Consider the following 57671-nt stretch of genomic DNA (forward strand, 5'->3'; position numbering starts at 1 on the left):
TTTTAGGAGGGTGGGTTTTTAGACATTTAAAATTTTATACTATTTCTGTAAAATACTCTCATTGAATATGTGGTGATAGAAGGTATATGCGTTTTCTTGACGTGTTAAGTGTTGTTAAAGTGCGTGTTGAATATTGAGAGAAAGGTTTGTTTCATAGAACCTTTAGAAAAATAGAATGCCATCCAGTTGTCAATTCACGAGCTTTTTTAAAGAGACATCTCTCAAAATGTACGTCACATCCATTTCACGACGATGTCCATGAATGGTATAATGGTAAAGCCTCCTGAAATAATATAAAATCCATTGAGCATTACCATCTTTGCGCTTGTGAAGGAGCAAGCCGGCGCCATCATACACTTTGCCAGCCTTTGAGTGTTGCAACAGACTTTGCATTGAGACGGTTCATGAAAAGCCATTTTTGTTCCTTTCTTATACAAATTTTATCCACACGCTAATCCCGCTTGTGACGTGCAAGCGGAGAGGTTTTAATTGTTTCAAAATAAACAGATTTTAAATGAGAAAATCTTACGATATTTAAGACTCTCATTCAATATGTAAAAAAGTTAAATATCATTATAAATCAATATCTTGTTCGTTTAATGAATCGCATGAGTGGTTAAAAGGGGGAATTGTGCGATACGAATTCGAGCTTTTGGCAGACGGGTATTGGCTGGATGAGCATGGATTGTGCATCTTCATCTTTTGAGAGCAGGGAGGAAGTAAAAGAGCTTTTCTTTCAGAAGAGATTGTTTCTCTTCGAGAAGGAGTTTTGACATGGTTCTATTAACTTGTTGTGCTCTAAAATACTGTTCGTTAGTGATATAAAGGCTCAGATAAAACTTTATAGCATTTGGGATTTTTTTTATGAGAGTATGCGGTGAATATTAGCTTTCTCATAGAGTTTTAAGGGGGTAGTGTTTCTCATGAAAAACAGAATGCTTTAAAAAGAAGACACTTATGCAGTATGCTTTTTCTTAAAAACATTTTTTAATGCGTCATATCTATTTCGCGATGGTGCGCATGAATACTATAACGGTGAAGTTCTCTGCGCAAAAATATAAAACTCATTGGGCATTATCGCTTTTATGCTTAACACAAGTGCAATCCGGCATTCGTCATATATATTTTGCGAACTTTTAATATTGCGATAATTCTTGGCATGATAGAGCGTGAGGCTTTTGTGTTTTTGATGGTAAAGACACGAAAAACGTTTTTATAGGATCACGCTTCATATTATCGAGCCGAGAATTATATTCCCATTATTTATGAGCTATTTTTCTTGTGAGGGGCAAAAGATATAATTTTGATTAATTAAATAGAAGAAGGCTTAACATGAAATAAACTTGCGGTATTTAAGAATTTTTTTCACTATATAACAATGTAATTATTATTATAAATCAATGCATTATACGCTAGCAAGCAATAAAGTGAGACTTTTAAAGCTTGGTATTAAATTTTTCGTTATGTATTTTTTGTGTTTTCTAGGTAACGTGATCTGTTGTTCGTTTGCACAGGTGGTGATGGGTAAACTGCGCTATTCTTTATTCCTTAGTTGTAGTTTTTTAATGTTTTGTGCATAACTCTTGAACAAACAGACAAGGAAATTATGGTTTTTATAATTGTCTTTTTGCCATTTGCAAAGAATCTTTAAAGGTGAAAGATGCCCCATATTCAATTTGAAAAAATAGCGCTCATAGGGATTGGCTTGATTGGATCTTCTTTAGCAAGAGTGATTAAAAAGAAAAATCTTTCAGCTCAGATTTCTATTGCCACACGTCGTCAAGAAACACTGGAAAGAGCGCGCGAATTGGAACTTGGGGATTTTTATACAACGGATAATGCAAAGGCTGTTGAAGGTGCTGATCTGGTTATTATTTCCGTTCCTGTTGGGGCGAGTGCGGAGGTCGCAGAAACCATTCATAATCATTTAAAGCTAGGGGCGATTGTGAGTGATGTTGGTTCTACAAAAGAATTGGTTATCACAGAAATGGCACCTTTGTTGCCAAAAACAGTTCATTTTATTCCAGGGCATCCTATTGCTGGAACGGAATATTCGGGTCCGGATGCTGGTTTTGCTGATTTATTTATGAATCGCTGGTGTATTTTAACACCTTTTGCAGACAGTGATGCGGCGGCTGTAGCACGATTGACAGCGTTTTGGGAAACTTGTGGGGCGCGTGTCGAAAAGATGGAGCCTAAGCATCATGATCTTGTGTTGGCAATTGTTTCGCATTTGCCACATTTGATTGCGTATAATACCGTCGGGACAGCGAGTGATTTAGAAAAAGTAACAAACTCAGAAGTGATTGCTTATTCCGCTTCTGGTTTTCGTGATTTTACGCGCTTGGCATCTTCTGATCCCGTTATGTGGCGGGATATTTGTTTGCATAATAAAGAGGCTATTTTAGAGATGTTGGGGCGCTTTAGTGAAGGACTTGCTTTTTTAGAACAAGCAATTTGTGTAGGGGACGGTGAAACACTGTTTAATTTTTTTACTCGTACGCGTGCTGTGCGTCGTAATATTATTGATGCAGGGCAGGAAATTGATGCCCCTGATTTTGGGCGGCATAGCGTTTCTAAAGAGGGAACATAAGATAAGAGATTTTTGAATTTTGTGTTGTTATTTTGCTTAATTTTTATCATGCTTTTTGGTCGTAATATCTGTTTTTTTGACTGTTCGTTGTGATGAAGATACAGTTTAAGAGTCTTTAGGCTGATAAGGGGCACTTACCTTTCTCCCCTATCCTGGGCTCTCAAAAGGTTTTTGCCTCCTCATGAGCGGCGTTTGTTTTTTTTGGTGAAAAAAAACCGTATAAAGGAGAGCGAAGTTCATAAGGATATGCTCCCAGTTCAGTTTGTTTTATGATATTGTTTTGCTCATAAAACGTGTTCTTTTGTTGTTTCTTGCGCGTCAACATTTAAATTTCACACAATGGTATATTTGAAATAAATATTAAGATGATTGAGTGTATTTGTTTTTTTAGCTTTTGTATGCCAGTTTGAGGCTGGAGTATGCTATCTGTTTGATTTATCTTTTAACGTGGGAAAATAATTTCATTTGAGAACGATATAAAACAAGTAAAGGTAGAAATTCATTTCCGTCTATTCTTTTTCAATTTAAGCTTTTCAATGTGCAAAAGCATTTATGAGAATATTTTTGCTTTACATTTTTTTGCCTTCTTTTGTTATGTTTTTTATGCCAAAAAACGCTTCAAACAGAAGATATTTTATTGGTAAAATTTTTTGGCTTATTCTTTTCAGTTTTGGGATAGCGTGAGACTTGACCGCATGGATTATTGCCCCTTATATTAAAAAATGTTTGTTTTTAAAGTCTTGATGGTTTTTAGAAAGTGTGAGATAACTGAAAAAGGATGTTACCAGAAAGTATTGAGGTTTGTTAAAAAATATCTTTTGGTGGAGCTATCGTATTTTTGGTGATGCAATAAGTCATTACTGGCGTGATAATGGAAGTGCTTTTGCAAGTCATGTTGCGCTATCGGGGCTTTTAGCATTTTTTCCTTTCTTTATTTTTGGAACATCTTTTGCTCGTTTTCTCGGGGCTTTTACCTATACACCGCAAAAAATTAAAGCATTGGTGCAGTTATTGCCTGATGTTATTGCAGAGCCTTTATCTCAGGAAATTGTCCATGTTTTAACTCTTCATAAAGGAGGTGTGTTGACGCTTTCTGTTATTGGAGCGGCTTATTTTGCTTCTAATGGAATAGAGGCTTTGCGTACGGCTTTAAATAAAGCTTACCGAGTGGCCGACCGACGGAGTTTGTTGTTTTGTCGTTTTCAAAGTTTGTTTTTTGTGATCCTTGGAGCTTTTGGTCTTGTTGTGATGAGCTTTTTATTGATTTTAGCACCTTTGTTGATCAAAATTATGCAAAATCATTCTTTTTTTATGACTGAATATATTGGGATTATTCGTTTATGGCGTTATACAATTGCAGTGGTTGTTTTATTTATCAGTCTTTTGATTGTTCATAAATGGCTTCCAGCAGGGCAGCGGAAATTTATAGATATTTTACCAGGAATCGTGGTGACAATGTTTGTATGGTTTATGGCTTCTCTTGCTTTTGCGCAATATTTAACGATGTTTGATTATATTTCAACCTATGCGGGGTTGGCATCTATTATGGTTGCCATTATCTTTCTTTACATACTAAGTGCAATTTTTATTTTGGGGGGTGAAATAAATGCTGCAATCATGTTTTATCGCAATTATTGGCAATCTCCTTGATGAATGAAAAAACTGTCGATTGTATGAAAGCTAAAAGATGGGGCAAGAAGTAAAACCAGCCATTACTTTGTTGGTTGATGCAGATGCTTGTCCTGTAAAAGCTGAAATTTATCGTGTGATGAATCGCTATCAGCTTAAAACATTTATTGTGGCAAACCGTTTTCTTTCTCTCCCCTGCGAAGAGCTCATTGAAAGAATTATTGTTTCTTATGGGCTTGATAGGGCTGATGATTGGATTGTAGAACATGTGCATGAGGCGAGTATTGTGATAACCAGTGATATCCTTTTAGCTGCACGGGTTGTAAGGTCTGGGGGGTGTTGTCTTTCACCAACGGGGCGTATTTTTGATGCCAATTCAATCGGTCAAGCCTTAGTTATGCGCAATTTGATGGAAAATTTGCGAGAGCAGGGGCATATCACAGGAGGACCACGTCCTTTTTGTGGTAAAGATCGTTCTGCTTTTTTGTCAGCATTGGATTTGACAATCCAACGTTTAAAAAGACGCGGTTATTAGATTTAGGTTATTGTTCTTCTTTCATGACAGCTTTTATAAGTGCTTTAGCATCATCATTAGCCCATGGCGCTGCCCCATTATAAGAAGCAATGAGATAACCATTTTTATCAATGAGAAATGTGATGGGGAGTCCTAAAGCAAGTCCTTGTTTTCTCATATCGTTAAAGATATTCATGGTTTCATCGCGAAAGTAGGCTAAATTATCCGCATGAATATCTTGCAAAAATTGCTGAATTTTTTCAGGGGAAGCGGCTTTATCGATATTAATCGCTATGACATCGAAGTTTTCTCCACCCAATTCGCGTTTTAATTGCGCCAGTTCCGGCATTTCGGTGCGACAAGGCACGCACCAGATAGCCCATAGATTGATGAGTATCGGTTTGCCAGTAAAATCAGCCAGTGTATGATCTTTTCCTTGAATATCCTTAAAAGAAAGATTTTTCATATCTAAGGGCTTATCAGTAAATCGCATGTGAGCAAAAAAGCCGGTTGCGGCTTTTTGAATTGCTATCATTTTTTTGTTTTGGATTTTTTCCGTGTTTTCTTTTGAAAGTGAGTTGGCAAAAGAAGAGGCACTCTTGTCATGATGACTTTTTATTGCGTATAAACTAAAACCAACTAAGATGATAGCAGCAAAAGAAGATACTATGAAGATTTTCCGCTTTTTGTTTTTCTTCTGTGAGCTATTCAAACTTTGAGGAATCATGATTTTTATCCTTTTTATGGGTGTTTTTTAAAAATATGACAGATGAGAAGGTAAAGAACCAAATGTGGGGGGGGCGGTTTATCACAGGATCTGCTGCTGTGATGGAAGAAATTAACGCGTCAATTGATGTTGATCAAAAACTCTATCGGCAAGATATTGAAGGTTCGCTCTCTCATGCTGCGATGTTAGCGCAAACAAAGATTATTTTACAGTCTGATTATGAAAAAATTTCTCATGGTTTAAAAATTATTTTACAAGAAATTGAAGAGGGTACCTTTGTTTTTTCACAAAAGCTTGAAGATATTCATATGAATATTGAAGTGCGGCTTTATGAGTTGATTGGTCCGGTTGCTGGGCGTTTGCATACGGCACGTTCACGCAATGATCAAGTGGCTGTTGATTTGCGGTTATGGGTGCGTGAGGCATTGCAGAAAATAACACAAGCTGTAAAGGAATTGATAAAGCAATTGCTTGCTCTTGCAGAACAACATGTCAATACCTTTATGCCAGGTTTTACGCATTTACAATTGGCTCAACCCGTCACATTGGGCCATTATATGATGGCTTATGTTGAAATGTTTGGTCGCGATTTATCGCGGATGTGTGATGCCATTGAGCGAATGAATGAATCACCTTTGGGGGCTGCTGCTTTGGCAGGAACAAGTTTTCCAATTGATCGCTTTATGACAGCAAAAGCACTTGGGTTTCGGCAACCTACACGCAATTCAATTGATAGTGTTTCTGATCGTGATTTTGCATTGGAATTTTTAAGTGTTGGCGCTCTTTGTGCGATGCATCTTTCGCGGTTAGCAGAAGAAATCATTCTTTGGTCAAGTGAACAGTTTCGTTTTATTCGTTTGTCAGATGCCTTTTCAACGGGTTCATCGATTATGCCACAAAAGAGAAATCCTGATGCGGCAGAGTTGGTACGGGCCAAAGCAGGTCGATTGAATGGAGCGCTCATGGGATTATTAACGGTGATGAAAGGATTACCGCTTGCTTATTCAAAGGATATGCAAGAAGATAAAGAATATGTGTTTGATGCGGCTTTAAGTTTGGAATTATCATTAGCAGCAATGACAGGGATGATTGCTGATTTGGAAGTCAATAAAATAGCCATGAAACAAGCTGCGGATTTTGGGTATGCAACAGCTACAGATTTTGCTGATTGGCTTGTCCGTGAATTAGGGATTCCTTTTCGTGAAGCACATCACATGACAGGGCAAGCTGTAGCATTGGCAGAAAGAAAACAATGTCGCCTTCAGGATTTATCATTAGATGAACTTCAAGCAATTTGTCCTAATATCAATGCGACACTTTTTGATGTTTTGACTGTTGAAAAATCTGTTGAAAGTCGCAAAAGCTTTGGGGGAACAGCACCTTCAGAGGTCCTTTTGCAAATTACCTATTGGAAAAAGCGTCTTATGAGCGTTTGAGTGATTGTATTTTAAAGGTAAAAAGAGACCGAGATTAAGGAAAGAGGACAGATGAAAATTATAGTAAAGGGGTTGATGATTGTCCTTTTTTTGGGCTTTTATGTTGCTGGGTGTGGGCGTAAAGGGTCATTAGAGGCGCCTCCTCTTACAAGCGTGGAAAAGTCTATGCAGGGAACATCTGCTGCTAAAAATGAAAATGATAAACCTTTTATTCTTGATCGTTTGATAAAGTAGGAGGAAAATATGAATTTTTTCTCTTACCATCAAGGTATGCTTCATGCTGAAGGATGTTCGCTTACTGCTCTTGCGCAAGAGGTGGAGACACCTTTTTATTGTTATTCCGCCAATGCATTGGTCACTCATTTTAAGGACTATCAAAAGGCATTTCAAGGAATGCCTAGTCTGATTGCTTATGCGGTTAAAGCTAATTCTAATCAAGCTATTTTACGTCTTTTAGCGGCAAATGGAGCAGGGGCTGATGTGGTTTCAGAAGGTGAATTACGGCGTGCCCTTGCTGTTGGTATTCCGGTGCATCGTATTGTTTATTCTGGTGTTGGTAAAACTGTGAGAGAGATAGATTTTGCTCTTTCTCAGGATATTTATTGTTTTAATGTTGAATCAGAGCCAGAACTTGAACAATTATCGCAACGTGCTGTTGCACTGTCAAAAACAGCGCGTGTTTCATTGCGCATTAATCCAGATGTTGATGCAAAGACTCATAAAAAAATTACAACAGGAAAATCTGAAAATAAATTTGGTATTCCATTGTTGTTGGCAAGAGAAGCTTATAAAAAAGCCGCCTCTTTACCTGGATTACAAGTTTGCGGTATCGATATGCATATTGGCAGTCAAATTTGTGATTTAAAGCCGTTTGAAGAGGCATTCCTTCTTATTGCAGAGTGTGTGCGCCAATTGTGGAGCGATGGTTATGCAATAACGCATATAGATATTGGTGGTGGACTTGGTATTGCTTATGGGTGTGAACCGCATACTATCCCTTCTCCTTTTGATTATGCCGCGTTGGTGAGGAAGTATATTGCTCCTTTAGGGATTAATATTGTTGTGGAGCCGGGGCGTAGCATTGTGGGGCAAGCGGGTGTATTGGTAACCTCTGTTCTCTATTTAAAAAAGGGACAAGGGCGGAATTTTATTATTGTGGATGCGGCGATGAATGATCTGATGCGTCCAACGCTTTATGATGCTTGGCAGAATGTCGTCCTTGTGAAACAAGCAGAAAAAGACGCGTCCCTTATTCGTGCAGATATTGTGGGTTCCGTTTGTGAGACCGGTGATTATTTAGCATTAGATCGCTGTTTGCCGATTTTGGCACCTGGGGATCTTTTGGCAATTACGCAAGCTGGGGCTTATGGTGCTGTGATGGCGAGTACTTATAATAGTCGACTTTTGATCCCAGAAGTTCTCGTTCAAGATACGCGTTATGCGGTTATTCGTCCACGTCTTGATTATGTGCAATTGATAGAATGTGATCATATTCCGGATTGGATTGAACATTCTTAAATGTTTTTGGTCTTATTTCTACTAAACTTTGATGAAACAATTTATTTTCTGGAAATTGTCTTGTATGGCTTTTATGATCTTAATACACCACGGTAAAAGGGGAAAAATGCTTGTTTATGAAAAATAAAAACATCAAGAGCTTTGCAGTAAAGCTTTTGTTTGTGCGCATTTTGATGTGGGGAATCCTTTCATTTGAACGGATATGGGTACGGTTGTTGCCATTTTTCCTCGTTCTTAGTCTCTTTTGTTCGTTTAGCTGGTTGGGGCTTTTTGGCATTTTAGGCTATTGGTCCCATTTGATCTTACTTGGCATTCTGTTTGTTTGTGCGGGGGCGAGTTTATTTTTTCTTATTCGTTTTCGATTTCCCACAATGCGGGAAGTCAATGACCGTCTTGAACGCATCAATGATCTTAGACACCAGCCTTTGAATATTCAGACAGATCATATCTGTTCTGAAAACGCGGAAGATTTTAGTACTGCTATTTGGCGTGAACATCAACGTCGAATGGCAAAACAATTATATCATTTAAAAACTGGATTTATCTCTCTTAATAGCGCGGCTTATGATCCTTTGGCTTTGAGAGCTTTGTGTGTTCTCCTTTTTGTGTGTGCTTTTAGTTTTTCTTTTGGTTCACGAGGGGGGCGTTTGGCTGATGCCTTTGATTTTCGTCCTGTTGTTGATGAAAAATTATTGCGGATTGATGCTTGGGTAAAACCACCTGCTTATACCGGTGTGGCACCGATTTATTTGACAAAAGATGAGAAAACACAACTGGAAATTCCTGAAGGGAGCAATGTGGTTGTGCGTGTTGTCAATGGGGCTGGTGTTGCAGTTAAAGCAAAGTTTGCAGAAGATGGGAGGGAAATTTCTTTTTCACAGAAAACGGAACAAACAGCTTTAAATGATCCAATTGTTCGTTTTGAAACCCATGTAGAGCATTCAATGGATTTGTTTGTCTCGTCACGTCGTAAAAAACAGCAATGGCATTTGCAGATGATTAAGGATGCTTTTCCGACAATTGATTGGCTGGAAAAACCAGGGCGGATTTTAACTGGGTCGTTAGAGTTGCGGTATATGCTGGATGATGATTATGGTGTGACAAAGGCTTATGTTGAAATAGAGCCTCTTTTTCGGAATAAAAATGTTTCTTCTCTTTATAAGGCACCGGAAATAGCGCTTCTTCTTCCACGGGGCGGAAAGGGAAAAATGCGGACCGTGTACGATGTTTCAGCGCATCCATGGGCGGGATCGCAAGTCAAAATTACTTTGGTGGCAGAAGATGGTGCGAGGCAGAAAGGGCGTAGTAAAACTTTTGTTATGACATTACCACAGCGTGTTTTTTCAAATCCTGTTGCGCGTGCTGTAGGTGAGTTGCGTCGTTTACTTGCTCTTGATGCTTCTGCGAAAGAGCGTGTATTGGATATGCTTTTTGCTTTGTTGGTGCGCCCAGAAAAGGGATTGCAAAATGCGACGCATTTTCTTGTTCTACAAAGTGCGTGGACAAGGCTTTCTTTGGCAGAAACAGAAGAGGATTTGCGCGGTGTGGTGGATTATTTATGGCAGATTGCTGTGGGGATTGAAGGCAATCAGCTTGAATCTGCGCAAAAACAATTAAAACAAGCACAAGCCGCTTTACGAGATGCACTGCGATATGGTGCTCCAGCGGCAGAAATCGAACGGCTTATGGAAGATTTACGGCAAGCTATGGCTAATTATATTCAAGCTTTGGCTGAAAAAGCACCAGATAGTCAAGTTTCTAAAAATTCTAAAGGCTCAAAAAGCTCAAAAAGTCCTCATCTTTCTGAAGGTACATTACAAGAAAAGCTTGATCTTATTGAGGAAATGGCAAAAACGGGTTCTTCTTTAGCTGCTGAACAGCTCTTGGCGGAAGTTGAACAGACGCTTGATCATTTGCGTGTGCAAAAAGGCAATCAAAATGAGGGAGAAAAAAGCCAATCTGCACAAATGAAAGAAAAGCTGGACCAACTTGGCGATTTAATGCGTCGTCAGCAAGAAATTCTCAATGAAACACATCAGCTGGAGATGGAACAAAAACGCGGAGAAAATGTACCAGAAAAACAAAAACAATCTTTAAGAAAGCGTCAGGCTAAATTGCAGTCTGAATTATCAACTTTAGAAAAAGAATTATCAGAACAGGGATTTGAAACGGGTGATGCATTGAAAAAAGCAGAAGAAAAAATGAATTCTGCAAAGGATGATCTTGATCAGGAAAATCATCAGGCATCTATACAAAATCAGTCTGATGCTTTGGAATCTTTACGGAAAGGTGCGCAAAGTGTTTTGAAGAAAATGCGTGAAACACTCAAAGAAACAGGAGATGATCAAAACGCTGATTCTGATCCGAAAGATCCGTTAGGACGTCCACTTTCTTCAAAAACAGATGAAGGACAAAAAGGTGAGGCACTTCCGCAAGAAAGTGATCAAATGCGTACGCGACAAATTTTAGATGAAATTCGCAAACGTTTGGGTAAGGAGCATATTCCAAAAGCAGAAAAAAACTATCTTGAAAGATTGCTTCATTTTAATTAACCAATGATTGGCTTTTTTCTTAATTGATATCAGAAATAGTGTATGAGAAACTTTTATGGAGTTTACGCTCCAAAGAAAATGATTAAAGCGCTTTTAATGCAATAATCATCCTATTTTACAGCTTTTTTGATCATTTAAGTTTAAAAGGTGAAAGATTAAAATGTTCGCTATTGCGGAGAAAGAGCAGAAGTCCATATAGGTTTAGTATATGAAAACCTGTAATATTTAAAGTTTTTTTCTACATGGTATGTTGAGTTGGATATTGTCACACTGAAAGATTTTTATACTTCTGCACTTGGACTGCGTCTGCAAAAGACGCTGTGTAACCAATTGAATTTGTGGTGGCCCGATCTTATGGATAAGCGCGTTATGGGGTTGGGCTATGCACTTCCTTATCTTTCTGCATTGCGTGAACGTACCCAACAATGTTTTGCTTTTATGCCAGCAGCACAAGGTGCTTCATCTTGGCCCTGTGCTGATAAAGTTGCTACAGCGCTTGTTTTTGAAGAAGATTTACCGCTTCCTGATGCGTCAATTGATTGTATTTTATTGGTCCATGCATTAGAATACACAGAAGATTCATTTGAAACGTTGAATGAAATATGGCGTGTTTTAACTCCCAATGGCCACTTGATCGTTATTGTTCCTAATCGCTCTGGATTTTGGGCGCGCAATACGACCACACCTTTTGGTTATGGCGAACCCTATAGTCGGCAACAGATTACTCGTTTGTTTGAAAAAACAAACTTTGTTTGTGGGCCCATACAAGAAATTGTCCATTATATGCCCTCTGCAGGTTATGTTTCACGTGTATTTTCATTTTTTTATGAACCATTTGCACGCCATCTTTTACCTTATTTTGGTGGGCTTCTAATGTGTCAGGCACAAAAACGTGTTTATCAAGGTTTGTTGGTACAGCGTCGTCAGTCGCGGCGTATTTTTATTCCTGCTTTATCACCGCAGACAAGAAATATTTTAATTTATAAAGATCATTAATCATTTTGCCATTGGCATAAGAATTACTCATATGGGGAGCATTCTCTTACTTAAAATTTTTGCATTCACAAAATGTTCGTTTGCACATTAGACAATATACAATGGGATTGGCATATGAACAAAAAATCTCAAGGATCAATAGATTGAGTCATCTTTAATGAATCGTGGTAATATTCTGAGTGAGAAAAATGTTGGGCTCTTTGTTAAGTGTAAAAATGGTCATGTCCAATGAAGTTTTCATAATATGATGAATAAATACCGTGAAATGAATTTGGCAGAAACTTTAAAGGAAAGAATATTCTTTCAATGGTTTTCTATCGTCCTATGAGGATAAATCAAAAGGTCTTATAAAATCTCTGCTTTATCTTTACAGTGTGGAGACTTTAAAGCACTTTGGACAAGATAAAAGCTTTGTTTATAATCTTAAATAATTTTTTAATTATGAGAAGATTATTTTTGAATAATACGCCATGTTTTTTAATGGATTTTTATTATATAATATATTGATTTATATGATTATTTAGTGTTATAAGTGTCTCTGAATATCGTAAGATTTTTTCATTTAAAATTTTTCTCATATTGAATCAAACAAAATCATTTGTTTGTATGTCATAAGTGGGAGAGTCCGTGTGGGTAAAAATTGTAAAAGGAAGGTCATACTTCTTATGGATTGTTTTAACTGTTAAGGGTCGTAAGGACTTCGCGACATTTTAGAGCAGCTCCAGGTGTGTGATGGTGCTCACTTGCTCTTTTATTAGGGGTTGTATTGCCAAAATAAGCGTAAAGATGGTTGTGTTCAATGGCTTTATAGTTAGGATAACACTGAGCATTATATCATTTAATTATACGATCTCTTAAGAGGAGACAAGTAAGGGAATAGAGGAAAAATATCTCTCAATTTAGGCTCGTAAATGTGTGATAAAGTCATAGGGAAGCGGTATATTAAAAAATAATTATGAATATCAATAGGCTATCGAGGATGATTATGGTAAAGAATATGTAAAATATTTATGGTTTTTGTCTGCTCAAGATATTGATTTATAAGGATAAATTAGTGTCATTCAAATTGAATGAGAGCCTCGAAAATTGTAAGATTTTTTTCTTTTAAATCTATATCTTGAATCAAGAAAAATTATTCCTTACAACTTCACAAGTTGAATTTGGTGTATGGATAAAGCTATTGAAGAAAAGAATAAAGATATCTCTCATGTAACTCCGCGAGTTCTGAAGGCGATTGTAATATTGAAAGTTCGTGATGGTATGATGGTACTGATTTTGTTTTCAGTGAATAACTTGAAGAGCACTAATAATGCGGATTCAAAGTTGCTATTTTGAAGTATCTTGTGAAGCTTTAAAGTATTTTAGTTATTCGGTTGTTTTTTTTCGCTGGAGTGTTTCCGTTATTCATAGCAGAGGGTTCGTGTATTTTATCATAAGGGTCTTGAGAGCAAAAATCATTTAAGGTACCTAAATATATTTCATTATGATAACTCATGAATGGTATAATGTGAAAGTTTTAGTAAAGTTTATCAAGCTATAGAACCCACCCATTTTCATGTTTATGGAGGGATAAGTCTGCAGCAGCATATTTATTCATTGTCAATATCACGATCGCTTATGGCGCTTAAAAGTATTCGTGAGAGAAATTTTTATTTTTTCTTTAATCATTTGTTCTCTCTACGCGCACTCTATTTGTAATGCGTAAAAAAGTCGCTTTGATTGATTCCATTATAAGAGAGTTGAAATGAAAGAATATCACGATATTGAGAGGCTCTCATTCAATTTAAAATAATCATAAATATAAATATATTATAAGTAATTCTATAGCATTATTTAAATTGTATGTGCGTATTTTTTTCATCTCGTTGGTATTTTAATGTAAAGAAAAATTGAGAATATTCTTACTTTTAAAGACACTCAATATCGAATTAGAGGTTTAAACGATAACCATTTTGATCTGTCATAAGAATCTGTGCGTTAGAGGGATCTTTTTCGATTTTTTGTCGTAAACGATAGATATGGGTTTCTAAAGTATGGGTGATAATGTTTTCATTATACCCCCAAACTTGTTCTAATAATGTTTCACGGCTGACAATTTTATCATTGGCATAATAAAGGCATTCGAGAATAGCAGCTTCTTTTTCTGTGAGACGGATTTTATTACTGTTTTGATCAAGAAGGAGTTTTTTTCTTAGTTTAAAAGTATAGGGACCAATATGAAAGGTTGTATCTTCATTTTGTTCATATTGGCGCAATTGTGCTCGAATTCGTGCTAATAACACTGCAAAGCGAAAGGGTTTTGTCACATAATCATTGGCGCCTGTTTCAAGACCTAAAATGGTATCGCAGTCTGTATCATTATTGGTTATCATGATAATGGGGGCACGAAATTCTTGGGTGCGTAATTGTTGAACGGCTTGGCGACCATCAAGATCAGGAAGCTCAAGCCCCAAAATGGCGAGATCAATATTTTCTTCTTGAATTATTTGCATTCCCCTTTCAGCTGTTTTGGCTTGGAAAACTTCAAATTCTTGATGCATTTGCAATTGTTCTACCAAAATGGGGCGTAGATCATCATCTTCAACGATTAAAAGAGTATAGTTGTTCATGTTTTCCCTTATAGGCATGCTGATGCACACTGATTGGTAAAGAGTAATTTTATGAAAAATGAGTTGTCATGCAAGAACAATTAAAAGAGGAAAGTTAAAAAAAATCTCTAAAAAATGAACTTTTATCATTTCTATGGTGCTTACCAAAAAGAATATATATTTTTCATTTATAGAATATTTATAGATTAAAAGCATTTTTTATACTTTTGGGTGTGTTTTTTCCAGCTTCCAATATTGCGACAGACTTTGGTATTTAAGACGGTTCATGAAAAGCCATTTTTAGTTCTTTCTTCTATAGTTTTTACCCACACACCAACCCTGCTTGTGACGTGCAAGAAAGTGATTTTGATTGATTGACGATAAACAGATTTGAAACGAGTGAACCTTACGTTATTCGGGGTTCTCATTCAAGTTAAATAACGCTATATTATCATTATAAATCAATATGTTATCTTTACAATTAAGCACCACCATCTTTACGCTTATAGAGCAACACGTCGGCACCATCATATATTGGGGCTTGCTCTAAAATGTTGCTATATCCTTGGTATTTAAGATAATTTATAAGAGGTATACTCTTTCTTTCATGTTTTTTATCTACGCAGGCTTTTTTGTTTTTAACGTGTAAAAGACATGATTTTGATTACCTCAACAAGAGGTTTGAAATGAGAGAAATCCTATGGCACCAGAAGTTCTAATCCAATATACAAAACAATGAATATTTTTTATAAACCAATGTGATATAAATCAATATGATGCGTTTTTAAGCATGAAGCGAACTGTGCAATACCTAGCACAGATACATGGTTTAAGAGAATTTCATTGTTATCTTTATTGTTTTTTTCGTTGCATTTGTATGTGAAGTGGTTGGTATTGTGCTCGTGGTGTTGTCCATTATAATTGTTGAAGAAGCCTTACCTTGAGCTATGCTAAAGAAGATGCACCATAAAGAGAATGTTTGTGCAATTTGGGGAGGCTATATTGAGAAAGGGTGCAGAGTAAAAAATAACAAGGACGCGTATATGAGCATGAGACCCCGTAAGGGGATGTGCTGCTCTTGTCCTTTTGCACGATGAAGCACTGTTTGATATGAGTTAATGAATAAAAACTATTGTTTTAAAATCAAAGTATTTCCTTTTTAAGGTTGCCCATCAAACACACTTCTTTCCATTCATCTTCTGTCACAGGTTGTACTGATAAGCGGCTGGCATTAACCAACACCATATTGGCTAGTTTGGGATTGGCTTTAATTTGTTTTAATGAAACAGGTGTTGGCATGTCACAAAGTGCGCGGATATCCACACATTCCCAGCGTGGATCAGAGGTTGTAGAATCAGGGTGTGCTTCAGCACATATTTCTACAATGCCTACAATTTCTAAGCCTTTATTTGAGTGATAAAAAAAACCTTTATCGCCATATTTCATGGTACGCATATTATTACGGGCTTGATAATTGCGGACACCATCCCATTGTTCACCATCAGCTCCTTTTTTCTTTTGCATCTCCCATGACCATTTATGGGGTTCAGATTTAAAAAGCCAATAAGCCATGCGTTCACCTTTTTCATAGATTGTTATGCATTCATCATGCGCATTTTTATAAGCACCTTTATAACATCATCAATGATGATTTTTAAAATGCGGTAAAGAACGGGCACTATCTGTTTTTTGTTTCAAAATAATTTGTAATAAAAGAATATGTTATCATTGATAATGGAGATAAAGATACTTTTTATCGTTTAGCGGAAAAATATATCAAAAATAGATTATAAAGTGTTCACTCATGTGGAAGCTTAATCATTTTTCGGGCTATAATTCGAAAAGCAATCATTAGAGGCGCATTACGTTAGAAAAAATTTAGCAAGAAAATTGGTTTTGAAAAGTGACGATAATGGTCTGTGAAATAAATAGATGATCAAAGATGGACATGTCAAAAGATGGTTTCATATCTATGTTTCGTGGGAGAGAGTAGATCTTATGATGCCAATACTGTCATTTGAGGTTTGATGGTATCAATATATTAATGCGTTGTTTATCATGATAATTGAATTAGAGAGTTGAAAATCGTGGGATCTTTTTAGCGCAAAGGATTCTTTTAGCACAAATCCTCTTATATTTTGAATCAATGAAAATTGCTGGTTTTCACATCACAAGCAGGGTTGGTATGTGGACAAAATTTGTACAAGACAAGGATTCAAAGTGCTTATAATGAACGATTTCAATGATCCAAGGGTTGTTGCAACATTGAGAGGCGGCAAAGTATATAATGGTGCTGGTTTGCAGTTTTCTTGAAAAATGAAGTGTTTTTAGAATACCTAGTGAATATTTAGATTTGCGTATCAAGCTTTAGATTAAGTGAATCCTCTGACATGAGAAGCAGGTAGAATCGTTTGTAAGGGGGAAATTAATTCAATAACTACATTTGGATTGTTTACCAACCGGATTTAAGTGTAAATCTTTGTTCTTTGAGCAGTGGAGAGAAAGTCAATTTTTACGCTTTTGTTCCACGGCGTCCTGTTCCGATTAAGGGAGAGGCTTTTTCATCTAATGGCCAGCGTGAGCGAGGAGCAATATCAAGAGAGCTTGTTTCTCCACGCGCGAGCTTTTGTGCACCGGCAAAAGCAATCATTGCCGCATTATCCGTACACAAGGAAAGAGGAGGCGCTATAAATTCAAAACCATGTTGATGGGCAAGTTCTTGCAATGTAGAGCGAATGGCTTGGTTTGCAGCAACACCACCTGCGACAACTAAAGCAGGAGGGCGCTTTCCTTTATCATGAGAGAGAGGATACTGGTTGGTAAAGTGTTGTAGAGCCAAATGAACACGATCACGCACTGTATCGGTTACGGCGGCTTGGAAACTTGCTGCAATGTCAGCAATATCATTTTCAGTAAGGGGAGCTATGGCTGTTGCGGCTTGTCGAACAGCCGTTTTGAGGCCTGAAAAAGAAAAATCTAAGCGTTTTTCACCTTTTAAAGGTCGTGGAAGAGCGATACGATTTTTATTGCCCAATAAAGCTGCTTTTTCAAGTGCTGGTCCACCAGGATAAGGAAGTCCTAAAAGTTTTGCAGTTTTATCAAAAGCTTCTCCTAATGCATCATCAATGGTGCTTCCTAAACGTTGGTAGTTGCCTATTCCATGTACAAGGATTGTTTGTGTATGCCCCCCTGAAACCAAAAGTAATAAATAAGGAAATTTGACATTGTGCGTCAACACAGCTGTTAAAGCATGTCCCTCTAGGTGATTTACGGCAATAAATGGTTTTCCTGTAGCAAGAGAGAGTGCTTTTGCGCTCATAACGCCTACCAATAGCCCCCCTATTAAACCAGGTCCACTGGTGGCTGCGATGCCATCAATGTCTTTTAATTTTGTATTTGCTTGTGTGAGTGCTTGCAGAATTAACTGATCCAGAATTTCAACATGGGCACGAGCGGCAATTTCAGGAACAACACCGCCGTAAGGCGCATGATGATCAATTTGACTCCAAACAATATTGGAAAGAATTCGGCTGTTTGATTTATTGTTATATTCAATGACAGCAGCGGAAGTTTCATCACAACTTGTTTCTATTCCTAACAGACGCATTTTAAGCAAATCCTATATTGAAGCTTCTTTGTCTGCGTGCGTACCATGAACAGAAAAAGATGCAAACTATTTCTCTTAAGAATTGATTTTATCTATAAGAGAATGCATTTTGGTACTTTCTTTTAATTTTATGGTATTGTTGATTAAAAAATACAGATGTACTTTTAAAAACTTGTCTATTAAAGTTTATCGTTGTAAATATTCTTGAGAGAATATGCGGGGTGGAAAATTTCTATAAAGTTATATTCTCTATAAAAAACATGTAAAGCAAACGAAGATATTTGAGAAAAGCTTCATTTTTAAAGCTTTTTTCATTTTATTATTTTATCATTAAAAAAAGTGTGCACAAAAAGTAACAAAGATGGTCGATTCTTCAAAACCAAAAGTTAAATCACATTATGCAGGTACGCGCCGTAAAAAGCCCGTTATTGAACATGAAGCTGTTTCCCATGATAAAGAGGAAAAGATACAAAACTCTGTAGAATCTCATATAATAGAAGAACAGAACATGCAAGGTCAGGATAAAAGTACTTCTAGTACAGCTTGGCATTTATCGCTCCTTTCAGGGATTTTAGGGGGCCTCATTGCTTTGGGAATTTTTGTGGGGCTTCAATGGGCGGGTTTATTTCCTTCTTCTTTTGTGGAAAATTCTGTTGGAGGGAAAAAAGTTTTGCAGATTGCTGAAGCTGCAAAAAGTAAGAGCGAGGAAACAAGAGAACAATTAGAGCAGATGCTTCAAGAAATCAATACCTTGAAAACAGCGTTTTCTTCTTTTTCCTCAAGGCAGTTTAAAACAATGGAAAATGATACACTATCGCAAGAGGAAAATAAAAAAGCTGTTGTGATTTTAGAGGCAAAAGTAAAAGCTCTTGAAGAGGTTGTACAAACTTTTGTTGGGGAGTCAAAAGGGATAGAAACGGTTTTGTCTGTTGGTCAGAATAATGCAAATGATCTTGCTTTGTTAAAAGAGCAGTTAGAAGCACTACGGCAAGAAATTGCTGTTAAAAATAGTGAGAAAAAAGAAATAAATACGGCACTTTTTACAGCAATTAGTTCATTAAAAAATGCTGTAGAGCGAGGTGGATCTTATAACAATGAATTAAAGCTGTTAGAGCAATTATCGCCTTCGATTGATGGACTTGATGTGTTGCAAAAGACAGCGACTATCGGTCTTCCAAGTGCAGCACAACTTTCAGCTGATTTTGCGCGTGTTGCCGATGCAATTGTTGGTACGCAAAATATTGTTGCGTTAGATGCTGGTTTTTTTGATCGAATTTTAGCGTGGGGAAAAGGGCTTATTGTTTCGCGACCGATTGGAAATGTTGAAGGGATGACGCTTGGGGCGATTGCAGCGCGTATGGAAGTAGCTATCCAAGCGGGTGATTACGAAAAGGCTTTGAGCGAATGGCAATCATTACCTCAAAGTGCAAAAGATGTTTCAAAGGATTTTGTTCAGCAGCTTGAAAGGCATATTGCTGTTCAACAGTTGCTGCAGCAATTGCTGTTGTCTGTGCAACAAGGGTCTTTTAAGGCAACAAAGATGTAAATAGGCTCCAGATGATACGTGTTTTTATTTATATTTTTGTTGTTTGTATCCTTGGGTTAGCTTTTGGGTGGGTTGCTAATCACAATGGTGTTTTTGTCCTTACATTTTTACACTTCAGATTTTCTGCTTCATTGCTTACAGTGGTAAGTGTGCTTATTTTGCTTTTTGTTACGTTGGTGCTTTTATGGTGGTTATTGTCTTTCTTTTTTTCCATACCGAGTGCGCTTTCCAAATATTTTTATAAACGTCATAAAAAACGCGGTTATGAAGCTCTCTCAAAGGGGATTCTTGCAGCTTTTTCTGGTGATGGTATGGTTGCGCAAAAAATGGAAGCACGGGTTGCTAAATATCTTGCAGGAAAACAAGAGCCGTTGGTAAAGCTTTTAAAAGCACAAACATTATCTTTACAAAATAACTCTGTTTGTGCCATCAATCTTTATGAAGAGATGAGAAAAGAAGATCCGACAAAATTGGTTGGTCTTTACGGTTTGTTTCGTGAAGCGATGAAGAGTAAAGCTTATGAAGCAGCGCAACAATATGCCGAAGAGGCGCTGACTTTATCGCCAGCACTTTTATGGGCGCATCAGGCGGTACTGGATCGGTTGGGTGCTGAAGGTAAATGGGATAGGGCACTGACTGTTTTTGAAAAAGCGCAAAAAGCTCTCCCGCGTCCTATTCGTTTGACACCAGAGCGGCAGCATGTGCAGGTTTTACTGCTCAGTGGGCAAGCACTTCATCTGTTTGATACACACCCTGCACGAGCACGTGAAGCCATTTTGAAAGCTCATAAATTGGCGCCTGATTTTGTTCCAATAACAATTATAGCCGCTGATATTCTTTATAAGTTAAATGAAACCCGTAAAGCAGATAAAATGATTATAGCGGCTTGGCAAAAGGAGCCGCATCCTGATTTGGGGATGCTTTATCTTGAAAGAGAAGAAGGAGCCATTGGAAGATTAAAAAGGGCTAAGACACTTGCTTCTTATAATAAAGATGTATTTGAGTCGGCTTTCCTCATTGCCAAAGCGGCTTTGGATGCTGGTGAAACGACATTAGCAAGAGAACAAGCACAAAAAGCATTGCAGTATCATCCACGGGAAAGTGTTTATTTATTATTGGCAGATATTGAAGAGGCACAGGGAAACAATCAAGGTGCTGTGCGTCAATGGCTTTCTTTAGCACTTCGTGCTGAACGTGATCCTGTATGGATGTGTGAGGGGGCTATTTTTTCTTCTTGGGCAGCTGTTTCTCCAATCAGTGGTCGTTTGGGCTATTTTGAATGGAAGGCGCCTCCCCGTGTCCCTTCTTTTACATTAGAGGCGGCCAATATTGTTCCGAACAGCCAAGATAAAGAGGACGTTGTGGAAAAAAGTGAGGGTGTTGAAGATAAGAAGTTTGAAAAATTATCTTTTGTAGACGATCCTCTTTTGCATAATACGCAGGTGGAAAAACAAGATATAAAAGAACAAGATATCAAAACGGCTAACCAAACTCATTTAAATGTTGATGATCCAGGGGTTAAAATAGAAGAAGAAGGAATATCTTTATCGAGGAAAAAATTTCGTTTATTTTAAATTGTACCGATAGGGTAATTTGAGTATTTTCTTATAAGAAACAATGGATGTAGAAAAAATATCGTGAATTTTTTTTAATACAATTGTTCTCTTATGTTTAAAAAATGAAATTTTGCTTGGTTGCAGAGGTGATTGGTTAAAAATGTTTTTAAATCAGAGATGTCTTGGTAAAAAGCAAAAAAATAGTCAACCAAGGATTGCTGTTGTTATTCATCGGCGGTCTACTTATACTGGTCGTTTGGGAAAAATTTTACAAAAAAATGGTTTTGTTCTTGATGTTTATCGTCCTATTTTTGGACAAAAACTCCCTGATACATTAGAGCATTATGCTGGTGTTGTTATTTTAGGGGGGCAGATGAGTGTGAATGACAGTGAAGCCTATATTGGTGAGGAAATTGATTGGATTTCGTTGTCGTTAAAAGAGAATAAGCCTTTTTTGGGGATTTGTCTTGGGGCACAGATGTTAGCGCGACATTTAGGAGCTCGTGTTGGTACAAGAAGTGATGGAACTGTTGAAGTAGGCTGGTATCCACTAGAGGCAACGCCACAAGGAAAAGAATTGATGAATTGGCCAGAAATGGTCTATCATTTTCATGATGAAGGTATTTATGATTTACCGAAAGAGGCACTACTTTTGGCAACAGGGCATACATATCCTACGCAAGCTTTCCGTTATGGAGATAATGCATGGGGTTTGCAATTTCATGCTGAATTTACGCGCGCTATGATGCGACGTTTGGTCGTGCGTTCGGCACATAAATTGACTGAAAAAGGGGCTCAACCTGCCAGTGCACATTTAAAAGGGCGTTTAATCTATGATCGCGCTTTAAGCCAATGGTTTGAAGGTGCATTACAACAGATCTTTTGTACTCCAACCGCACTTGTGTGAGGGTGTATTTACTTAATGAGATCACGAGCTTCATGTAAAACAGAATGTCATTTGATTGCATCGTTATAGGTTTATTTTAAAGAGACATCTTTAAAAGTACCCCAAGCACATTTTATGGCGCCGACTATGAAATAGTATAACAATAAACCCTCATGGAAATAATATAAGGTTTATAGAGCACCGCCATCTTTTACATTTGTGAAGGAATAAGCCGGCACCATCATATACTTTGGTTCTCTCCCAATGTTACAACAAGACATTGGCACTTCTCAATGATTCATGAAAAGGCATTTTTGTGCTTTCTTGTACAGTTTTTACCCATAGGACAACTCCACTTTGATGTACAAGAAAATGGTTTTGATTGATTCAACATGAAATAGGTTTGAAATGAGAGAATCGTATGATACTAAGAGACTCTCATTCAATATGTAAAACAATGAATTATTATTATAAATCAATATCTTGTCATTATCATTCTTACTGTACTGTAAAATAGTGTCGTTTAAGGCTAAAGATAGACAACTCATGTAGAGCTTTACATATAAGGTATTTTTTGTTAGAAGGTGTGAAGCTTTTTCTTAAGAAGATATTGCTTCTTGATCTTATGGGGTGCTGTACTATAGGGTGGTGAGACTGTGAGCTTCACGAAGTGGCTAACAGATAAAGTCAGCTAGATTAAGAAGCTGGATTTTTTATAGATTGGTGGATATCCAAGAATCTTTATCCTTTTTAGGGTGGGGTGAAAATCAAAAGATAAAGAAAGTTTTAAAGTTGTCTACGTCCTCTCAAATACCATTATCACAAAAAAGTTTTTCTTTACGCTATTTATTTTATGGGCTGTTTTGTTTTGCTCTGATCCTCATTTATAGTGCTTTCTGGTTTTTTTTTCACGTAAAATAGAAAATTATGTTTCTGATATATCCGCAAAAGCATCTTCTGGTAAGATGGCGGCGGTATGTGAGAATGTGCGTAAGAATGGTTATCCATTACGGATTGGTGTTATTTGTGACAAGTTTCAATTTTCTTGGCCTTTATATGGAGTTTCTTTATCGACGGGGCGTTTGACAGCTGGTGCGCCAATTTATGCGCCCTATTTGGTCGAGTTTAATGTTGATTCTCCTGCGTCAATTGTTTTTTCTGGGGAAACTTCCATAGTATCCCGTTGGCGTAAGTTGGTGATTGAAACAGAACCTTATTGGAAAACAGGTCAGACATTGAAGTTGATAGCGGAAGGGCTTGAGTTTTCTCCTCTTTCCTCTTCTCTTAAGGATCAAAAACTTCAAGAAGCATTGGGATCACAAACGGCAGACAAAAAGACGACACAAGAAAATGGTGAAGATCAGGCATCTTTGCAAAATACTCCTAATGTTGTTGATCAGTCATCAGAGCCAAAAGATACCTCTCAAAAAATAACGACAGAATTTTTGCGTCTTGATCTTAAACATGAAAAGAATCATTTCTCAGGAAATATAATTTTTGATGGTTTTGATGTTTCTCCGGTTTTTACATCTTCTTTTGTTGATGTCCCGAAAATTGATGGCAATTTGAAATGGGCTTTAAATGATGTTTTTCTTTTGTCTGAAAATGAAGGAAAAAATTGGAAACAGCGTCTGTATGGGAAAAGTGGCATTTTAAAGCATGGTGAATTAGCTTTTCAGACAGGTGGTGGGTTGCATATCAGTGGGCCTTTTTCTTTTGATGATGAAGGATATTTGACAGCAACATTTGAACTTGTCTGTATACAGCACATGAAGTTTCTTGAGACTTTACAACACTTGTTTCCTGAAGAATCTGATAATTTAAAAGGGTTACTTTTTATTTTGAGTGCACTGCCTAAAAATGCAGATGGTGCTCCTATTCTTTCTTTGACTATTCGTCAAGGCTGGGTAAAACTGGGATTTTTAGATATTGGTCGTCTTCCTCCACTTTAGGTTTGAGAAGAAATTGGCAACAGCATCATATGGCAAGGTATTGCTTTATAAAAGGTGTTCACTGCTTTGCATGTTGAATGATAGCCTTGAATGCCGTAAGGTTTTCTCATTGCAATGCTGTTTCATTGAATGAAACAAAATTATCCCTTTGCATGTCACAAATGGGAAAGCCATATGGACTGCTTATCTAGAAAGGGTTAAAAATGCCTTTTCATGAAGAGTCTCAATGCTTAAAATACTTTTCTGAAACATACAAAATATTGATTTATAATGATAATTTAGCGTTATTCAACTTGAGTTAGAACTCCGAATATCGTAAGATTCTCTCATTTCAAATCTCTCTATCTTGAATTCATCAAAATCACTTGCTTGCATGTCACAAGCAGGGTTGGTGTGTGGGTAAAAGCTGTATAATAAAAAGGTTTTTCATAAACCATCTTAATGTCTGTCGCAACACTCAAAGGCTGGCAATACGGTGGTGCTGGCTTATGCCTTCATAAGTATAAAAGATGGTAATGCTCAATGGATTTATCATTATATCATTCATAGGCGTTGACGCAAATATGGATGCTGACCCAAAATGGATTTGGGTGCTTTGAGATATTTCTTTAAAACAAGCCCGTGAGTATTCAATGCAGTGTATTTTGTTTGGAGTGCTTTGTTTTATATGAAAGTCGTGACTCTCTTAAAGAACGTGATAAACACAAGCGTAAAGTAATAAGCAATCTTTATTACTTAAAGTAAGATGCTTTAGGGCTCTACGAACTATATCAGCTTTTATATACTCAATTGGAGCGGAGGTATTACGTATCTCTGTCTGTTTAATTTCTACAACAAACAGACAAGCTAACTTAGGGAAAACGTGAAGTTTTAAGGAAATAAACTTGTTCCCATCCTTACCATCATTTTTAATTCAGCTTCACAGATTTCAAAAGCATCTAGAGCAATATCTTTTAAAATAATGGAATTTTTTGATTGCCTCATGCTTGTGTTTATCACGTTCTTTAATGGGGTCTCGACCTTCGTCAGAGCGCCATTGGTTTGCACATTTACGGGCTTGCTTAAAAGAAATCTCTCAAAGCACATCTAAGTCCATTTCACGGCGGCGCCCGTGAATGTGATATAACAATAAAGCCCCCTGGGAATAATATAAAACCCATTGAGCACCGTCATCTTTACGTTTGTGAAAAAGCAAGTCGGTATCATCACATTATTTTCCAGCCTTTGAGTGTTGCGACAGACATTAAGATGGTTCATGAAAAACCATTTTTATTATACAGTTTTTACCCATACATCAGCCCCGCTTGTGACGTGCAAGCAAGTGATTTTGGTTGATTCAACATACACAGATTTGAAATGAGAGAATCTTAAGGATTATCTTTTCTTTATAATATGCAAAATTATAAAATGACAATTGTAAATCAAGGTATTATATTTTTATAATGAGGGGTATTTGATAGCAAAATTTGAATTTTTTTGTTTAAATTATAGAGATTCTTGACATGGTACGGTAATTATTTCCTGCCAAGACAAGAATTTTCAAGTATTACTTTTTCTTTTTGATGCTCTGTTTAAAAATGCTAGATGGCGTTCTTGTTCTTCCCTTGTTGATTAATGATGAGTCGATAAAATTGGGGTTGTGAAATCTTGCTCATCTTGCATTATTTTAGGCTTAAGAGAAAGATAGCAACGGTGTTTTTATAGAAAAAGCAGAATTTTAAAGTATGGTAAGGTGATTGTTCATACAGGTGGTGGGCTGCGTGTACGTGAATCTTTTTCTTTTTATGATGAAGGATATTTGACAGAAACATTTAAACATGTTTTTGATTCAATCTTTAGAAATTCCTGACACTTTGCAGTGCTTATTTACCGCTAAGCCCATATCAAATGTTATTTTTTTATTTTTGGTATTTTTTTTACAATGCGGGATAGAGTTGCATTCTTCCCTTGTTGCTCGTTCTTTCTTTGTTGCCCATTTTTCCTTTGTTGATGGTAGTTTGCCAGCATATTTTGTATATTTTGACTTGAGTTTTGTAGCCATTCATTTTATTTTTAAATGATTTTTAAGAGGCTCTCAAAGTTTTTTAGAACTTTCAAAGCTCATCACCTCTTTTTTGCTACCAAATTTTGATTTTTGTCATTTTTTATATTTTCAGATATCAAAATCCATTTTTACAAAATGCGTATTAATGGTAAAATAGTCCATAAAAACAATAAATTATGATGTATTTATGCCTAATTCTATTTGGTATAAAGTCTACGGTCAAATTTTGATATTGGTCATGGATGGATAGAACAGGGATAAAAGCTTAGCTATTTTGCTCTGCTTTTGAGTCTGAGAGTTGATATTTTTATGTTGAGAAATCAATTCTGCCATTGCTTTGAAATTATTGCAAACAATTCTATTGTGATAAGTCATAGGATTTTTATTATGGGGGCTCTATCTAAAAGTGAAAACTTCCGTTCTATCTTTGCTGGTTTTCTCTGGTGGGATAGAACGGGAGTTTTTACTGGGGTATTTTATCCGTATTTTAAGTTTAAAAGCCAGTATTTTGAAGCTGAGAAATTAATCCTGCTGCAAAAGTAAAACGAGAAATATTGAGATCATTTTCAATAAGAGCACTAATACGGTTCGTGACATTATGAATATGATCTTCTTCTGTTTTTTTCCAAGTGGCAAAAGGATTCTCTTTTTTTCCATAAGTTTTGAGAATTTTAATGACGATTTGCCGCAAGCTTTCGGAAATACTTTTTTTAGCTTGGCTTAAAGCCATACTGTCATAATAATCTACCACAGGAATGATACGGCTTGCTTCGTTAATGCGGTTTATACGAATGATTTGCGCAAGTGAAAAATAGATCTCTGCGGTTTTAATAAGATCACTGTTGCTTTTTTTTGCAATTAAAGAAATATCACAGATTGTTGGAGAAGCTTCCAAGAGAGCTAATTGCTTTGCTAATGTTTTGGGGGCTCCTTCTTCACTATAGTGTCGTATTTTTTCTTCAATCTTTTGCTTAATATCGTTGTTGTGAGAATGCATAAGCTCTTTTTCAATCACGCTACGGGCTTGCTTTATTGTTTTTACAATTTCTTCTAATGGACGTGAGAGATCCATGTTGTGCAAACCCCAATTGGTTGTTTCAAAGAGCATTGGAGTCATTGCTGCGTAGAGTTTGTTTTGTACAAGACCGGGTATTTTATTGTCAAGCTTATCAATTTGGTCAGACAACCCAGAAATTTCAAAACCATCGCGGATGGCAATGAAAACGCGAATAATATTTTCAACCTTTTGTTCTGTTGCATCGTGTAATCGATTAACAAAAGTAGCACCTCCACGATTAACAATATCGTTGGCAATCAGCGTTGCAATAATATTACGACGCAATTGATGGTTAATGACTTCCTTCTCAAAATTTTCTTGAATTTGGGTTGGAAAATAGTTCAGCAAGGCGGTGTTGAAATAGGGATCATCAACAATGGGGCTATTGGCAATTTCTTCTTTGAGCGTTAATTTAGCATAGGCAAAAATAACGGCAAGTTCTGGACGAAGAAGACCTTTGCCTTGGGTTGTTCTTTGTCGTAAAACTTGCTCATTAGGGAGCATTTCAACTCTGCGATCGAGAAGCTTTTTTTGTTCTAAATCGTGCATAAAGCGTATTTGATAGGGTAAATCAGCAGTACTTTGGTTTTCTGCTAAAGAAAGAGCAAGGGGTTGTAGATAATTGTTGCGTAAGACAAGTTGTTCGACTTGAGGCGTCATTTTTTTCAAGAGTTTATTGCGTTCTTCGCGGGTGAGTGTTTTAGCACGCAGTGCTGATGCAAGAACAATTTTGAGATTGACTTCAATATCAGAACAATTCACACCGGCGGAATTGTCAATGGCATCCGTATTGCAGCGACCACCACTTGAGACATATTCAATCCGTCCACGTTGTGTAACACCAAGATTAGCTCCTTCGCCAATGATTTTTGCACGCACTTGTTCTCCGGTAATACGTATTGCGTCATTTGCACGATCACCTACTTGGGCATCACTTTCTGTTGCTGCGCGGATATAAGTACCAATGCCACCAAACCATAAAAGATCAACAGGGGCTTTGAGAAGTGCAGAGATAATTTCAAAGGGTGTTCCGGTTTGTTTTTCGAAACCAATGGCTTGTGCTGCTTCAGGTGAAAGAGTAATTGTTTTCTCTTTGCGTGAGAAAATGCCACCGCCTTTTGATAATTTACTTTTGTTGTAATCTTGCCAGCTTGAGCGAGGAAGTTTAAAAAGACGCATACGCTCTGCGTAGCTTTCTTCTATATTTGGATCTGGATCAATAAAGATATCGCGGTGATCAAAGGCGGCAATCAATTTTGTTTGTTTGGAAAGGAGCATTCCATTGCCAAAAACATCACCAGACATGTCGCCAACACCGACACAGGTGAAGGGGGTTGTTTGAATATCATGGTCAAATGCTTCTCGAAAATGTCTTTTGACGGCTTCCCATGCACCTTTAGCTGTAATACCAATGCCTTTGTGATCATAACCTGCTGAGCCTCCAGAGGCAAAAGCATCATCGAGCCAAAAGTGATTTTCTTGGCTGATGGCGTTGGCTGTATCAGAAAAGGTTGCTGTCCCTTTGTCTGCTGCGACAACAAAATAGGGGTCTGGGTCATCATGACAGATGACATCATGGGGTGTACTTATTTTACCATTAACCAGATTGTCTGTGATGGAGAGCAAAGCCGTGATAAATTCTGTATAAGCTTGTCGTGCCGCTTCTATGATGATAGCACGGTCACTTGTTTGAGGAAGGCGATGGGGATAGAAACCACCTTTTGCACCTGCAGGAACGATAACGGCATTTTTAACTTGTTGGGCTTTGACTAAGCTAAGAACTTCGGTGCGATAATCTAATGCGCGGTCAGACCAACGAATTCCACCACGAGCGATAGGTCCAAAACGCAAATGAACCCCTTCAACTTCCGGTCCATAAACAAGAATTTCTCGATAAGGGCGTGGTTCTGGCAAACCTTCAATTTGGCGCGGATTTAATTTGGTGGCTAAAATGCGCCGAGGACTTCCATCGCCAAGAGGTGTAAAGGCATTCGTTCGTAAACTTGCATCGATAAGGTTACAATAACGGCGTAAAATAAGATCATCATCTAAACCAGAAACTTTCCGTAATTTTTCTTCAATGCGTTTTTGAATAACCTGTCGGTTTTTTTCCCGTTCTTTTTCGGTATGGCTTGGATGAAATTTTAAATGAAATAAAGCATAAAGATCTTGGGTAATGTCAGGATAAGTATTTAAAGTTTGGGCGACACGGTCTTGCGAATAAGGAATTCCAGCTTGTTGGAGATAACGCCCGTAATGGCGTAAAATAACAATTTCATGCCAGTTAAGTTCAGCTGTTTGAGTAAGGGCATTAAAGGCGTCATTATCAGCATTGTGTGCCCAAATAGCTTCAAAAGTTTCGGCAAGTTTTTGACCGTCTTTTTCAAAATCAATACAGAGTTGGAAAGAACTTTCTAATTGCATATCATGAAGATACACAGATTGTCCGTTGCCATCGGGTAATTCAAGGGTTTGTTCTGCAATAACGCGAAACCCCATATTTTCAAGCAGTGGTACACGTTTGGAAAGAGCAAGTGCTTGATGGCGATGAAAAAGCCGAAGAGAAATGTTTTGTTTTTCTTTGTTTTGTGCATGATAAAAGGTTACGAAAAGGGGCTTTTCATCATGAAGGCTTAGAATATGTCCGGCATCTTTAATGGCATCTTGCGCTGAAAATAAATCACGATAGCTGTTGGGAAATTCACTGGCCAGACGGGTTTGTGGTTCTGTTGTTTTTTGGGTAAGAGCAATGGTTTGAACACTATCTTCCCAACTTCGTGCAATCGAACGGACATGTTGTTCAAGTGTAGCGCGCTCGTGAAGTGGAACAGTTTCACTTCCTTTGCGATGGATAATATAATAGACACGGATAAGGGTACTTTCCAAAAATAGCGGATAAGATTCAAAAAAGTCGCCTTTATAGAGCTCAACAAAATATTCACCAACTTTTTCACGCAAGCTACTGCTGTATTGATCACGCGGGACATAGACAAGGAGAGAAACAAAGCGCCCAAAAGAATCAGTGTGGGCAAGAACGCGTAAACGGGGGCGCTCATCTAATTGCAGAATAAGTTTAATATTTTCTGTTAGTGTATCAACATCAGAGCGAAACATTTCATCTCTTGGATAGGTTTCTAAAACACTGATGAGTGCTTTTCCGGAATAATCGGCATGATTATGTCCAAGACGTTGAATGATGGTTTGGGCTTTTTCTTTTAAGAAAGGAATTTGCAAAATAGAGCGTGTATAAGCTGAGGAGGTAAAAAGCCCTACAATGCGTAATTCTCCACACAGTTGGTCTTCTTTATCAAAGATTTTAAGACCTATATAGTCCAGCCAAACGGAACGGTGAATTTTAGAGCGGCTGTTAGCTTTTGTCACGATAAACAGATTATCGCTTTCCATAAAGGATAAAACTTCTTGAGGAGGCTCTCTCATACTTTCATCGTCAACAATATGAATAGAAGCATCCGTGAGTATACCAAGTTCAATGTTACTGGCTGTAAAGGATTTTAGGGGCTTTTGATTTTTAATGAAGTTGTAAGTGCGCATACCAAGGAAGATGAAATTATCGTCCATGAGCCAGTGAAGAAATTCAATAGCCTTTTCGCCTTCTCCTTTGTAGTGTGGGGGAAGGTTTGTTTGATAGGCATGGATATGCTTTTCAACTTCTTCAAGCATGGGGTTCCAGTCTTGTACAGCAGCATTAACTTGTTCAAGAACGAGGGTGAGCTCGTTTTCGAGTTTTTGTATCTGCTGTTTATCTAATGACTCGATGTGAATTTGCATCAGACTGATGCGTTTTCCAGAAGCACAATCAAGAATGGGATGAGCAATCAAATAAATACGGTTTTTATGTTGATTGAAGATATTTAAAATAGAATCAAGAAGGAAGGGCTTGTTGTCATTGACAAGTGTGATGACAGTTATAGGTTTGTGATTACGGGTCAAATTCTGCTCAAAGCAGATGGTATTTTTTCCTGTCTGATGGAGATTAAAAGCTTTTACCGCAATAGCTGCGGCTTTTTGAAGTTCTTGTGTTTCGTAATAAGCAATATCTTCTTTATCGGTTTGAGCAAAAAGGATTTGTTCTATTTTATTTGGGGTATTTTTTGTTTCTGTTGTTTTTTGTTGTAACACACTTGCTCTCCCTTTTTGCTCTTAGAGGTCTTTTCTTCTCTTCTATAAAAAGCAGACCATTATATTTTTTTGCACTGTAACACTTTCTTCCTAAAGAAAATAGCTCTTTATGCAGATTATGTGGAAAGAATGCGTTTTGTTTTGCTCTTTTTTAGTAATAGTTTGTACTTTAAAGAAATATTTTGCATCAATGAAAGGGACTTTTTAGTATTTTTGTCTGTTAATAGTTTGTTTTTTAAAATATATAAAATAAAAATAAAGAGAGAAGTAAAAGTAAAGAGAGAATGAGCCGTTTACCAGAAAGACTTTTAAGTGGTTACCAAAATTTTATAAATAATCATTTTTCGTATAAAACAGCGCAGTATCAACAATTGGCACTTGAAGGGCAAAAACCTGAAGTTTTGGTTATTGCTTGTTGTGATTCGCGTGCAGTTCCAGAAATGATTTTTGATGCTAAGCCAGGGGAAATTTTCACTCTGCGCAACGTGGCAAATGTGGTTCCTCCTTTTTCTCCGGATGATCAATATCATGCAACATCAGCAGCTCTTGAATATGCTGTGCAATTGCTTGAGGTAAAACATATTATTGTTTTTGGTCATGCGCATTGTGGTGGTGTGCGTACGGCTCTTAAGGAGACATGTAAGTCTTTATCGTCAAATGATTTTATTGGTCAATGGATTAGTCTTTTAGCGCCAGCCACAGAAATCGTTTTGAATAATAAGTCGCTGTCTTGGCCGGAAAAACAAACGGCTTTAGAGCAACTTTCTATTCGCCATTCGTTGAAAAATTTAGAGACGTTTCCGTGGATAAAGTTCCGCAAAGATCAAGGTATTTTAACATTGCACGGGGTTTGGTTTGATATTTCTAGCGGGAAATTATGGCGTATGGAACAGGAAACAGGGTGTTTTATGTGTGTTGAAGTTGAACGTGTTAAAGTGTAGTATTTGTTGTTTTTATTTCTTCGTATAAAAAGATATTTTATGATAAAACTTGACAAAGCTGGGGTTTTATTGTTTGAAGGAGCAAGCTTTCAGTGACAAAATTAACTTGGAGCCACCGACTGAGACCCCACTTTAAAGGGTATAAAGAGATCTCAGAGGTCAACATCCGACGGCGCGGTGCGTTCTCGGATGCTGTTTTGGTTTGTTCGTTATGCAACTTTGTTCGGCAACAATGAGGTAGATAATGTTTGAATCCTTACAAGAGCGACTTGGTTCTATCCTGTCTCATTTGACGGGGCGTGGTGCTTTGTCGGATCAGGATGTTGCAGAAGCGCTGCGTGAAATTCGGCGCGCTTTATTGGAAGCTGATGTTGCTCTTGATGTTGTCCGTTCTTTTACCGATAGAGTTCGGGAAAAAGCTGTTGGGGCTGAAATTGTTAAATCAATTAAACCAGGCCAAATGGTGGTTAAAATTGTTCATGACGAATTGGTTCATATTCTTGGAAATGAAACCGTTTTGAGTGATTTGAATGCACCTGCGCCTGTTGTTATCATGATGGTTGGTTTGCAAGGTTCCGGAAAAACAACCACAACAGCAAAGCTGGCAAAACGTTTTACTGATAAGCACAATAAAAAAGTTCTTATGGCGTCATTAGATACACGTCGTCCTGCCGCACAGGAGCAATTGCGTCAATTGGGAGAACAAGCAAAACTTGCGAGTTTGCCTATTATTGCGGGACAATCACCCATTGATATTGCGTCACGTGCCGTGCAAGCTGCTAAATTGGGTGGTTATGATGTACTCCTTCTTGATACAGCAGGACGCAATCATATTGATGAGGCTTTGATGCTTGAATTGACTGAAATTAAAGCTTGTTCTTTTCCTCATGAAATTATGCTGGTGGCTGATAGCTTGACGGGGCAAGATGCTGTTCATCTTGCGCGTTCTTTTGATGAGCGTGTAGGAATTACAGGGATTATTTTAACACGAATGGATAGTGATGGGCGTGGGGGTGCTGCCCTTTCCATGCGTGCTGTGACAGGCAAGCCCATTAAAGCAATTGGAACGGGTGAAAAAATAGAGACTTTAGAAGAGTTTCATCCCAGTCGTATTGCTGATCGTATTCTTGGAATGGGGGATATTGTTTCTTTGGTTGAAAAAGCTGCTGAAACAATGGATCACGAGAAAGCTGCTGCTTTTGCAAAAAAAATGCAGGCAGGAAAATTTGATTTAAATGATCTTGCAGAACAGTTGCAGAAAATGAAAAAATTGGGCGGAATGGGCGGTATTATGGGCATGTTGCCAGGATTGGGCAAAGTCAAAGAGCAGATCGCGGCGGCGGGTCTTGATGATCGTTTGTTTAATCGTCAATTGGCCATTATTTCATCCATGACACCGCAAGAGCGTGCACATCCAGAACTTTTAAAACATAGCCGTAAACAAAGAATCGCTAAAGGGTCTGGGACAACGGCTGCTGATATTAATAAACTTTTGAAGATGTATCGCCAAATGGCTGATATGATGAAAGCCATGGGGGGTAAAGGAAAAAGCGGTTTGATGGGAAAAATGTTAGGAGGTCTTGGTTCCAAAATGGGGTTTGGAGGTATGGGAAATTTGGATAGCGATTCTCCAGCTGTGCCTGATTTATCGGGATTGGATCCAAAACAACTCTCAACGCTTCAAAAGCAGATTGAAAGTGGGCAGGGAGGGAAGCTCTTGCCCGGACTTCCGGGACGTGGACCTACATTTCCTGGTCTTTCCAATGGCATTGCCGATAGGGGAAAATTTCCTCAGCATCCTAAGAAAAAATAGGATGAGAAGAGGGAAGGAAGTATAATGCAGGAAACAGTATTAGATGAATTGGCGCATTTACGAGTATCTATTGATAATTTTGATGCAACCTTGATTCATATTTTAGCAGAGCGTTTTCGTTGTACGAAAGCTGTGGGGCGTTTAAAAGCGCATTATGATCTACCTAAGGTAGATCCTCTGCGTGAGCAATATCAGATCGCGCGTTTGCGGCAATTGGCTATAGACAGTCATCTTGATCCTGATTTTGCTGAGAGATTGTTAAAGTTTATTATTGAAGAAGTTGTGCGTCACCATGAAGTTATTGCTGAGGAGCAAAAAACAAAAAAGTCAATTTAAACGAAAGCCAGAGCTGATAATAGGAGATAAAATATGGCATTGAAAATTCGTTTGTCCCGTGGAGGTTCAAAAAAACGTCCTTACTATCATATCGTTGTTGCAGATGTTCGTAGTCCGCGCGATGGGCGATTTCTTGAACGTGTTGGTGCATGGGATCCAATGTTGCCTAAAGATGGACCGAGGGTGAAACTTAGTGAAGAACGTATCCAATATTGGCTTGGGCAAGGGGCACAACCAACAGATCGTGTTTTACGGTTTTTAGATGCGGCTGGTTTAAAAAAGCGTCCAACCCGCAATAACCCCCATAAAGGTGAACCGGGCAAAAAAGCACAAGAACGTATAGCGGCTGCAAAGCAAGCAGCAGAAGAAGCAGCTGCTGCGTCGGCTGAAGCAGAATCTGCTCCAGCACAAGAAGCATGATTGTTTAAAGCGCCTCTTTAAAAACTTCTAGAGGAAGAAATATTATCCGTTTTTGATGAGCAAAAACGGATCTTCTTTAAAAGGGTGTTTGTTTAAAACACCGTTGGCTTTTAAAAAGTCCAATTCTAGAAATCTATGGCTTTAAAAATCGATGGCGCGGCCTTTAATTTCCCAGTCTCCATAGCGGGAAGGGTCTTTGCCGCCGCGTCCACCATTTTCCAACGGTTGTTCTTTTTCTGCTTCGCTTTTTCGTCTTTCTTCAGCTTCTTTAAGGGCGCGTTGTGCGGCTGGAGAAAGAGAGGGCTGTTGAAGGACAGTTGCATTTTTTTGGCTTATTTTCTCATCTTTTTTATTCATTTTACACCTATTCCATTGAAGAAGCAGAAAGAAAATCCCATCATATAGTATCGACAGTATTTTATCATGGAGTTTTTTGAGTAATGAACATAATGCGTACAGCCATGCTTTTTGCTTTTTTAACGGCTCTTTTTATGGGGGTTGGTTATCTTGTTGGAGGGGGCGGTGGCATGGTCATTGCTCTTTTGATGGCAAGTGGTTTAAACTTTTTTTCTTATTGGAATTCAGATAAAATCGTTCTACGCATGTACGGGGCGCGTGAAGTTGATCAGCATTCCGCACCGGTTTATTATAAGATTGTAAGCGATTTAGCTAAAAAAGCCTCTCTTCCGCAACCGAAAGTTTATGTGATTGAGAGCGCGCAGCCCAATGCTTTTGCAACGGGACGTAATCCGCAAAATGCTGCTGTTGCGGCCAGTCGCGGCTTGTTAGAGCGGTTAAGTGCTGAGGAAATTGCTGGCGTTATGGCACATGAGCTTGCTCATATTGAGCATCGTGATACCTTGACCATGACTCTAACAGCAACGATTGCTGGGGCAATTTCAATGCTTGGTAATTTTGCTTTTTTTATGGGGGGACAGCGCCACTCTTCAGAAGATTCTCATGGTGCGGGGGCAATTGGAGGTGTGATTGCGTTGCTTGTGGCACCTTTTGCTGCCATGCTTGTGCAAATGGCCATTAGTCGTACACGTGAATATGCTGCGGATCGTAGAGGAGCTGAAATATGTGGTAATCCTTTATGGTTGGCTTCGGCATTGCGTAAAATTGCTGATGGAGGGCATGGGGTTTATAATGAAGAAGCAGAGCATAATCCAGCAACCGCTCATTTGTTTATTATAAATCCTTTGAGCGGTGAGGGAGCGGATAGTCTTTTTTCGACACATCCAGCAACGGCAAATCGTATTGCAGCTCTTTATCGGCAGGCAGAAGAGATGAAAGGGGCTCTTGCCGAAAGTGGGGGATGGAATAAAGAAGGGTCTATACATGAAAGAAGCAGCGGAATGAACTATGGAGATTTTCGCAGTGGTCAGGAGCATGCATCAGGTGAGCAAGAAGATGGCACTTTTCAGCGGGTCACAAAACGTCCTTCTTGGCTTCGTTATGAAAATTCAAAAAGATCTCGTTCATAGAGTTTTTTTAGGAGATTTCTGAGGGATTTCTTGGGGAAGCAGGGATATAAAGGTGTTATTTTGAAACAGAAAAAAGCGGAGCATGTGTCTGAAAAAGATGTTCCAGGATTGGCTGTTCGGCAGGTATGTGTACGTCTTTTAGGGGCGGTGGTTGATAAGCATACGCCTCTTTCTGGTTTGACGGATAATGAACATGGACATCCACAGTATTTAAAGCTTTCACAACGAGATCGTTTGTTATGTCGGGCTATTTTGGCAGCTTCGTTGCGTCATCGAGGGCAGATTACGGCAGCTCTCTCACGCTTTTTGGCACGTCCTTTGCCTTCTCAAGCACTTTCTCTTCAGCATCTTCTGCATATCAGTGTGGCGCAAATTCTTTATCTTGATATTCCTGATCATGCGGCTATTGATTTAGCTGTGCGTGTGGCGAAACTTGATCCGCGTATGCGTCGTTTTTCAGGGGTGGTAAATGCTCTATTACGCAATGTTGCACGTAAGGCAGCGCCTTTACGCAAACAGGTTGCGACTATTGAAGGTGTTCCAGCGTGGTTTGGACAGCTTTTAGTATCAGCTTATGGAACAGAAAAAGCACATCAGATTATAGAAATTCAAAGTGTGGAGCCCCCCCTCGATTTGACAGTGAAATCTGATTGTTTTGGATGGGCTGAGAGGCTTGGCGGTGTGGTGTTGCCCAATGGTTCTGTTCGATTGAATCGTTTGGCGTGTTCTGTTTCTGATTTACCAGGCTATCGTGAGGGGGCTTGGTGGGTTCAAGATTTTGCTGCAGCGTTGCCTGTTAATTTACTAGGAGAGCTTCGGGGCAAAAATGTTGCTGATCTTTGTGCTAGCCCTGGAGGAAAAACAGCCCAATTGGCTTTGCAGGGGGCAAAGGTGACAGCCATTGAGCTTTCTGCTAACCGCGTCAAGCGTTTAAAAGAAAATATGGAACGGCTTCATTTTTCTGTTAACATTTGGCAGGGGGATGTGAGAAATTTTCATCCCACACAGCTTTTTGATGCCGTTCTTCTTGATGCTCCTTGTTCTTCTACAGGAACGATCCGTCGTCATCCCGATATTTTATGGACGAAATCAAGGGATGATGTCGTCAAGTTAGCAGCGTTACAATATGATTTGCTTGTCGCAGCAATTACCTTGGTAAAGGAGGGGGGACGAATTGTTTTTTCCAATTGTTCATTCGCAAGAGAAGAAGGTGAAGATCTTATTGAAAAAATTTTATCGACACGCAATGACATTATTTTAGATCCTATTTATCCAGAAGAAATGGGAGCATTGGCACATTTGCTTTGTGAGGGGATGTTGCGCACGACGCCGGCGGATTTTTGTCATAAAGATTTTGATGCTGAGAAAACCGCATTTTTAGGAATGGATGGTTTTTTTTCTGCACGCTTACGAAAAATTTCTTAATTAACGCTTCATTTACAAAAATGGTCGAAATTGTATCTGATTCAGCATAGATGGAGATGGAATTTTGGCGGTTGCGGTAAAAGCTCCTCAGGTAAAAATATCAGCTTGTGTCGATACGCTACAGCATGTTATGCGGCGTTTATGGGTTGGACCATTGTTTCGTTGGCGGTTTTCAGGATTTCGTCCTCATAAAATTTTGGCACATCCCATTGATTTGCATGTGGCTGATCCGGTAATGGCGCATGAATTTTATCATGGTCGTTTTGCTTTTGCTGGTCATATTGTTCATACGGGTGCTGTTTCGCCATTTTCTTTGGTTTCGCCAACGCTGGAATGGGAAGCGGCTCTGCATGATTTTCATTGGTTACGCCATATGGAAGCAGCAGAAAGCGATTTAGCTGCGGCGCATGCGCGCGCTCTTTTAGAAGATTGGCTTGACCATGCTGGAAAAAAGGTAAAAGGGCTTGCTTGGAGTGGTCCTGTTGTGGCGCGGCGTTTGATTTCGTGGATTTGTCACTCAAAAATGTTGTTAGAAGGGGCAAGTGAGCGGTTTGAAAAACGCTTTTTACGGACACTTGGTTTGCAATTTCGTTATTTGCGCGTAACAATTTGCAGTATGGACCATGATGATAAACGTTTACAAGCAGCAACAGCTTTGACGTTTGCATCTCTTGCTTTGCCTGTTTCTGCGGATGTGAAAAAAAAGGTACAAGCCACGCTTATAGAAGAGCTTTCGCGTCAAATCTTGGTTGATGGTGGGCATATTTCCCGTAGTCCTATCATCTTATTGAATTTATTATCAGATTTATTGTCTTTGCGTCATCTTTTCATGCGAAGTAATGAAACAGCACCGCGTATTTTGATTGATTCTGTTGAGCGTATGTTACCCGCTTTACGATTCTTTATCCATGAGGATCAAACATTGGCACATTTTAATGGGGTTGGTCCTCTTGTATCGAAACGATTATCGACACTTTTGGCGCTTGATGAAACAGATGGGCAGCCTTTTAGTTATGCACGTTATTCAGGGTTTCAGCGTTTAAAAGCCAATCAAACAACAGTGCTTGCCGATACAGGAAAATTTCCACCACGCTTTGTCGCACAGCAGGCTTGTTCGGGGTGTTTATCTTTTGAAATGTCTTCACAAGGGCATCGTTTTATTATCAATACCGGTGTTAATCCTGATGGGCGGGAAGATTATCGACATTTAGGGCGTGTTACGGCTGCGCATTCAACAGCAACCCTTAATGATTGTTCGGTGGGTGTTTTTTACAAAAAAAAGAAAAATGGCGCTTCCTTTTTATTTGATGGACCCAGCGATGTCCAAGTGCGCCGTATAGAGGATTCAGAGAAAACAGGTTTTATTGCGAGCCATAATGGTTATGTGCGCTCCTTTAATCTTATTCATGAGCGTGGTCTTATTTTGGCGACAAGTGGAGATATGATCGAAGGCTTTGATCGTTTTTTTATACCCAATAAAGGGAGAAAAAGACATAAGAATGCGCTAAGTGAACAAGATCATGTTGCTGTTCGGTTTCATATTCATCCACAAGTTGACGTTACCTATGATGGCGAGCGTGTGTGTTTAGCGGTAAAGAATGAGGACATGAAGAGTGAGCAAGTATGGCATTTTATATCGCCTGATGCGGATATTTGTCTTGAAGATTCGATTGATTTTGCAGAATTAGCAGGCCCACAACGGACACAACAGATTGTTTTATATTTTCGTCCTGCATTTCAGGAAAAAGTTCGTTGGCGTTTTATCCGTAAAGCATTTGATAAAAAATCAGAACATTATTCTGATTGATAGTTTATATATTGCGTTTTATTTTATTAGCCTTAGTAATATATTGATTTATAATAATAAATTATTGCCATTCAACTTTGGTTAGAAAACTGAATATCGTAAGATTTTTTTATTTCAGATTTATCCCATATTGAAGTAACCAAAACCATTTTCTTACATTTCATAAGTGGGCGGGCTCATGGGGCTAAAAGCTGTACGAAAAAATACCTCTCATAAACCTTCTCAAGAGCTCCAAGGGCTGTCGTTAATACTGGAAAATTGGCAAATATAACGATGGTGTTGGCTGGCTCTTTCTCTAAAGCGTAAAGATAGTGGGCCAATAGATTTTATATTATTTCAAGGGGGGGTATCGCTTTTATCGCTATACTATTTTATGTTCATGGATGCGGTTGTGAAATGAGCTTAGGAGCGTTGAGAGATATTTCTTTAAAAAAGCACGTCAATAGTAATCCAATGGCGTTCTATGAATAATCTTTGGTGAGAGAATATAAAAGGAAACAACATCATCCGACAATAGAATTTTGCATCTACGCGCTGCCATTTTTATGCTTAGTAAAAATGCACGCTGCTCCTGTCATACATTCTTCCATCCCCCAATGTTGGACGATGTTCTTAACTGATTGATAAAAAATTATAAAACTTTAACTTCTCGCTCTTTTTTCTCACAAGTTAGCTTTTTGGTATTATACTAAAAATGAAGTTAGACTGGCAATGTAGTCACAACAACCAACCACCAAATGCTCCTCTTTTCATAGCAAAGCATTCTCTCAAATATTTCAAAAAACTTTTAGACAACTTTTAGGAAGATTTACGCGAATAACGCCGTGCAATCGAATCAATATCACCCCGACAAATGCCAAGATCATTGAGTTCATATGTTGAAAGACAACTTAACGCCTTAACGGTTCGACAATAACGACGCCAATTACTATAAGAACGTAGAATATTCATAGCTTTTACTCAAACTCTATATTACACTCTATAGTTTGTAGAATAGAGCATCTTACTGAAAAGAGTTGTGTTATAATGTCATAATAGCTATGCATCTACACACATTCTCCCCCCATTGAACACGTGTCTTATGTAAAAATGCAATGATTAAAGCCATTAACGATGATAATGTTTTATCCCTAAAAACAGCGGCTAAATTATGTGCATTTTCTGCGGTGATCACTTCTTCGTAACGTGCAGATTTTTTGGATTGAATAACGGTTCCCATTTCAATGGTTATCAATCGATATACGATTTATGAAAAATACCTTGAAAGATTTTTATATAAAGAGGAAATTATCCCAATTATATTAATGACGGAAATGTCGTATTCCTGTAAAAACCATCGCTAAACCCTGCGCATCAGCCGCAGTGATAACTTCTTCATCACGCATGGAGCCTCCTGGTTGAATGACTGCTGTTGCACCGGCTTCAGCTGCGGCTAATAAACCATCTGCAAAAGGAAAAAATGCATCGGATGCAACCACTGATCCTTTTGTAAGCGTTTCTGTTAAGCCGGCTCTTTTTGCACTTTCTGCGGCTTTACTTGCAGCAATTTTTGCTGAATCGATGCGGCTCATTTGTCCAGCACCAATTCCAACTGTTGCACTATTTTTCGCGTATACAATAGCATTTGATTTAACGTGTTTTGCTACACGAAAAGCAAATTGAAGATCACGCATTTCATCTTGAGTGGGGGCACGTTTGGTTACCACGTGCAATTTAAGATCATCAACCACCACATTATCACGCGATTGTACTAAAATGCCTCCTGCAAGTGTTTTCGCAAGAAGCCCTCCACAACGTGGATTAGGAATGCCACCTGTAATGAGCAAACGAAGATTTTTTTTCTTGGCAATAATTTCACGTGCCGCCATTGTCGCGTCAGGAGCAATAATTACTTCTGTGAAAACTTTAACAATCTCTTCCGCACATTCTTCATCAAGGGTTTGATTTAAAGCAACAATTCCACCAAATGCCGATACATTATCACACATAAGAGCTTTCAAATAAGCTTCTTTCAAATTTTCCCCTTCTGCAACACCGCAAGGATTGGCATGCTTAATAAGAGCAACAGCAGCGGTTTTTTGCGGATCAAATTCTGCTACAAGCTCAAAGGCTGCATCTGTGTCATTTAAATTGTTATAAGAAAGTGCTTTACCTTGTAAAAGTTTTGCTGTTGCAACACCAAAACGTTTTTCATTATTGCGATAAAATGCTGCCTGTTGATGTGGATTTTCTCCATAGCGCATAACACTTTCAAGATGACCAGAAAAACTTTGCCATGATGGTGTTTCAATTTTTAAATCCTGTGCAAACCATGCTGCTATTGCTGTGTCATAAGCAGCAGTGTGTGCATATGCGCGCATTGCTAACTGATGGCGCATGGATAAGCTTAAACATCCGTTATGCTGTTTTAATTCCTCTAAAATCGAATCATAGTCATTTATTGCTGTTACAACACCGGTATAAGCATAATTTTTTGCCGCTGCGCGAATCATTGCTGGTCCACCGATATCAATATTTTCGAGAATCGTTTGTTGATCAGCTCCCGATTGGCGTGTCTCTTCAAAGGGGTAAAGATTCACCACCAAGAGATCAATGCCATGAATGTTGTTCTTTTCCATAGCTTCCCTATGGCTGGGATTTTCTCTTACCCCTAACAAAGCACCATGAATCAAAGGGTGGAGTGTTTTTACACGCCCATCCATTATTTCAGGAAATCCGGTAACTTCAGCAACATCTTTTACAGGTAAACCAGCAGCTATGAGGGTTTTGGCTGTTCCTCCTGTTGAAATCAATTCAACATTGTAAGTCGCATGAAGGGCTTTTGCAAAGGCAACCAACCCCGTTTTATCAGACACAGAAAGAAGAACACGACGAACCTGATGAAGATCAGGTATGGGAAAATTTTTGGCAGCAATACCCATATACAGAAGCCTTAACAATGAAAGAGTTAAAATTTCAGCAAAACAAGCTGAGACATTTATAGCACAAGCCTTTAGCAAAATACACTGAAAGGATAAACTGTCTTTTTAAAATATACGATAACTTGCCTTTTTTATACTGTAAAATGCCGTCATTAGAGGTGTTGTGATAGGGTATAAAAGTCTCATTGATACATTAAATGTTTTTTCTTGCTTATAACTCAATATTTCAACTTCTCATCTTCATAGCAGGTTTGAAATACAAAGCGCGTCCGTAGATTTTCTGTTGTATTCGATTTTATATGTGAGATGAAGGTGGAAATATTGCATATATTCTTTTGAGTTATCTTTAAAACGGGAAATAGCCGGCGAAAATATGAAATTATAAGGGGAGAAATACGGGCTCATTTTTCCTGTCATTTTTAATTTTTATGCTTTTGTAAAAGCAGTTATGACAATGTTTTTAATAGAATGTTTTTTATAAGAGTGGAAATAACACATTTTCCCACATTTTTGTGCATTGCCTTTTTAATGAGGTTGAGGCTTTTTATGCAAAATAAAACGCCATCATGATGCGAATTTAAGCGCGTTTATTTTAAAAAAACATTTTTCAATGAAGCAACTTCCATTTTATGGTGGTTTTGTGAAGAGTGTCGTGTAAATCCGATTATGGTGGTTTTGTGAAGAGTGTCGTGTAAATCCGAATAGTCTAACAAATCCTCGAATGGTTTAAAAAATCCATTGTAGACCCATGATCCATACTTAAAAGTGTGAGTCGGAACGCTTCTTTTTTCTTTATCAGTTTTCAATCCTTTAATAACTCTTGTTTTAAAAAGACTTGGCAGTTGAGATGGGGTCTTCTTATTTTCAATAATTTTATTCTGTACGGTTATCCCTTGCTTATGAGGGATTGCGAGAATGATTTTGCTGGTTTTGGTCAGAAGGTTTGAAGTAAAAGAGTTTTACGGATATTTGAGGCAGATATCTGAGCTCTTATTTTAAGTTAAATAGGATTATTGTTATAAATAAAATGCTTGCTTCTTTAAAAAACAAATTTTGTGTTGTGTAAACACTCAATATGACAGTGTTAAGGATCTGCTCTGTTGTGAAGTGTATGTTTTTAAAATCCAAATTGTTTAATGACCCTTTTGGGGATGGATATTTTGCTTGTTATTGTTTTAGTTTTTTTTGCTGTAGCAGAAAAAGAAAAGCACCTAATACACCAGCAGCTAAAATAAACCATGTAATTGCGTAAACAAGATGATTATTGCGAAAATGGATAATTGTCAGACCTGTGATGGGAAGGTTTGCTTGTGAAGATGTTTTGCTGGTATCAATGAAATAAGGGGCAACAGTGGACAGGCCCAGTTTTTGTGCCATAGCAGGAAGATCACGTGTATACCACACATTCTTTTCAGGATTATTTTTGCGTGGAAAAAATCCATTTTTTTCACTCATGCGTAATAAACCGATGATTGTCGTTTGTTCTGTGTTTGTGGTAGAATCTTGCTCAGATGAGGTATTGTTATATGATGGCTGTGAGTTTTGAAAATTGTTACGTTCATCCATGGGGATAAAGCCACGGTTGATAAAGGTCAGTGTGTTGTCAGCGGTTTGTAAAGGAGTCAAAACCCAGTAGCCTGTAGTGTTTTGAGCAGCAGCAGTGACCAAAATATTTTTATTTTTTAAAAATTTTCCTGTGATAACAACAGGTTGATATTCATTTTTTTCAAAAGTAACATCGGCCCATTGATCTTTTCCGGGGGCTTTTATGGGGGACAAATGAACGCGCTGATTGGCACTGGTGATAAGATTTGTTTTCCAGTTTAACCGTTGTACTTGCCATATGCCTAATGCACTGAAGAGAAGAAAAAAACAAATGCATAAAGTTCCAAATAAAAGAGAAGAAAAACGGCAAGAATTTTTCTGAAGCTTTGTCACGGGAGGGGCTTTTTTGCTCATGATTTATGCTTCCTTTCAGGACAATAGGCTTTTATTTTAACACGGTATGCCTTTTAAAAAAGCATTTTGTACGCTTTTGGCGGAATTTGCATGCCTTATTGCCGAAAAAGATGAAGGCTTAAGTTAGCAAGAAGATAAAAAAGGTTTTATAAAAGACTTGACCTTTTGTTGTCGACCCCCTATTAAAAAGAAACTTCCCAATGTCCGTTCAAGGTCGCATTGTGCATGCTTTGCATTCATTCATGTCCTTTGGGTATAGGGATGTGAAAGTTTCTTAGAGTTTAAAGGTGAAGTTTATGTCTCGTGCATGTGAATTGACAGGGAAAGCGGTTCTGTATGGCAATAATGTTAGCCATGCAAATAATAAGACTCGGCGTCGTTTTTTACCAAATCTTTGCAATGTGACGTTGATTTCAGAAGTGTTACAGCAAAGTTATCGCTTGCGCATTTCCGCAAGTGCATTGCGTTCTGTTGAACACCGTGGTGGTCTTGATGGTTTTTTGGTCAAAGCAGACGATAAAGAATTGTCGCAGCGTGCGCGTTTGTTAAAACGTCAGATCGTTAAGAAAAAAGCTGAGCAAAAGGCTGAACAAGCAGCGTGATTGTTAAGGTCATTGTCTTTGGTGGATTGATGCTTTAGTCACGGTTCTTCATCCTAGAAGTTTACAGTCTTTTCATCTTTGATCGCGCTATTATTTTGTTGGTTCCATACCCCAGGTTAAAAAAAATGTCTTCAAGCGGTCTTTTATTAGAACAGCAAAAGAAAAGGTATGTTGTTTTTTCTATTTTAGCAATGTGTCTTGCGGTCACTGCATCTAATATTTTGGTTCAATATCCCGTCTATTGGTTTGGTTTGAATGAGCTTTTGACTTATGGGGCTTTTACTTATCCATTTGCCTTTCTTATCAATGATTTGACCAATCGTTTTTATGGTCCATCTGCTGCACGACGTGTGGTTTATGCTGGTTTTTTTGCTGGTGTTTTGGTTTCTTGGATATTGGCAACACCGCGGCTTGCACTTGCTTCTAGTTTGGCATTTTTATTTGGGCAACTTCTTGATATTGTTGTTTTTACACCTTTGCGGCGGAAAACGTGGTGGAAAGCACCTTTAGCAGCTGCGTTGGTGGGGTCAGCATTGGATACGGTGTTGTTTTTTTCTCTTGCTTTTTCGAGCTCTTTTGCCATCCTTGATAAACTAACGGGGTATGCTGATAGTTCATTGGTGGAGAGTGCTGTTTTGGCAGGGATAGGTATGCCAGTTTGGCTTTCGCTTGCTTTTGGCGATTTTTCTGTAAAAATTATTATGAGTCTGTTGATGTTAATTCCTTATGGAACAATTCTTAACATTGTAAAACTTCCTCTTTATCAAAGTCATCTAAAGGATGATTCTTCTTTTGCTTGTAACAAATGATCATCTTTGTCTTTTTGTTTTCTTTAAACTTTAAAGAATTTCCATGGTATTATCATGCGATAGCACGTTGATTGAGATAGTTTATCGTTTGACGGCTTAAGGGAGAATTCCGCAATCTTTTTTTCATTTCAACATTCTCTTGTGAGAGCGAAATAAAGTCATTTATTTTTCTTTCATTAAAAGGGGATGAGGATAAAAATCGTTTGAGACGGGGCAATAGACTTTTTAGGATTGATTCAATGGAAGAAAATTGGGAAAGAAAATTTGTAACGGATTTTTTTTAATTCATAGATTTATAATGTTTTTATTTCAGTGAAAAATCTCAATATCATGGAACCGTAGGTATTTTAAAGAGCTCTTATATTGCGTTAAGCAAAATCATTTGGTTGCTCTTCATAAGAGGAATGGACATGTGGGGGCTGTTTGGGAGATTGCTTATAAAGTGATTTATACCATTCATGGTTGCCGCTGTGGAATGGGCTTGGTGCGCTTTGAGAGGTCTCTTTGAAACGAGTCCGTGAATGAGTAACTGGGTGGTGTTTTATTTTACGTGGGGATCGTGATTCTATTAAAGAATGTGAGAAACAAAAGTGTGAGGCAATGCGTAATTTCCATTATTTTAAAGATATTGCTCTAGATGTTTTTGAATGACACCCTAGGATATGGTCGTGAATGGAGAATTTTAAGCAAAATTTTATCCGTTGCAATAAAACCAGAAAGTAAAAACAAACTCATTATAATTTTTTGAAGATGGCGATGAAGCATTTCTTTTAGAATTCATAATGCGTCTAGTAAAGTAGCAGCATCCTTAAAATTTGATATTCAATTTGTAGGATTATCTTCTCAGGTTGTTAGTCATCAAATTCCGATGGTTTAATGATAGGGGTTATTTTTTAATGTTGCTGATCGATGGGGTTACATCCTTTCCGTAATACAAAACGCTGCAGGTGGAATATACTTTGATTATTAATTGATGGGGATTATTAATTGACGGATTTGCTTTAAAGAGACCTCTCAAAGCGCATCCAAGCTCATTTCACGATAGTGGTTTGTGAATGGTATAACGATAAAACGTTTATGAAGAAGCAAGCTGGACATTATCATACATTTTTCTAACCCCCAATGTTGCGGATCAACGTTTGGTATTTGAGGTGATTCAAAAGAGGTATGTTTTTCGTGTACAGTTTTTACCCCCATGGTCCACTTGCTTGTTATGTGCAAGAAAATAGTTTGAATTGATCTAATAGGAGAGAGATTTGAAGTAAGAGCATCGTATGGTATTTAGGGGTTTCATGCAAATTGAATAATGCTAGAAATATCATTATAAATCAATGTATTGGCTGTATTACTGATTTAAGGCGAGTTTTATTTCTTATAAAGTTTGGGTGTTTTATCACTAAAAAGCGCTTCTAGTTGTTTTGTTATAGCATTTGCAAGTTCTTCAGCATTCATAATTGTTACAGCACGTTGATAATAACGGGTGACATCATGACCAATTCCAATGGCAATGAGTTCGATGGGGGAATGCGTTTGAATTTCTTGAATCACTGCGCGTAAATGTTTTTCTAGATAATTACTGGCGTTAACCGATAGTGTTGAGTCGTCAACAGGGGCGCCATCAGAAATCACCATGAGAATGCGACGTTGTTCACGCCGTGATAAAAGGCGTTGATGTGCCCAAATTAAAGCTTCTCCGTCGATATTTTCTTTTAATAATCCTTCTTGCATCATCAAACCTAGATTGCGGCGTGCGCGACGCCATGGGGTATCCGCACTTTTATAGATGATATGACACAAATCATTCAGGCGTCCAGGATGAGGAGGCTTATGTTGCTCAAGCCATTTTTCGCGTGATTTTCCCCCTTTCCATGTTTTGGTGGTAAAACCTAAAATTTCAACTTTGACACCACAACGCTCAAGCGTTTGTGTCAAAATATCGGCACAACTTGCGGCAACGCTAATGGGGCGTCCGCGCATTGAACCAGAATTATCAATGAGGAGTGAAACAACTGTATCTCGAAATTGCGTGTTGCTTTCCATTTTAAAAGAAAGGGGTTGCATGGGATCAATAATCAAGCGTGAAAGCCGTGCTGTATCGAGATATCCTTCTTCAAGGTCAAAGTGCCAGTTGCGATTTTGTTGTGCCATAAGGCGGCGTTGAAGACGATTGGCTAAACGTCCAACAATATTTTGAAGATGATTAATTTGCTTATCGAGATAACGGCGTAAGTGATTTAATTCATTTTCAGAACAAAAATCAGTTGCTTCCAAAATCTGATCAAATTGACGGGTGAATATTTTATAATTGCCAAGTCTTTCCATTTGTTCTGAATCGGAAAAAAGGCGTTTTGGTTTGCTTGGCTTTTCTTGCCAAGGATCATTTTTTTGCTCGCCATCAGCTTGATCATGGTCGTTTGTTTGTGTTGCTTGTGTTTTTCCTTCGTCTTGTACATCACTTTCTTGTTCAGTGCAGGTTTGTTCTTCACTTTGAGCGTGTTTTTTATTTTTACTTTCTTCTTCTGTTTGATCGTGCGGTTCAGATTCGTTTTTTAATTTTTTATTGTTTTCACTGTCAGAAGTTTGATCTTGTTGCACTGTCATTTTAAGAGTAGCAAGCATTTGGCGAACGATTTGTGCAAAAGCTTGTTGGTTGTAAATATGATGTGTGAGTTCATTGAGCTGTGTTGCAGCCTTTTGTTCGAGTTCTTGACGCCACAATTCTAAGACGGGACCTGCTTCTTTTGGCGCTGTGCGCTTTGTTATTTTTTCACGCAATAAAAGGGCAATCGCTTCTTGGATGGGGGCTTCATTTTGGTTGCTAATCTTTTCATAATGGGCTCTTTTGTATTTATCAGCGAGCATGACATCAAGGTTTTTTGCAAGTCCCTTCATGGCTAAAGACCCGATTGCTTCAATGCGTGTTTGTTCGAGGGCATCAAAGATAGCGCGTGCTTCTGATTCTGGTGGAGAAAATTGCATGTGAATGCGGTTATCATGCCATGCTTTGCGTAGAGCCATGGAATCACCTAGTCCACGGGTAATGGTGATATCTTTATCCGTAGCGCGTTGTGGTAATTCTGGTAAACGTGCACAATTTCCGCTCAAAGATGGTCTGTTGAGGCTAAAGGAAACTTCTAGATGGGATGTACCTGCAATTGCACGCATACAAGTGGAAAGAGCTTTCTTAAAAGCTCCTCTATCAAGCGTATTGGGGGAAAGATTGTTTGTTTGATTTTTGCTATTGTCGTCAGGGGCGATCGCCATAATTGACATATTCCTTTAAGACAAGACACCCTGCATGAGTGATTCGGGAAGCTCTTGTCCAAAGGCGCGTTGGTAAAATTCTGCGACAGTGGCACGTTCGAGTTCATCACATTTATTGAGAAAGGTTAATCGAAAAGCAAAGCCGATATCTTGAAAAATTGTGATATTTTCTGCCCAAGTAATGACAGTTCGCGGGCTCATGACTGTTGAAAGATCTCCATTGATAAAAGCTTGGCGGACCATATCAGCAACATGAACCATTTGTGAAATTGTCTTTTTTCCCTCAGCCGTTTGAAAAGATTTAACCTTTGAACAAACGATATCAACCTCTTTATCATGGGGTAAATAATTAAGTATCGTTACAATAGACCAGCGATCCATTTGGGCTTGATTGATTTGTTGGGTACCATGATAGAGCCCTGTTGTATCGCCAAGACCAATGGTATTGGCTGTTGCAAAAAGACGAAATGCTGGGTGAGGAGAGATAACACGGCTTTGATCAAGTAAGCTGAGCTTTCCAGAGGTTTCAAGAACACGTTGGATGACAAACATAACATCAGGACGCCCCGCATCATATTCGTCGAAAACAAGAGCAATATTATTTTGATAAGCCCATGGCAAAATACCCTCTTTAAATTCAGTAATTTGTAAGCCATCTTTTAAAACGATTGCGTCTTTTCCTACAAGATCAATACGACTTACATGGCTGTCGAGATTAATGCGAAGACAAGGCCAGTTCAGACGGGCAGCAACTTGTTCAATATGCGTTGATTTGCCTGTACCGTGATAGCCGGAAACCATGACACGACGGTTAAAAGTAAAACCGGCGAGAATCGCTACAGTTGTTTGTGGATCAAAAAGATAATCGGGATCAATATCAGGAACATGCGGGCTTTTGGTGCTAAAAGCAGGGATTTTCATATCTGTATCAATATGAAACAGATCGTGCGCGCAAAGTGTAATATCGGGCAAATTTTCAAGGTTAGGATTTGTCATTGTGCTTCTGGCAAGAAAAGGACGCTATTTATCTCATGAGAAAACGATACAAGAGTTAGAGCATTTATGCAATGCTCTATAATGAGAGCCTTAGAGATGAAGGAAGATCTTTTTTCACGTAGTTTACAACGTTTGCGAAAACAACAATGTTTTATGTAAAGAGTGATGGTTGCAATGAGATTAGCACAAACCAGATTTTTTGAGCAAATTGTAAGCATGCAAAACATCGCGAAAGCGCTCTTCTGAAGCACGATTACCACCATTAGAATCGGGATGGTGTTTTTTTACCAACTCTTTATATTTCATTTTAATATCTTCTGCTGAAGCGTTTGCTTGTAACCCTAGTGTATCAAAAGCCTTTGCTTCTAAGGGTTTTAATTTTCGTGAGAAATTATTGCTATGTCGTCTGTTAAAAAGCGTGAAGGGATCGCGCATACGATTTTGATAGGCTGCTGTCCCAGAGCGAATCTTTGCATAATTGGCAGCGGTTTTTTTTGATGTACCATTGCTTAGATCTGTAGGCCATGTCGGACGATGTCCTGTAAGAGCATCCTTTTGGAACTTTGCAATATCTTTGTTGCTAAGACCCGAGAAGTAATTAAAGTTTTTATTATAGGCGCGCACGTGCTCAATACAAAAGTGTAAATATTGCCCTTCGTGATTTCGACCTGCTGGTGCCTTATGGGTTCCTGTCTTTTCACAACCTTCCCACTGACACTGTTGCACTTCTGGCTCAGTCTTTTGCTTTTTATTTGAGCTTATGCGAATTGAATCGAATAATTTAGATGTTATTGTCATACTCTATGGTTTATGCAAAATTGATTAATTTTACAAGAATTGACTTTTGAAAAATTTGTTTTCACACTTAAATATGGTTACGAAAATGATTTATTGTCGCACGTTTACTTGGTTAAGGAACAAAAAATGTCTGTAGAAACGATAATCAAGAAAAAGCTTCAGAATGCTTTTCATCCACAGAAACTTGAAGTGATTAACGAGAGTTATCTTCATGAGGGGCATCCACATAATGAGCATGCTTTTGATGGTAAAGGAGAAACGCATTTTCGTGTAAAAATTTTATCTTCTTCTTTTTCTAATATGACGCGTGTAGAAATACATCGAGCGATTTATCAAGTCTTACAAGAAGAGTTAGCGACCTGTGTTCACGCTTTAGCACTTGAAATTGAAAAGCTTTAATTTTTCTCTTAAAAAATTTTTTAGAGCATTTTTTTTGTTAAAAAAAACATTTCTCAATGCTTATCACACCTATTTCACGACGGTGCCTTGTGAATGGTATCATGGTACGTTCCCATGCAATGTATAAAATCTATTGATGTTGATCATCCCCATCTTTACGCTTCATAAAAGAGCAAGTGAGCGCGATAACACACTTTTCCAACTCGTGGGTGTTGTGCGGTTTTAGTACTTAAGATGATTCAATAAGATATTGATTTATAATGATAATATAGCATTATTCATATTGAATGAAACTCTCGAATAACGTAGGATTCTCTCATTTCAAATCTGTTTATCTTGAATCAGTCAAAACCACTCGTTTACATATAACAAGCGGGATAAGTGTGTGGATCAAATTTGTATAAGAAAGGAGTAAAAATGGTCCTGATGAATCGTCTTAATGCAAGGTCTGTTGCAACATTGGGGGCTGGCAAATATAATGATGGTGTTGGCTTGCTTCTTCATAAGCGTAAAAATGGGGGTGCTCAATGGATTTACCGTTATACCCTTCACGGGTGCCGTCGTGAAATGGGCTTGGGTGCTTTAAGAGATGTTTCTTTAAAACAAGCCTGTGAATTGGCAACGGGGTGGCATTCTATTTTACGTGAAGGTTGTGACCCCATTAAAGAACGTGAAAAACAAAAGCGTGAAGCAATAAGCAATCTCCATTATTTAAAAGATATCGCGTTGGATGCTTTTGAAAGCCGTAAAGCAGAATTAAAAGGAGATGGAAAAGATGGTAAATGGTTTTCGCCTTTACAACTTCATAAGAGGCATGTCTTTTTTGTTCAGTTTTGACCATATGCTAGCTCACGCTTGTGATGTGCAAAAAAGTTTTTTATTGTTTGACTATACACAGATTTGAAATGAAGGAATCTTACGGTATTCAAGGTCTTTATTTAAGTTGAAGAATGCTATATTATCATTATAAATCAAAGTGTTTTAGTTTTTAAGGTTATTATTGTGTGTAGAAGTATATCGAGTGATTGATAAATTTTACAAGAAGAGTTCGTGATCTGTATGCGTGCTTTGGTTTTTGAAATTGAAAAACTTTAATTTTTGATGAGGCATTTTTAAGAACGTGGATGAGCTTTTTGATAAATTTCCAACAGATGCTCAGTATCGACATGAGTATAGGTTTGTGTGGTAGAAAGACTCGCGTGTCCAAGAAGTTCTTGAATCGTTCGCAAATCTCCTCCTCGTGATAAAAGATGGGTGGCGAAAGAATGGCGCAGTGTATGGGGGGTGGCTGTTTCTGGTAAACCAAGATTTGCACGTAAGTTGCGTACAGCTTTCTGAATAATAGCAGGTTGGAGGGGGCCACCTCGCGCACCGCGAAATATGGGCTGGTTATCTCTTAAAGGATAGGGGCAACATTTGAGATAATTTTGTACAGCTTCGTAAACAATTTTGATGAGAGGAACAAGGCGTGTTTTGCCTCCTTTTCCTGTTATGAATAAACTTGTTTTTTGGGGATCAGAAAATTGTTCTGGTGTGAGGCTTAAGGCTTCTGATATGCGCATACCACAGCCATAGAGAAGCATGAGGACAGCAGTATTGCGCGCGATAATCCAAGGTTCAGTTTCCAGCTGTTTTTCTTGTTTGACGATGTTGAGTGCTGCATTTATTGCTAAAGGTTTGGGGAGCGACTTTGGATGTTTGGGGCTTCGGATCAGTTGAGCTGCGGGAATATTGACGATTCCTTCGCGCGATAGGTATTTAAAAAAAGAACGGATACCTGCTACCCCACGGCTTAAAGAGCGAGCACTGACATTGTTTGTACGTCGAAACGCAAGATAAGCCCGTAAATCGCTGACGTGTAAATGAGCAAGATCTGTAAAAGTTGGTGCATGACCTAAATGTTGACAGAGAAAAGATAAAAATTGTCGCGTATCACGTTCATAGGCTTGCGCTGTTTGTGCGGACATACGACGTGTTTTTACAAGACACTTTAACCAGTTTTTCCTTGCGGTTAAAACCGCATGGTCTGCTGGAATGAGAGGATTATTTTCATCTTTTCTCTTGTCGTTTTTGATCGGCATTATCTAGTTGAGGGTTTCTTTCTTTTTAGATTTTTCATCGTCAGCATGACCATTCTTGTTTGCCGGTTTTTCTTCATGGTTGATAAGTTGCTTCTCCCCTTTGAGAGAGAGGATTTTTAAAAGATTATGCGTTGACATTAAATGCGCAAAAATTAACCCTAAAAAGCCATTTTTATGAAGTTTGGCAAGCTGGCTTGCTGATAGTTTATTTAATTTTTCTTCGTCAACAACCCAAAAATTTTCCAATTGTGCTGAGAGGCCTTTATCGTTTTTTACATTGATTGATTTTTGGCTGAGAAGGTCCATTTCCACAAGAGCATCAATAAATTCAGAGGTTTTCTCCATAGCGATTTTAAAGCTTTCAAGAAAACGAATACGTTCTTCCATAAAAGGAGAAATCGAGCCATCGGAATTAAAAAGCTCTGTTCCTGCAACTTCATTAAACATCCCAGATTGTTGATCAAAGCAAACAGAAAGCTCTTTTTCATTGCTGATTTGTGCCAAAACAAAAGGATAACGACGAACAAAAGCTGGAACATAGGTATTGGTTTTCCAACTTTTATCAGAAGTAATATAGTCATTTTCATCGTTAGAAAGACCAACAAGAGCAGCCGATGTATAGTGCCGTTTTTTTTGTTCATCTTCAGCGCACATAAACAAAATAGGATAGTCTAGTGCTGCTTGAAAATATTCAGTACTTGCTAAAGGAACCCAGTGCGTATTTTGGGCAAAAGACATATCACTTGGTGGCGCAAATTTTAGATTTTTATGAGAAACTTTGTTGATGGGGGTGATATCTTTGTAAAATAGCATAATATTTGCCATAAGACTTCTCCTTAATATTAATTTGTTTTTGTTACCAAGAAAGGTCTTTTGGGAAGATTGTCTCAATATGGCAACAAGATTAAATAGAAATGATTAAGATTGAGGGTTCACTTTTGAGAGATAATGTTTTTGGATGAAGTATAATAAAGAAAAGCTTAAAAATAAAGTCTATCTTGCCATTATTGGTATGCCTCATGGTATAAAAGGAGATGTTTTTGTTAAAATTTTAGGTGCTGAGCCACAGCGTTTTCAGTTTTATGGGACACTTTATGATGATATGGGGCGTTCTTATGAAATTGTAACTCTTCGTATACAAAAAAATAAGGCGATTATACGTTTTAAAGGGGTCGATAATCGTAATGCTGCTGAGTCTTTAAAAGGGATTCGTCTTTATGTGATGCGTGATCAATTGATTGATGATTTGGATGAGGATGAGTTTTATCAAGTCGATTTAATAGGGTTGCGCGTTCAAGACTGTGGAGGCACAGTTTTGGGTGAAGTGTGTGCTTTTTTTAATTTTGGGGCTGGTGATTTGCTTGAAATACGTTTGAATATGGGAAAAAAGGTGCTTATTCCCTTTAGTAAGGCGGCGGTACCAGAAATTTGTATGAACGCCGGTTTTCTTGTTGTTGATCCCATGGCGGCTGGTTTAAGCAATGGGAAAGAAAATGATGAATGATAGCTTGAATTAAAAAAATAAAAAGCGAAAAATATTAAAAATGCCAATGATTTCAAGCAAGTGTGGTGGTATTTTGATTTCTAAGAGTTGCTTGGATTTTTAAGAAGGGCTTGAAAGTATTGCTTTTGTTTTAAGTGCAAGTATTGAAGAGAGGGGATTGTACTGGGTATGGCGTAGAGAGAATTCTGGATTAACGCCATAGCGTTACATTGATCTGATTTGTGTTATTTTGGCTTATAAAGAGTTGGTTGAATAAAATGAGGATGAAAAAATAAAAATGAAATTTCAGGCGCGCGTTTTAACGCTTTACCCAGAAATGTTTCCAGGTTTTTTAGGGTATTCTTTAGCAGGGCAAGCTTTAGAGCGTGGAATTTGGTCACTGGAGACAGTACAGATTAGAGATTTCGCTTTGGATAAACACCATAGTGTTGATGATACACCCGCTGGTGGGGGGGCTGGTATGGTGATGCGGGCGGATGTATTGGCAGCTGCGCTTGATCATTGTCCACAGGATTCACCAAGATTGTTGATGAGTCCACGTGGGCGCCCTTTTGACCAAGCTTATGCGCGTCGTTTGGCGCATGATTCGGGCATTACATTGGTTTGTGGACGCTTTGAAGGGGTTGATGAGCGAGTTATAGAGGCACGGGAATTAGAAGAAGTCTCTATTGGTGATTATATTCTTTCAGGGGGAGAAACAGCCGCACTGGTTATCTTAGATGCTATTATACGTCTTTTGCCAGGAGTGATGGGAAATAAAGCTTCTGCAAAGTGTGAAAGCTTTGAAAATGGTTTGCTGGAACATCCGCAATATACGCGCCCTTCTCTTTTCGAAGGACGAGAGATTCCGCCCGTATTGCTCTCAGGTCATCACAAAGCGATTGCAGATTGGCGGCAAAGCCAAGCCGAATTGTTAACACGGAAACGTCGTCCGGATCTTTATACGCATTATGATAAAAATCGTCAGAAAACTTGATTCATGGGATAAGGTAGTGTATTGCATGGCTCTCTTTTTTTAATAGAGTTTTTATAAAAGGTTTTCTGTAGTTCCAGAATTAAAATGAAGGAATGGTGTATTCGCTCCTGTGTAAGGCATAGCCTAAAAGAGCTTCTTTTTTTAATACAAGGCTTTTTGGGTAAGAGTTGAGCGCTCTGACTGTTCGATAAAGAACATGAAGGATAAAAGAAATGAATATTATCGCACAGCTTGAAGCTGAACAATGTGCAAAAATTGAAGAAAAGCGCCAATTTCCAGCCTTTCAACCAGGAGATACAGTTCGTGTCATGGTGCGTGTGACGGAAGGAACGCGGACGCGTGTTCAGGCTTATGAAGGGGTGTGTATTGCACGTTCAGGCGGTGGGTTGAATGAAACCTTTACAGTCCGCAAGATTTCTTATGGTGAAGGGGTGGAACGGGTATTTCCTGTTTATTCTCCTTTGATTGAAGCTGTTGAGCTGGTACGTCGTGGTAAAGTGCGTCGGGCAAAACTCTATTATCTGCGTGGTTTGAGAGGTAAAGCTGCGCGTATCGCTGAAAAGAGAGATTATCGAAAAAAAGCTGAAAAAGTTGTTGAGAAAGTAGAAGCAACACCTGTAAGTCCAGATGCTGAAACGCAAGTTGCTGAGTAAAAATTTAAAGGCTAAATTTTATGCAAAAGCGGCTTTTATGCCGCTTATTTGTATCTTTTGTGATTCGTTTTGTCCTTTAAAAGGCTTGGAGGGAGCATGAAAATGTTCAACCTCTCAAAGCTTTTTATCTTTTTTATTCTTACGTAAAGGGGTGAAGTGTAGGATATTATTGCACATATCGTAGAGACTCAAAAGGATTAAGTATAATCTGAAAAAAATTCATGTTTATATTTGAGAAAAGATGTTAGACCTTTGACGTGAAGATAAAAGTGTATTAGATTAAGGCGAGTTTTACGGATTATATCCGTGGAGTAATCGGTTTTTTTATGCGTGACCTTTAATCCGTTATTTGAGACAACCGACCTGTAATATTGGTATTTTGGGATACCAGACAAGTAAAACGAGATAATGTATTTGGTCGTTTTGTGCTGTGGTTGAAAAAACCAGGTCAGGATATTTTATGGCAGAGACAATTAGGATAAAAGAGCGCCCTCGTTCCCCTCATATAAGTATTTATCGTTGGACGATTACTATGGCCATGTCCATTGCGCATCGTGTCACAGGGGTGGGCCTTTATGTTGGAATGGCCTTTCTTGCTGTTTGGTTAACTGCTATTGCATGTGGGGAAGAAACATTTAGAACAGTCCACGGGATTTATGGTTCTTGGTTTGGATTATGTATCCTGTTTCTTTATACTTTGGCAGGCGTTCATCATATGGTGGGTGGACTTCGCCACATTGTTTGGGATACGATGCCTTATCTTTTGGCAAAAGAAAAAGCAACAGTGACTGCTTGGGTGACAGTGTTTATTTCTCTTATTGTTACTTTTGTAATTTGGATTATTGGATATAGCCTTGTTTAGCTGGGGGTGAAAAGAGATATGAAAGAAGACTTTCGAACGGAACTTGCAAAAGCACGGGGGCGTGGGAGTGCTCATGAAGGAACAGAGCATTTTTGGCTACAGCGTTTGACAGGAATTATCAATCTGCCGCTTTTAATTTTTTTTATTATTCTTATTCTTTCGCTTGTGGGCAAGGACTATAGTATTGTGCGTGCGCGGTTTGCACATCCTGTTGTTGCTATTTTGATGGGATTGATGACTCTTTCAGTTCTTTATCATATGAAACTTGGTATGCAGG

Annotated in this window: 44 protein-coding genes and 3 pseudogenes (1 of these 47 running past the window's edge); 30 read left to right on the forward strand and 17 right to left on the reverse strand. The window is 38.3% G+C overall.

Annotated elements, in window-relative coordinates; translation table 11 throughout:
* Positions 1 to 189: 189 nt before the first annotated feature.
* On the reverse strand, positions 190 to 393 hold the full coding sequence (locus FNZ60_RS05400) for a DUF4102 domain-containing protein (protein WP_246054719.1): 204 nt from the start codon (positions 391 to 393) through the stop codon (positions 190 to 192).
* A gap of 1267 nt (positions 394 to 1660) precedes the next feature.
* Here FNZ60_RS05400 and FNZ60_RS05405 point away from each other — a divergent pair.
* From FNZ60_RS05405 to FNZ60_RS05415, 3 genes are all read left to right on the forward strand, one after another.
* The gene (locus tag FNZ60_RS05405; protein ID WP_142416647.1) at positions 1661 to 2593 is read left to right on the forward strand and encodes a prephenate/arogenate dehydrogenase family protein; all 933 of its coding nucleotides are present in this window, start codon (positions 1661 to 1663) and stop codon (positions 2591 to 2593) included.
* An 801-nt stretch (positions 2594 to 3394) separates the two neighbouring features.
* Positions 3395 to 4243, forward strand: coding sequence for a YihY/virulence factor BrkB family protein (locus tag FNZ60_RS05410; RefSeq protein ID WP_142416648.1), 849 nt, complete (start codon positions 3395 to 3397; stop codon positions 4241 to 4243).
* Between the two features lie 37 nt (positions 4244 to 4280).
* Entirely contained in the window at positions 4281 to 4757 is a 477-nt protein-coding gene (locus tag FNZ60_RS05415; protein ID WP_142416649.1) for a YaiI/YqxD family protein, read from the forward strand.
* Positions 4758 to 4764: 7 nt separating this feature from the next.
* Here FNZ60_RS05415 and FNZ60_RS05420 read toward each other — a convergent pair whose 3' ends face one another.
* Positions 4765 to 5463 carry a TlpA family protein disulfide reductase gene (locus tag FNZ60_RS05420; protein WP_142416650.1) on the reverse strand — a complete coding sequence of 233 codons (699 nt, stop codon included), beginning with the start codon at positions 5461 to 5463 and terminating at the stop codon, positions 4765 to 4767.
* A gap of 35 nt (positions 5464 to 5498) precedes the next feature.
* On the opposite strand from FNZ60_RS05420, the gene argH reads away from it, so the two are divergent.
* The 5 genes from argH to FNZ60_RS05445 all read left to right on the forward strand — a co-directional run bounded on the left by argH (position 5499) and on the right by FNZ60_RS05445 (position 11965).
* The gene (argH, locus tag FNZ60_RS05425) at positions 5499 to 6899 is read left to right on the forward strand and encodes an argininosuccinate lyase (RefSeq protein ID WP_142416651.1); all 1401 of its coding nucleotides are present in this window, start codon (positions 5499 to 5501) and stop codon (positions 6897 to 6899) included.
* 51 nt (positions 6900 to 6950) lie between these two features.
* Positions 6951 to 7133, forward strand: a complete 183-nt coding sequence (locus FNZ60_RS05430; RefSeq protein WP_142416652.1) for a lipoprotein — start codon at positions 6951 to 6953, stop codon at positions 7131 to 7133.
* A gap of 9 nt (positions 7134 to 7142) precedes the next feature.
* A complete protein-coding gene (gene lysA / locus FNZ60_RS05435) occupies positions 7143 to 8417 on the forward strand; it encodes a diaminopimelate decarboxylase (RefSeq protein WP_142416653.1) in 1275 nt (424 codons plus the stop codon).
* Positions 8418 to 8533: 116 nt separating this feature from the next.
* Entirely contained in the window at positions 8534 to 10969 is a 2436-nt protein-coding gene (locus tag FNZ60_RS05440) for a TIGR02302 family protein (protein WP_142416654.1), read from the forward strand.
* A 255-nt stretch (positions 10970 to 11224) separates the two neighbouring features.
* Complete coding sequence (locus tag FNZ60_RS05445; protein ID WP_142416655.1) at positions 11225 to 11965, forward strand: class I SAM-dependent methyltransferase; 741 nt, start codon at positions 11225 to 11227, stop codon at positions 11963 to 11965.
* A 1928-nt stretch (positions 11966 to 13893) separates the two neighbouring features.
* Here FNZ60_RS05445 and FNZ60_RS05450 read toward each other — a convergent pair.
* From FNZ60_RS05450 to tsaD, 3 genes are all read right to left on the reverse strand, one after another.
* Positions 13894 to 14574 carry a response regulator transcription factor gene (locus FNZ60_RS05450; protein ID WP_142416656.1) on the reverse strand — a complete coding sequence of 227 codons (681 nt, stop codon included), beginning with the start codon at positions 14572 to 14574 and terminating at the stop codon, positions 13894 to 13896.
* A 1122-nt stretch (positions 14575 to 15696) separates the two neighbouring features.
* Complete coding sequence (locus FNZ60_RS05455; RefSeq protein ID WP_142416657.1) at positions 15697 to 16125, reverse strand: EVE domain-containing protein; 429 nt, start codon at positions 16123 to 16125, stop codon at positions 15697 to 15699.
* Between the two features lie 940 nt (positions 16126 to 17065).
* Positions 17066 to 18160 (reverse strand): tRNA (adenosine(37)-N6)-threonylcarbamoyltransferase complex transferase subunit TsaD, encoded by a 1095-nt coding sequence (gene tsaD / locus FNZ60_RS05460; RefSeq protein ID WP_142416658.1) that lies wholly within the window; start codon positions 18158 to 18160, stop codon positions 17066 to 17068.
* A gap of 361 nt (positions 18161 to 18521) precedes the next feature.
* Here tsaD and FNZ60_RS05465 point away from each other — a divergent pair, with 361 nt between their 5' ends.
* The 4 genes from FNZ60_RS05465 to FNZ60_RS05480 all read left to right on the forward strand — a co-directional run bounded on the left by FNZ60_RS05465 (position 18522) and on the right by FNZ60_RS05480 (position 24100).
* Positions 18522 to 19706, forward strand: a complete 1185-nt coding sequence (locus tag FNZ60_RS05465) for a COG4223 family protein (RefSeq protein ID WP_142416659.1) — start codon at positions 18522 to 18524, stop codon at positions 19704 to 19706.
* A gap of 11 nt (positions 19707 to 19717) precedes the next feature.
* Positions 19718 to 21280, forward strand: a complete 1563-nt coding sequence (locus FNZ60_RS05470) for a heme biosynthesis protein HemY (protein WP_142416660.1) — start codon at positions 19718 to 19720, stop codon at positions 21278 to 21280.
* Between the two features lie 142 nt (positions 21281 to 21422).
* Positions 21423 to 22169, forward strand: coding sequence for a glutamine amidotransferase (locus FNZ60_RS05475; protein WP_142416661.1), 747 nt, complete (start codon positions 21423 to 21425; stop codon positions 22167 to 22169).
* 944 nt (positions 22170 to 23113) lie between these two features.
* A complete protein-coding gene (locus FNZ60_RS05480; RefSeq protein WP_142416662.1) occupies positions 23114 to 24100 on the forward strand; it encodes a DUF2125 domain-containing protein in 987 nt (328 codons plus the stop codon).
* Between the two features lie 712 nt (positions 24101 to 24812).
* Here the strand turns inward: FNZ60_RS05480 and FNZ60_RS10595 are convergent.
* From FNZ60_RS10595 to FNZ60_RS05490, 3 genes and pseudogenes are all read right to left on the reverse strand, one after another.
* Positions 24813 to 25307 (reverse strand): annotated as a pseudogene (locus FNZ60_RS10595) (integrase); the annotation flags it as partial.
* Between the two features lie 621 nt (positions 25308 to 25928).
* Positions 25929 to 26141, reverse strand: coding sequence for a hypothetical protein (locus FNZ60_RS05485; RefSeq protein ID WP_142416663.1), 213 nt, complete (start codon positions 26139 to 26141; stop codon positions 25929 to 25931).
* A gap of 496 nt (positions 26142 to 26637) precedes the next feature.
* Positions 26638 to 31341: an NAD-glutamate dehydrogenase gene (locus FNZ60_RS05490; RefSeq protein ID WP_142416664.1), complete on the reverse strand. Its 4704-nt coding sequence runs from the start codon at positions 31339 to 31341 to the stop codon at positions 26638 to 26640.
* A 284-nt stretch (positions 31342 to 31625) separates the two neighbouring features.
* Here FNZ60_RS05490 and FNZ60_RS05495 point away from each other — a divergent pair, with 284 nt between their 5' ends.
* The 4 genes and pseudogenes from FNZ60_RS05495 (at position 31626) to rpsP (ending at position 34851) form a co-directional block, all read left to right on the forward strand.
* On the forward strand, positions 31626 to 32282 hold the full coding sequence (locus FNZ60_RS05495) for a carbonic anhydrase (protein ID WP_142416665.1): 657 nt from the start codon (positions 31626 to 31628) through the stop codon (positions 32280 to 32282).
* A 244-nt stretch (positions 32283 to 32526) separates the two neighbouring features.
* On the forward strand, positions 32527 to 34095 hold the full coding sequence (gene ffh / locus FNZ60_RS05500; protein ID WP_142416666.1) for a signal recognition particle protein: 1569 nt from the start codon (positions 32527 to 32529) through the stop codon (positions 34093 to 34095).
* Between the two features lie 24 nt (positions 34096 to 34119).
* Positions 34120 to 34448: pseudogene (locus FNZ60_RS05505) on the forward strand (chorismate mutase).
* Between the two features lie 16 nt (positions 34449 to 34464).
* Positions 34465 to 34851: a 30S ribosomal protein S16 gene (gene rpsP / locus FNZ60_RS05510; protein ID WP_142416667.1), complete on the forward strand. Its 387-nt coding sequence runs from the start codon at positions 34465 to 34467 to the stop codon at positions 34849 to 34851.
* A 141-nt stretch (positions 34852 to 34992) separates the two neighbouring features.
* Here the strand turns inward: rpsP and FNZ60_RS05515 are convergent, their stop codons facing one another.
* Positions 34993 to 35208 (reverse strand): DUF1674 domain-containing protein, encoded by a 216-nt coding sequence (locus tag FNZ60_RS05515; protein WP_142416668.1) that lies wholly within the window; start codon positions 35206 to 35208, stop codon positions 34993 to 34995.
* Positions 35209 to 35291: 83 nt separating this feature from the next.
* Between FNZ60_RS05515 and htpX the strand changes: the two genes are divergently transcribed.
* The 3 genes from htpX (at position 35292) to FNZ60_RS05530 (ending at position 39570) form a co-directional block, all read left to right on the forward strand.
* Positions 35292 to 36338 carry a zinc metalloprotease HtpX gene (htpX, locus tag FNZ60_RS05520; protein ID WP_142416669.1) on the forward strand — a complete coding sequence of 349 codons (1047 nt, stop codon included), beginning with the start codon at positions 35292 to 35294 and terminating at the stop codon, positions 36336 to 36338.
* Between the two features lie 60 nt (positions 36339 to 36398).
* The gene (locus FNZ60_RS05525; RefSeq protein ID WP_142416670.1) at positions 36399 to 37763 is read left to right on the forward strand and encodes an RsmB/NOP family class I SAM-dependent RNA methyltransferase; all 1365 of its coding nucleotides are present in this window, start codon (positions 36399 to 36401) and stop codon (positions 37761 to 37763) included.
* A gap of 64 nt (positions 37764 to 37827) precedes the next feature.
* On the forward strand, positions 37828 to 39570 hold the full coding sequence (locus tag FNZ60_RS05530) for a heparinase II/III family protein (protein ID WP_142416671.1): 1743 nt from the start codon (positions 37828 to 37830) through the stop codon (positions 39568 to 39570).
* 798 nt (positions 39571 to 40368) lie between these two features.
* Here FNZ60_RS05530 and FNZ60_RS05535 read toward each other — a convergent pair.
* The 3 genes from FNZ60_RS05535 to FNZ60_RS05545 all read right to left on the reverse strand — a co-directional run bounded on the left by FNZ60_RS05535 (position 40369) and on the right by FNZ60_RS05545 (position 44450).
* Positions 40369 to 40521, reverse strand: coding sequence for a DUF1127 domain-containing protein (locus FNZ60_RS05535; protein WP_142416672.1), 153 nt, complete (start codon positions 40519 to 40521; stop codon positions 40369 to 40371).
* A gap of 350 nt (positions 40522 to 40871) precedes the next feature.
* Positions 40872 to 42491 carry a bifunctional phosphoribosylaminoimidazolecarboxamide formyltransferase/IMP cyclohydrolase gene (purH, locus tag FNZ60_RS05540; RefSeq protein ID WP_142416673.1) on the reverse strand — a complete coding sequence of 540 codons (1620 nt, stop codon included), beginning with the start codon at positions 42489 to 42491 and terminating at the stop codon, positions 40872 to 40874.
* 1167 nt (positions 42492 to 43658) lie between these two features.
* Positions 43659 to 44450 carry an SURF1 family protein gene (locus FNZ60_RS05545; protein ID WP_142416674.1) on the reverse strand — a complete coding sequence of 264 codons (792 nt, stop codon included), beginning with the start codon at positions 44448 to 44450 and terminating at the stop codon, positions 43659 to 43661.
* Between the two features lie 296 nt (positions 44451 to 44746).
* Between FNZ60_RS05545 and rpmB the strand changes: the two genes are divergently transcribed.
* The 4 genes from rpmB to FNZ60_RS10600 all read left to right on the forward strand — a co-directional run bounded on the left by rpmB (position 44747) and on the right by FNZ60_RS10600 (position 46738).
* Complete coding sequence (gene rpmB, locus FNZ60_RS05550; RefSeq protein ID WP_142416675.1) at positions 44747 to 45052, forward strand: 50S ribosomal protein L28; 306 nt, start codon at positions 44747 to 44749, stop codon at positions 45050 to 45052.
* Positions 45053 to 45177: 125 nt separating this feature from the next.
* Positions 45178 to 45861, forward strand: a complete 684-nt coding sequence (locus FNZ60_RS05555; RefSeq protein WP_142416676.1) for a queuosine precursor transporter — start codon at positions 45178 to 45180, stop codon at positions 45859 to 45861.
* Between the two features lie 382 nt (positions 45862 to 46243).
* Positions 46244 to 46369 (forward strand): hypothetical protein, encoded by a 126-nt coding sequence (locus FNZ60_RS10445; protein ID WP_281280245.1) that lies wholly within the window; start codon positions 46244 to 46246, stop codon positions 46367 to 46369.
* A 255-nt stretch (positions 46370 to 46624) separates the two neighbouring features.
* On the forward strand, positions 46625 to 46738 hold the full coding sequence (locus tag FNZ60_RS10600; protein WP_142416694.1) for a HaeIII family restriction endonuclease: 114 nt from the start codon (positions 46625 to 46627) through the stop codon (positions 46736 to 46738).
* A gap of 488 nt (positions 46739 to 47226) precedes the next feature.
* Here the strand turns inward: FNZ60_RS10600 and cobT are convergent, their stop codons facing one another.
* From cobT to FNZ60_RS05580, 3 genes are all read right to left on the reverse strand, one after another.
* A complete protein-coding gene (gene cobT / locus FNZ60_RS05570; RefSeq protein ID WP_142416677.1) occupies positions 47227 to 49125 on the reverse strand; it encodes a cobaltochelatase subunit CobT in 1899 nt (632 codons plus the stop codon).
* Between the two features lie 15 nt (positions 49126 to 49140).
* Entirely contained in the window at positions 49141 to 50121 is a 981-nt protein-coding gene (cobS, locus tag FNZ60_RS05575) for a cobaltochelatase subunit CobS (RefSeq protein WP_142416678.1), read from the reverse strand.
* A gap of 180 nt (positions 50122 to 50301) precedes the next feature.
* Positions 50302 to 50919: a J domain-containing protein gene (locus tag FNZ60_RS05580; RefSeq protein WP_142416679.1), complete on the reverse strand. Its 618-nt coding sequence runs from the start codon at positions 50917 to 50919 to the stop codon at positions 50302 to 50304.
* A 126-nt stretch (positions 50920 to 51045) separates the two neighbouring features.
* Between FNZ60_RS05580 and FNZ60_RS05585 the strand changes: the two genes are divergently transcribed.
* Positions 51046 to 51318, forward strand: a complete 273-nt coding sequence (locus FNZ60_RS05585) for a BolA family protein (protein ID WP_142416680.1) — start codon at positions 51046 to 51048, stop codon at positions 51316 to 51318.
* A gap of 417 nt (positions 51319 to 51735) precedes the next feature.
* Positions 51736 to 52125 (forward strand): annotated as a pseudogene (locus FNZ60_RS05590) (Arm DNA-binding domain-containing protein); the annotation flags it as partial.
* 305 nt (positions 52126 to 52430) lie between these two features.
* Here the strand turns inward: FNZ60_RS05590 and FNZ60_RS05595 are convergent.
* Positions 52431 to 53399: a tyrosine recombinase XerC gene (locus FNZ60_RS05595; RefSeq protein ID WP_142416681.1), complete on the reverse strand. Its 969-nt coding sequence runs from the start codon at positions 53397 to 53399 to the stop codon at positions 52431 to 52433.
* A 3-nt stretch (positions 53400 to 53402) separates the two neighbouring features.
* Positions 53403 to 54224 (reverse strand): SapC family protein, encoded by an 822-nt coding sequence (locus FNZ60_RS05600; protein WP_142416682.1) that lies wholly within the window; start codon positions 54222 to 54224, stop codon positions 53403 to 53405.
* Between the two features lie 133 nt (positions 54225 to 54357).
* On the opposite strand from FNZ60_RS05600, the gene rimM reads away from it, so the two are divergent.
* The 5 genes from rimM to sdhD all read left to right on the forward strand — a co-directional run.
* Entirely contained in the window at positions 54358 to 54903 is a 546-nt protein-coding gene (gene rimM / locus FNZ60_RS05605) for a ribosome maturation factor RimM (protein ID WP_142416683.1), read from the forward strand.
* A gap of 277 nt (positions 54904 to 55180) precedes the next feature.
* Positions 55181 to 55879, forward strand: coding sequence for a tRNA (guanosine(37)-N1)-methyltransferase TrmD (gene trmD, locus FNZ60_RS05610; RefSeq protein WP_142416684.1), 699 nt, complete (start codon positions 55181 to 55183; stop codon positions 55877 to 55879).
* A gap of 212 nt (positions 55880 to 56091) precedes the next feature.
* Positions 56092 to 56532 (forward strand): 50S ribosomal protein L19, encoded by a 441-nt coding sequence (rplS, locus tag FNZ60_RS05615; protein ID WP_142416685.1) that lies wholly within the window; start codon positions 56092 to 56094, stop codon positions 56530 to 56532.
* Positions 56533 to 56992: 460 nt separating this feature from the next.
* Positions 56993 to 57394, forward strand: a complete 402-nt coding sequence (gene sdhC / locus FNZ60_RS05620; protein ID WP_142416686.1) for a succinate dehydrogenase, cytochrome b556 subunit — start codon at positions 56993 to 56995, stop codon at positions 57392 to 57394.
* An 18-nt stretch (positions 57395 to 57412) separates the two neighbouring features.
* Positions 57413 to 57671 carry the 5' portion of a succinate dehydrogenase, hydrophobic membrane anchor protein gene (gene sdhD / locus FNZ60_RS05625; RefSeq protein ID WP_142416687.1) on the forward strand. It continues 128 nt past the right edge of the window, so 259 of the gene's 387 nt are visible here — the first part of the coding sequence; the start codon lies at positions 57413 to 57415; its stop codon lies off the right edge, out of view.

This window comes from Bartonella massiliensis, from assembly GCF_902150025.1.
GTDB classification, from domain to species: Bacteria; Pseudomonadota; Alphaproteobacteria; order Rhizobiales; family Rhizobiaceae; genus Bartonella; species Bartonella massiliensis.

What these genes read in the sequence shown, in the direction of transcription:
- tsaD (WP_142416658.1), bottom strand. Translation starts at nt 18,160, where the DNA reads ATGCGTCTGTTAGGAATAGAAACAAGTTGTGATGAAACTTCCGCTGCT.
- FNZ60_RS05420 (WP_142416650.1), bottom strand. Translation starts at nt 5,463, where the DNA reads ATGATTCCTCAAAGTTTGAATAGCTCACAGAAGAAAAACAAAAAGCGG.
- FNZ60_RS05515 (WP_142416668.1), bottom strand. Translation starts at nt 35,208, where the DNA reads ATGAATAAAAAAGATGAGAAAATAAGCCAAAAAAATGCAACTGTCCTT.
- FNZ60_RS05495 (WP_142416665.1), top strand. Translation starts at nt 31,626, where the DNA reads ATGAGCCGTTTACCAGAAAGACTTTTAAGTGGTTACCAAAATTTTATA.
- FNZ60_RS05430 (WP_142416652.1), top strand. Translation starts at nt 6,951, where the DNA reads ATGAAAATTATAGTAAAGGGGTTGATGATTGTCCTTTTTTTGGGCTTT.
- sdhC (WP_142416686.1), top strand. Translation starts at nt 56,993, where the DNA reads ATGGCAGAGACAATTAGGATAAAAGAGCGCCCTCGTTCCCCTCATATA.
- FNZ60_RS05440 (WP_142416654.1), top strand. Translation starts at nt 8,534, where the DNA reads ATGAAAAATAAAAACATCAAGAGCTTTGCAGTAAAGCTTTTGTTTGTG.
- FNZ60_RS05465 (WP_142416659.1), top strand. Translation starts at nt 18,522, where the DNA reads ATGGTCGATTCTTCAAAACCAAAAGTTAAATCACATTATGCAGGTACG.
- rplS (WP_142416685.1), top strand. Translation starts at nt 56,092, where the DNA reads ATGAATATTATCGCACAGCTTGAAGCTGAACAATGTGCAAAAATTGAA.
- cobT (WP_142416677.1), bottom strand. Translation starts at nt 49,125, where the DNA reads ATGGCGATCGCCCCTGACGACAATAGCAAAAATCAAACAAACAATCTT.
- FNZ60_RS05545 (WP_142416674.1), bottom strand. Translation starts at nt 44,450, where the DNA reads ATGAGCAAAAAAGCCCCTCCCGTGACAAAGCTTCAGAAAAATTCTTGC.
- htpX (WP_142416669.1), top strand. Translation starts at nt 35,292, where the DNA reads ATGAACATAATGCGTACAGCCATGCTTTTTGCTTTTTTAACGGCTCTT.
- FNZ60_RS05555 (WP_142416676.1), top strand. Translation starts at nt 45,178, where the DNA reads ATGTCTTCAAGCGGTCTTTTATTAGAACAGCAAAAGAAAAGGTATGTT.
- FNZ60_RS05455 (WP_142416657.1), bottom strand. Translation starts at nt 16,125, where the DNA reads ATGGCTTATTGGCTTTTTAAATCTGAACCCCATAAATGGTCATGGGAG.
- cobS (WP_142416678.1), bottom strand. Translation starts at nt 50,121, where the DNA reads ATGACAAATCCTAACCTTGAAAATTTGCCCGATATTACACTTTGCGCG.
- lysA (WP_142416653.1), top strand. Translation starts at nt 7,143, where the DNA reads ATGAATTTTTTCTCTTACCATCAAGGTATGCTTCATGCTGAAGGATGT.
- FNZ60_RS05485 (WP_142416663.1), bottom strand. Translation starts at nt 26,141, where the DNA reads ATGGCTACAAAACTCAAGTCAAAATATACAAAATATGCTGGCAAACTA.
- rpsP (WP_142416667.1), top strand. Translation starts at nt 34,465, where the DNA reads ATGGCATTGAAAATTCGTTTGTCCCGTGGAGGTTCAAAAAAACGTCCT.
- FNZ60_RS05585 (WP_142416680.1), top strand. Translation starts at nt 51,046, where the DNA reads ATGTCTGTAGAAACGATAATCAAGAAAAAGCTTCAGAATGCTTTTCAT.
- FNZ60_RS05475 (WP_142416661.1), top strand. Translation starts at nt 21,423, where the DNA reads ATGTTTTTAAATCAGAGATGTCTTGGTAAAAAGCAAAAAAATAGTCAA.
- rpmB (WP_142416675.1), top strand. Translation starts at nt 44,747, where the DNA reads ATGTCTCGTGCATGTGAATTGACAGGGAAAGCGGTTCTGTATGGCAAT.
- FNZ60_RS05415 (WP_142416649.1), top strand. Translation starts at nt 4,281, where the DNA reads ATGGGGCAAGAAGTAAAACCAGCCATTACTTTGTTGGTTGATGCAGAT.
- FNZ60_RS05580 (WP_142416679.1), bottom strand. Translation starts at nt 50,919, where the DNA reads ATGACAATAACATCTAAATTATTCGATTCAATTCGCATAAGCTCAAAT.
- FNZ60_RS05405 (WP_142416647.1), top strand. Translation starts at nt 1,661, where the DNA reads ATGCCCCATATTCAATTTGAAAAAATAGCGCTCATAGGGATTGGCTTG.
- FNZ60_RS05470 (WP_142416660.1), top strand. Translation starts at nt 19,718, where the DNA reads ATGATACGTGTTTTTATTTATATTTTTGTTGTTTGTATCCTTGGGTTA.
- FNZ60_RS05595 (WP_142416681.1), bottom strand. Translation starts at nt 53,399, where the DNA reads ATGCCGATCAAAAACGACAAGAGAAAAGATGAAAATAATCCTCTCATT.
- FNZ60_RS05480 (WP_142416662.1), top strand. Translation starts at nt 23,114, where the DNA reads ATGGCGGCGGTATGTGAGAATGTGCGTAAGAATGGTTATCCATTACGG.
- rimM (WP_142416683.1), top strand. Translation starts at nt 54,358, where the DNA reads ATGAAGTATAATAAAGAAAAGCTTAAAAATAAAGTCTATCTTGCCATT.
- ffh (WP_142416666.1), top strand. Translation starts at nt 32,527, where the DNA reads ATGTTTGAATCCTTACAAGAGCGACTTGGTTCTATCCTGTCTCATTTG.
- FNZ60_RS05400 (WP_246054719.1), bottom strand. Translation starts at nt 393, where the DNA reads ATGCAAAGTCTGTTGCAACACTCAAAGGCTGGCAAAGTGTATGATGGC.
- argH (WP_142416651.1), top strand. Translation starts at nt 5,499, where the DNA reads ATGACAGATGAGAAGGTAAAGAACCAAATGTGGGGGGGGCGGTTTATC.
- FNZ60_RS05535 (WP_142416672.1), bottom strand. Translation starts at nt 40,521, where the DNA reads ATGAATATTCTACGTTCTTATAGTAATTGGCGTCGTTATTGTCGAACC.
- FNZ60_RS05450 (WP_142416656.1), bottom strand. Translation starts at nt 14,574, where the DNA reads ATGAACAACTATACTCTTTTAATCGTTGAAGATGATGATCTACGCCCC.
- FNZ60_RS05600 (WP_142416682.1), bottom strand. Translation starts at nt 54,224, where the DNA reads ATGGCAAATATTATGCTATTTTACAAAGATATCACCCCCATCAACAAA.
- trmD (WP_142416684.1), top strand. Translation starts at nt 55,181, where the DNA reads ATGAAATTTCAGGCGCGCGTTTTAACGCTTTACCCAGAAATGTTTCCA.
- purH (WP_142416673.1), bottom strand. Translation starts at nt 42,491, where the DNA reads ATGGGTATTGCTGCCAAAAATTTTCCCATACCTGATCTTCATCAGGTT.